52 protein-coding genes and 2 pseudogenes (1 of these 54 running past the window's edge) are annotated in these 57,671 nt (G+C 33.9%); 46 read left to right on the top strand and 8 right to left on the bottom strand.

The window, feature by feature from the left end; all coding sequences use genetic code 11:
* Nucleotides 1-1,603 (top strand): annotated as a pseudogene (fdhF, locus tag Q0X02_RS01370) (formate dehydrogenase subunit alpha); its annotated part reaches 1,088 nt to the left of the window's first position; the annotation flags it as partial.
* Between the two features lie 142 nt (nt 1,604-1,745).
* On the opposite strand, the gene Q0X02_RS01365 reads toward fdhF, so the two are convergent.
* Entirely contained in the window at nt 1,746-2,822 is a 1,077-nt protein-coding gene (locus Q0X02_RS01365) for a histidinol-phosphate transaminase (RefSeq protein ID WP_297810428.1), read from the bottom strand.
* A 21-nt stretch (nt 2,823-2,843) separates the two neighbouring features.
* Nucleotides 2,844-3,950 carry a ribose-phosphate pyrophosphokinase gene (locus Q0X02_RS01360; protein ID WP_297810425.1) on the bottom strand — a complete coding sequence of 369 codons (1,107 nt, stop codon included), beginning with the start codon at nt 3,948-3,950 and terminating at the stop codon, nt 2,844-2,846.
* Between the two features lie 113 nt (nt 3,951-4,063).
* Here Q0X02_RS01360 and tadA point away from each other — a divergent pair, with 113 nt between their 5' ends.
* The 5 genes from tadA to fni all read left to right on the top strand — a co-directional run bounded on the left by tadA (nt 4,064) and on the right by fni (nt 11,786).
* Complete coding sequence (tadA, locus tag Q0X02_RS01355; RefSeq protein WP_297810422.1) at nt 4,064-4,534, top strand: tRNA adenosine(34) deaminase TadA; 471 nt, start codon at nt 4,064-4,066, stop codon at nt 4,532-4,534.
* The gene (locus Q0X02_RS01350) at nt 4,512-5,393 is read left to right on the top strand and encodes a TIGR01212 family radical SAM protein (protein WP_297810419.1); all 882 of its coding nucleotides are present in this window, start codon (nt 4,512-4,514) and stop codon (nt 5,391-5,393) included. Before tadA ends, Q0X02_RS01350 begins: the two co-directional genes overlap by 23 nt.
* Before the next feature lie 65 nt (nt 5,394-5,458).
* Nucleotides 5,459-9,664, top strand: a complete 4,206-nt coding sequence (locus tag Q0X02_RS01345) for an acyl-CoA dehydratase activase-related protein (protein WP_297810416.1) — start codon at nt 5,459-5,461, stop codon at nt 9,662-9,664.
* A 124-nt stretch (nt 9,665-9,788) separates the two neighbouring features.
* Nucleotides 9,789-10,748: an LCP family protein gene (locus tag Q0X02_RS01340; RefSeq protein WP_297810413.1), complete on the top strand. Its 960-nt coding sequence runs from the start codon at nt 9,789-9,791 to the stop codon at nt 10,746-10,748.
* 27 nt (nt 10,749-10,775) lie between these two features.
* Nucleotides 10,776-11,786 carry a type 2 isopentenyl-diphosphate Delta-isomerase gene (gene fni, locus Q0X02_RS01335; protein WP_297810410.1) on the top strand — a complete coding sequence of 337 codons (1,011 nt, stop codon included), beginning with the start codon at nt 10,776-10,778 and terminating at the stop codon, nt 11,784-11,786.
* Between the two features lie 44 nt (nt 11,787-11,830).
* Here fni and Q0X02_RS01330 read toward each other — a convergent pair whose 3' ends face one another.
* Together Q0X02_RS01330 and Q0X02_RS01325 are read right to left on the bottom strand one after the other, a co-directional pair.
* On the bottom strand, nt 11,831-12,364 hold the full coding sequence (locus Q0X02_RS01330; protein WP_297810407.1) for a biotin transporter BioY: 534 nt from the start codon (nt 12,362-12,364) through the stop codon (nt 11,831-11,833).
* Complete coding sequence (locus Q0X02_RS01325; protein WP_297810404.1) at nt 12,354-13,046, bottom strand: hydrolase; 693 nt, start codon at nt 13,044-13,046, stop codon at nt 12,354-12,356. The genes Q0X02_RS01330 and Q0X02_RS01325 overlap by 11 nt, the downstream gene beginning before the upstream one ends.
* A gap of 190 nt (nt 13,047-13,236) precedes the next feature.
* Between Q0X02_RS01325 and rpsF the strand changes: the two genes are divergently transcribed.
* From rpsF to Q0X02_RS01280, 9 genes are all read left to right on the top strand, one after another.
* The gene (rpsF, locus tag Q0X02_RS01320) at nt 13,237-13,524 is read left to right on the top strand and encodes a 30S ribosomal protein S6 (protein ID WP_297810401.1); all 288 of its coding nucleotides are present in this window, start codon (nt 13,237-13,239) and stop codon (nt 13,522-13,524) included.
* A gap of 21 nt (nt 13,525-13,545) precedes the next feature.
* Nucleotides 13,546-14,061, top strand: a complete 516-nt coding sequence (locus tag Q0X02_RS01315; RefSeq protein WP_297810398.1) for a single-stranded DNA-binding protein — start codon at nt 13,546-13,548, stop codon at nt 14,059-14,061.
* A gap of 20 nt (nt 14,062-14,081) precedes the next feature.
* The gene (gene rpsR / locus Q0X02_RS01310; RefSeq protein ID WP_297810394.1) at nt 14,082-14,306 is read left to right on the top strand and encodes a 30S ribosomal protein S18; all 225 of its coding nucleotides are present in this window, start codon (nt 14,082-14,084) and stop codon (nt 14,304-14,306) included.
* A gap of 50 nt (nt 14,307-14,356) precedes the next feature.
* Complete coding sequence (locus tag Q0X02_RS01305) at nt 14,357-15,418, top strand: branched-chain amino acid aminotransferase (RefSeq protein WP_297810392.1); 1,062 nt, start codon at nt 14,357-14,359, stop codon at nt 15,416-15,418.
* An 84-nt stretch (nt 15,419-15,502) separates the two neighbouring features.
* Nucleotides 15,503-17,338, top strand: coding sequence for a nucleoside-diphosphate sugar epimerase/dehydratase (locus Q0X02_RS01300; RefSeq protein ID WP_297810389.1), 1,836 nt, complete (start codon nt 15,503-15,505; stop codon nt 17,336-17,338).
* Nucleotides 17,339-17,350: 12 nt separating this feature from the next.
* Entirely contained in the window at nt 17,351-18,655 is a 1,305-nt protein-coding gene (locus Q0X02_RS01295; RefSeq protein ID WP_297810386.1) for a D-alanyl-D-alanine carboxypeptidase family protein, read from the top strand.
* Nucleotides 18,656-18,664: 9 nt separating this feature from the next.
* Nucleotides 18,665-18,973 carry a thioredoxin gene (gene trxA / locus Q0X02_RS01290; protein WP_297810383.1) on the top strand — a complete coding sequence of 103 codons (309 nt, stop codon included), beginning with the start codon at nt 18,665-18,667 and terminating at the stop codon, nt 18,971-18,973.
* Nucleotides 18,974-19,215: 242 nt separating this feature from the next.
* Nucleotides 19,216-19,515 carry a DUF6110 family protein gene (locus tag Q0X02_RS01285; protein WP_297810380.1) on the top strand — a complete coding sequence of 100 codons (300 nt, stop codon included), beginning with the start codon at nt 19,216-19,218 and terminating at the stop codon, nt 19,513-19,515.
* Nucleotides 19,515-21,590, top strand: coding sequence for a heavy metal translocating P-type ATPase (locus Q0X02_RS01280; protein ID WP_297810378.1), 2,076 nt, complete (start codon nt 19,515-19,517; stop codon nt 21,588-21,590). The genes Q0X02_RS01285 and Q0X02_RS01280 overlap by 1 nt, the downstream gene beginning before the upstream one ends.
* Nucleotides 21,591-21,725: 135 nt before the next feature.
* Here the strand turns inward: Q0X02_RS01280 and tpx are convergent, their stop codons facing one another.
* A complete protein-coding gene (gene tpx / locus Q0X02_RS01275; protein ID WP_297810375.1) occupies nt 21,726-22,232 on the bottom strand; it encodes a thiol peroxidase in 507 nt (168 codons plus the stop codon).
* 76 nt (nt 22,233-22,308) lie between these two features.
* Between tpx and Q0X02_RS01270 the strand changes: the two genes are divergently transcribed.
* From Q0X02_RS01270 to Q0X02_RS01165, 22 genes and pseudogenes are all read left to right on the top strand, one after another.
* On the top strand, nt 22,309-22,548 hold the full coding sequence (locus Q0X02_RS01270) for a pro-sigmaK processing inhibitor BofA family protein (RefSeq protein ID WP_297810372.1): 240 nt from the start codon (nt 22,309-22,311) through the stop codon (nt 22,546-22,548).
* Nucleotides 22,549-22,634: 86 nt separating this feature from the next.
* Entirely contained in the window at nt 22,635-23,270 is a 636-nt protein-coding gene (locus Q0X02_RS01265) for a 50S ribosomal protein L25 (protein ID WP_297810369.1), read from the top strand.
* A 49-nt stretch (nt 23,271-23,319) separates the two neighbouring features.
* The gene (tmk, locus tag Q0X02_RS01260; protein ID WP_297810366.1) at nt 23,320-23,931 is read left to right on the top strand and encodes a dTMP kinase; all 612 of its coding nucleotides are present in this window, start codon (nt 23,320-23,322) and stop codon (nt 23,929-23,931) included.
* Complete coding sequence (locus tag Q0X02_RS01255; RefSeq protein ID WP_297810364.1) at nt 23,928-24,254, top strand: cyclic-di-AMP receptor; 327 nt, start codon at nt 23,928-23,930, stop codon at nt 24,252-24,254. The genes tmk and Q0X02_RS01255 overlap by 4 nt, the downstream gene beginning before the upstream one ends.
* Before the next feature lie 7 nt (nt 24,255-24,261).
* Nucleotides 24,262-24,534, top strand: coding sequence for a cyclic-di-AMP receptor (locus Q0X02_RS01250; RefSeq protein ID WP_297810361.1), 273 nt, complete (start codon nt 24,262-24,264; stop codon nt 24,532-24,534).
* Nucleotides 24,534-25,352 carry a DNA polymerase III subunit delta gene (locus Q0X02_RS01245; RefSeq protein WP_297810358.1) on the top strand — a complete coding sequence of 273 codons (819 nt, stop codon included), beginning with the start codon at nt 24,534-24,536 and terminating at the stop codon, nt 25,350-25,352. The genes Q0X02_RS01250 and Q0X02_RS01245 overlap by 1 nt, the downstream gene beginning before the upstream one ends.
* A complete protein-coding gene (locus Q0X02_RS01240; RefSeq protein ID WP_297810355.1) occupies nt 25,345-26,187 on the top strand; it encodes a stage 0 sporulation family protein in 843 nt (280 codons plus the stop codon). Before Q0X02_RS01245 ends, Q0X02_RS01240 begins: the two co-directional genes overlap by 8 nt.
* A gap of 88 nt (nt 26,188-26,275) precedes the next feature.
* A complete protein-coding gene (locus tag Q0X02_RS01235; protein WP_297810353.1) occupies nt 26,276-26,446 on the top strand; it encodes a DUF362 domain-containing protein in 171 nt (56 codons plus the stop codon).
* Between the two features lie 70 nt (nt 26,447-26,516).
* Nucleotides 26,517-27,230 (top strand): tRNA1(Val) (adenine(37)-N6)-methyltransferase, encoded by a 714-nt coding sequence (locus tag Q0X02_RS01230; RefSeq protein ID WP_297810350.1) that lies wholly within the window; start codon nt 26,517-26,519, stop codon nt 27,228-27,230.
* Nucleotides 27,211-28,038, top strand: a complete 828-nt coding sequence (gene rsmI / locus Q0X02_RS01225) for a 16S rRNA (cytidine(1402)-2'-O)-methyltransferase (protein ID WP_297810348.1) — start codon at nt 27,211-27,213, stop codon at nt 28,036-28,038. The genes Q0X02_RS01230 and rsmI overlap by 20 nt, the downstream gene beginning before the upstream one ends.
* Nucleotides 28,035-28,991, top strand: coding sequence for a DNA double-strand break repair nuclease NurA (locus Q0X02_RS01220; RefSeq protein ID WP_297810345.1), 957 nt, complete (start codon nt 28,035-28,037; stop codon nt 28,989-28,991). The genes rsmI and Q0X02_RS01220 overlap by 4 nt, the downstream gene beginning before the upstream one ends.
* Nucleotides 28,991-30,829 (top strand): ATP-binding protein, encoded by a 1,839-nt coding sequence (locus tag Q0X02_RS01215; RefSeq protein WP_297810343.1) that lies wholly within the window; start codon nt 28,991-28,993, stop codon nt 30,827-30,829. Before Q0X02_RS01220 ends, Q0X02_RS01215 begins: the two co-directional genes overlap by 1 nt.
* Entirely contained in the window at nt 30,813-31,499 is a 687-nt protein-coding gene (locus Q0X02_RS01210; protein ID WP_297810340.1) for an acyl-[acyl-carrier-protein] thioesterase, read from the top strand. Before Q0X02_RS01215 ends, Q0X02_RS01210 begins: the two co-directional genes overlap by 17 nt.
* Before the next feature lie 223 nt (nt 31,500-31,722).
* On the top strand, nt 31,723-35,277 hold the full coding sequence (locus Q0X02_RS01205; RefSeq protein ID WP_297810338.1) for a DNA-directed RNA polymerase subunit beta: 3,555 nt from the start codon (nt 31,723-31,725) through the stop codon (nt 35,275-35,277).
* A 16-nt stretch (nt 35,278-35,293) separates the two neighbouring features.
* Nucleotides 35,294-38,908 (top strand): DNA-directed RNA polymerase subunit beta', encoded by a 3,615-nt coding sequence (gene rpoC / locus Q0X02_RS01200; protein WP_297810336.1) that lies wholly within the window; start codon nt 35,294-35,296, stop codon nt 38,906-38,908.
* Between the two features lie 62 nt (nt 38,909-38,970).
* Nucleotides 38,971-39,813 carry an energy-coupling factor transporter ATPase gene (locus Q0X02_RS01195; RefSeq protein WP_297810333.1) on the top strand — a complete coding sequence of 281 codons (843 nt, stop codon included), beginning with the start codon at nt 38,971-38,973 and terminating at the stop codon, nt 39,811-39,813.
* Nucleotides 39,813-40,664: an energy-coupling factor transporter ATPase gene (locus tag Q0X02_RS01190; protein ID WP_297810330.1), complete on the top strand. Its 852-nt coding sequence runs from the start codon at nt 39,813-39,815 to the stop codon at nt 40,662-40,664. Before Q0X02_RS01195 ends, Q0X02_RS01190 begins: the two co-directional genes overlap by 1 nt.
* On the top strand, nt 40,661-41,458 hold the full coding sequence (locus Q0X02_RS01185) for an energy-coupling factor transporter transmembrane protein EcfT (protein WP_297810328.1): 798 nt from the start codon (nt 40,661-40,663) through the stop codon (nt 41,456-41,458). The genes Q0X02_RS01190 and Q0X02_RS01185 overlap by 4 nt, the downstream gene beginning before the upstream one ends.
* Nucleotides 41,455-42,189 (top strand): tRNA pseudouridine(38-40) synthase TruA, encoded by a 735-nt coding sequence (gene truA / locus Q0X02_RS01180; protein ID WP_297810325.1) that lies wholly within the window; start codon nt 41,455-41,457, stop codon nt 42,187-42,189. Before Q0X02_RS01185 ends, truA begins: the two co-directional genes overlap by 4 nt.
* 10 nt (nt 42,190-42,199) lie before the next feature.
* Nucleotides 42,200-43,780 (top strand): ABC transporter substrate-binding protein/permease, encoded by a 1,581-nt coding sequence (locus Q0X02_RS01175; RefSeq protein ID WP_297810322.1) that lies wholly within the window; start codon nt 42,200-42,202, stop codon nt 43,778-43,780.
* Nucleotides 43,770-44,510 (top strand): amino acid ABC transporter ATP-binding protein, encoded by a 741-nt coding sequence (locus tag Q0X02_RS01170; protein ID WP_297810319.1) that lies wholly within the window; start codon nt 43,770-43,772, stop codon nt 44,508-44,510. Before Q0X02_RS01175 ends, Q0X02_RS01170 begins: the two co-directional genes overlap by 11 nt.
* A gap of 188 nt (nt 44,511-44,698) precedes the next feature.
* A pseudogene (locus Q0X02_RS01165) lies at nt 44,699-44,800 on the top strand (IS200/IS605 family transposase); the annotation flags it as partial.
* 151 nt (nt 44,801-44,951) lie between these two features.
* On the opposite strand, the gene Q0X02_RS01160 reads toward Q0X02_RS01165, so the two are convergent.
* Nucleotides 44,952-46,502 (bottom strand): cell wall-binding repeat-containing protein, encoded by a 1,551-nt coding sequence (locus Q0X02_RS01160; protein WP_297810316.1) that lies wholly within the window; start codon nt 46,500-46,502, stop codon nt 44,952-44,954.
* A gap of 8 nt (nt 46,503-46,510) precedes the next feature.
* Entirely contained in the window at nt 46,511-46,870 is a 360-nt protein-coding gene (locus tag Q0X02_RS01155) for a DUF5684 domain-containing protein (protein WP_297810313.1), read from the bottom strand.
* 370 nt (nt 46,871-47,240) lie between these two features.
* Between Q0X02_RS01155 and ileS the strand changes: the two genes are divergently transcribed.
* The 7 genes from ileS (at nt 47,241) to Q0X02_RS01120 (ending at nt 55,714) form a co-directional block, all read left to right on the top strand.
* Nucleotides 47,241-50,354 carry an isoleucine--tRNA ligase gene (gene ileS / locus Q0X02_RS01150; RefSeq protein WP_297810310.1) on the top strand — a complete coding sequence of 1,038 codons (3,114 nt, stop codon included), beginning with the start codon at nt 47,241-47,243 and terminating at the stop codon, nt 50,352-50,354.
* A 133-nt stretch (nt 50,355-50,487) separates the two neighbouring features.
* Nucleotides 50,488-51,540, top strand: coding sequence for a lysylphosphatidylglycerol synthase transmembrane domain-containing protein (locus Q0X02_RS01145; RefSeq protein WP_297810307.1), 1,053 nt, complete (start codon nt 50,488-50,490; stop codon nt 51,538-51,540).
* A 253-nt stretch (nt 51,541-51,793) separates the two neighbouring features.
* Nucleotides 51,794-52,789: an RnfABCDGE type electron transport complex subunit D gene (locus Q0X02_RS01140; protein ID WP_297810304.1), complete on the top strand. Its 996-nt coding sequence runs from the start codon at nt 51,794-51,796 to the stop codon at nt 52,787-52,789.
* Nucleotides 52,782-53,387 carry an FMN-binding protein gene (locus tag Q0X02_RS01135; protein WP_297810301.1) on the top strand — a complete coding sequence of 202 codons (606 nt, stop codon included), beginning with the start codon at nt 52,782-52,784 and terminating at the stop codon, nt 53,385-53,387. Before Q0X02_RS01140 ends, Q0X02_RS01135 begins: the two co-directional genes overlap by 8 nt.
* Entirely contained in the window at nt 53,387-54,004 is a 618-nt protein-coding gene (gene nqrD / locus Q0X02_RS01130; protein WP_297810297.1) for an NADH:ubiquinone reductase (Na(+)-transporting) subunit D, read from the top strand. The genes Q0X02_RS01135 and nqrD overlap by 1 nt, the downstream gene beginning before the upstream one ends.
* Entirely contained in the window at nt 54,004-54,588 is a 585-nt protein-coding gene (locus Q0X02_RS01125; RefSeq protein WP_297810293.1) for an NADH:ubiquinone reductase (Na(+)-transporting) subunit E, read from the top strand. Before nqrD ends, Q0X02_RS01125 begins: the two co-directional genes overlap by 1 nt.
* A 10-nt stretch (nt 54,589-54,598) precedes the next feature.
* Nucleotides 54,599-55,714: an NADH:ubiquinone reductase (Na(+)-transporting) subunit F gene (locus Q0X02_RS01120; protein ID WP_297810290.1), complete on the top strand. Its 1,116-nt coding sequence runs from the start codon at nt 54,599-54,601 to the stop codon at nt 55,712-55,714.
* Nucleotides 55,715-55,771: 57 nt separating this feature from the next.
* Here the strand turns inward: Q0X02_RS01120 and Q0X02_RS01115 are convergent, their stop codons facing one another.
* Complete coding sequence (locus tag Q0X02_RS01115; protein WP_297810286.1) at nt 55,772-56,275, bottom strand: nitroreductase family protein; 504 nt, start codon at nt 56,273-56,275, stop codon at nt 55,772-55,774.
* 43 nt (nt 56,276-56,318) lie between these two features.
* Here Q0X02_RS01115 and Q0X02_RS01110 point away from each other — a divergent pair, with 43 nt between their 5' ends.
* Both Q0X02_RS01110 and Q0X02_RS01105 read left to right on the top strand, forming a co-directional pair.
* Nucleotides 56,319-57,113, top strand: a complete 795-nt coding sequence (locus Q0X02_RS01110) for a threonine/serine exporter ThrE family protein (RefSeq protein ID WP_297810283.1) — start codon at nt 56,319-56,321, stop codon at nt 57,111-57,113.
* On the top strand, nt 57,113-57,607 hold the full coding sequence (locus Q0X02_RS01105) for a threonine/serine exporter family protein (RefSeq protein ID WP_297810280.1): 495 nt from the start codon (nt 57,113-57,115) through the stop codon (nt 57,605-57,607). The genes Q0X02_RS01110 and Q0X02_RS01105 overlap by 1 nt, the downstream gene beginning before the upstream one ends.
* Nucleotides 57,608-57,671: the final 64 nt, after the last annotated feature.

Raw genomic sequence — 57,671 nt, 5'->3', positions numbered from 1 at the left:
TCTTGCAGCTACACTAGGAAGTGGAGCCATGACAAACTCTATCGAAGAAATTCTGAGTGCAGAATTGTTATTTGTCATTGGTTCAAACACAACAGTTGCTCATCCTATTATTGGTAATAAGATGAAGCAAGCAGTCAAAAATGGAACTAAGCTAATTGTTGTAGATCCAAGAAGAACTGATTTAGCAGAAGAAGCAGATATTTGGTTGAGATTAAATCCTGGTACTGACGTATTTTTGTTGAATGCGATGATGAAAGTTATCATTGAAGAAGGATTAGAAGCGAAAGATTATATTGAAGCTCGTGTAGAAAACTTTGAAGGTTTGAAAAAAACTGTAATGAAATACAATTTGGAAGATGCTGAAAAAGTTACAGGAGTAGACAAGGAATTAATCAGAAAAGCTGCTTTGATGTATGCTACAACTACAAAAGCTGGTATATTCTACACGCTAGGCATCACTGAGCACACTCATGGTACAGAAAATGTAATGAGTTTAGCAAATTTGGGAATGTTAACAGGTCACGTTGGAATTGAATCAGGAGGAATAAATCCTATAAGAGGTCAAAACAACGTACAAGGTTCTTGTGACTTGGGAGCTTTGCCAAACACATATCCGGCTTACGCAAAAGTTACAGACCCAAAAGCTCGTGAGTTTTTCGAAAGCGTATGGAAAACACCATTGAGTCCAAATTTAGGATATCAAATTCCAGAAATGTTTAATCAAGCAGTTAAGGGGAATTTGAAAGCAATGTATATTATGGGTGAAGATCCTGTTTTGTCAGATCCAGACGCAAATCACGTAAAGAAAGCGTTGAACAATTTGGAATTATTGGTAGCACAGGATATATTCCTTTCTGACACGGCAAAATTGGCTGACGTTGTATTCCCAGCAACTTGCTATGCGGAAAAAGATGGAACGTTCACTAACACAGAAAGAAGAGTCCAAAGAGTTAGAAAAGCTGTAGAAGCTCCTGGACAAGCTAGAAATGACTGGTCAATTTTGTGCGATGTGTCCAAGATTATCAATCCTAACGTAAACTTTGATTACGATACAAGCGAAGATGTTTTTGAAGAAATGAGAGTAACTATGCCAAGTTACAGAGGAATGACTTACGAAAGAATCGACAAAACTGGATTACAATGGCCATGTCCTACAACTTCTCATCCTGGTACGAAATATCTTCACAAGGGAATTTTTGCTAGAGGCAAAGGTCAAATGATGGAAATAGATTATAGACCATCTGAAGAATTGCCATGCGAAGAATATCCAATGTTATTGAGCACAGGAAGAATGTTATATCACTACAATATCACTACAAGATATTCAAAAGATTTGGAAGATGTAAGTCCTTACGAACTTGCAGAAATTAATCCGGTCGATGCAGAAAGATTGGGCGTAAAAGATTTGGACACAGTAAGAGTCACATCGAGAAGAGGAAGTGTTGTAACTCGTGTTGTTGTCACAGATAAAGTTTTACCTAATATGCTATTTATGACATTCCATTACAGAGAATCTCCAGTAAATGAATTGACATCAGACCATTTCGATCCAATAACAGGAACTGGCGAGTACAAAGTATGTGCTATTCGTGTAGAAAAAGTTGATTTACATCCAGACAATGAACATAAAATTCAAAGGTTCGTCAATATGGTAAATCTCGTTTCTGAAAAGGATAAAAAAGTAATATAAACACACATCAAAAAATCCCAGATTTAAAAAATCTGGGATTTTAATATTTCAGTATTTATTTCAGAATTTGTTGAATAATTTCCAGTAATTTGTCGTTTGATTTTTCATCTAAGATACAAAATCTGAAGAAATATTCGTTCAAATTATTAAAAGAACTACAGTCTCTTATAATTAGTGTATAAGGGATTAATTTCTCCCTTAATTCGTGAGCTGTAATTTTTTTGTCCAAAATTTCCACTAATACAAAATTAGATTCTGATGGGTAAACTTTCAAACAATCAATTTTACTCAAATAAGAGATCATTTTGTTTTTTTCTTTATTGATATATTCGAACACTTTTTTGTGATAGGTCGTATCGGTGAACATCTCTGTTCCGAGAATTTCCGCAAATATATTTATATTCCACAAATTTGTGTTTTTTGTAATCTCATCATATAGGTTTTTGTTGCCGATTATTCCATACCCAAGCCTAATTCCCGCTGCGGCAAAAAACTTTGATGTGGAGCGCAGAACCAACAAATTGTCAAATTTTTTAGTCAATTCTATAGAGGAATAAGTGGAGACATCTGAAAATTCAACGTAAGTTTCATCAATCATAAAATAACAATCACACGAATTTATTATACGCTCTATTTCTCTGTTGTTGAGTGCGAATCCAGTTGGGTTATTAGGATTTGTGAGCACAACTAGTTCCACATTGTTTTCTTTAATTAAATTGATTAATTTTTCTGAATTTATCGAAAAATCATCGTTTTTGTTCAAATCATAAGAGATTATATTTGCGTTTATTTTTTTTAGTTCGTTTTCGTATTCTGAGTAACTTGGGTTAAATATTAGTGCATTTTTAGGATTTATCAAGGATATGAATGATGAAATCAAATTAGTAGTTCCAGATGTTAGTATTATGTTGTCTCTGGAAATATGAGTGTATTTTTCGATTGATGAAAGTAAATCATCGTAGTTTGGGTCAGGATACACTCCGACTTTGTTCAAATTTTGAGTAAGCTTTTTCATTGCTTTTGGGCTTGGACCCAATGGATTGACGTTTGAACTAAAATCTTTTATGTCATCAATACTAAAACCGTATTTTTTTTGAATCTCAAAAAGATTTGCTCCGTGAGTTGATTTCATAAAATTCTCCTTTTAAAAAACTTATAAAATGTTAATTCCCCTTGTTTTATCCAATAATATAGAAATAGATTCTTCTCTGTTGATGTGGTGAATAAACTCGCTCATAAGTTCGCTCATATCAACTGCGTGGAACCAGTCTTTGTTTTTGATGTCATCAGGTACATAAGTTAGGTTTGTAGAATATACCGCATCTATGTATCCTTCTTTGTGCATTTGGTCAAACTTTGAAGCCCCTTCAGTGAACAACGCAAAACTTACTGCACAGAAAATTCTGTTTGCTTTTTGTTCTTTTAATTGTTTTGCTATGTCAATTACAGAACCACCAGATGCAATCATATCATCTACTATTAGGATGTCTTTGCCTTCGACTTCGCGTCCGATGTATTTGTGTTCTATTATTGGATTTTTTCCGTTAACTACTTTTGTGTAGTCACGTCTTTTGTAGAAAAGACCGATATCTTGTTTCAAAATGTTTGAATAGTAGATTGCTCTATCCATAGCTCCTGTGTCTGGAGAGATTATTATCAATCCTTTTTTGTCTAATTCTTCAGAAGTGATTTTTTCGTTTTCCAAGAATTTAGTTACTATTTCAGCTGTTGGATAAATGTTTTCAAATGTCATTAGTGGAATGGCGTTTTGTACGTTAGGGTCATGAACGTCAAATGTGTAGATTCCATCTACTCCCATCGATTCTAATTCTTGAAGTGCCATAGCACAGTCTAGGGATTCTCTCGATTTACGTCTGTGTTGACGTGACGAATACAAAAGAGGCATCATAACATTGATACGGGAAGCTTTTCCGTTTATTGCTGAGATAACTCTTTTTATGTCTTGGAAATGTTCATCTGGACTTATTATGGTTTGTTCGCCAAACATATTGTATTTCATTCCGTAATTTCCGACGTCTGATATTATAAGAACATCTCGACCTCTTACAGATTCGTCGATTGTAACTTTACCTTCACCATTGCTGAATCTCGATTCAGTTATTTTCAATAAATAACTTCTTGTTGCACCGTTTTTTTTCATTAAAAGTTCATCAACTTCTTTTGCCAAACCTTCAATGTTTTTCATAGCTATAATTCCTAGTTCTCCGTATGGAAACTCTTCAAATTTTGATTCTGACATAAGTCCTCCTTGAATATCACTTTATATATAAAGAATATCACAAAAAAATGGCGCGTTCAAATTTAAATAAATTGATGATTTTTGATATAATTTTAGAGAAAGGTGTTTTGTTTATGAAAAGTATTGACGACGAAAAATTTATGATTGAGGCAATCAATCAGGCAAAAATTGCATATGATTTGAACGAAGTTCCCGTTGGATGTGTCATTGTAAAAAATAAAAAAATTATTGCAAAAGCTTACAACAGTGTTGAAAAAGATAATAACGCATTGATGCATGCGGAAATCAAAGCTATAAACGAAGCATCCCAGGTGATTAAAAATTTCAGATTAGATGGTTGCACGATGTATGTGACGTTGGAGCCTTGCGTGATGTGCACGGGGGCGTTGGTTTACAGTAGAATTTCCAGGATAGTATTTGGCTCTTATGATAAAAAAAGAGGGGCTTGCGGGTCGTTAATGTCACTTAACAATTACGAAGGGCTCAATCACAAGATAGAAGTTGAAAGCATTATGCAGGATGAATGTTTGGATTTGTTGCAGAGTTTTTTCAGGAGGATTCGTGAAGAAAATAAAGATAAATAGATTGAGTGATTATTTAAGACAAACATATAAGACTAAATTGTACAAGTTGCCGCTGGACGGTGGTTTTAGTTGTCCTAATAGAGTGAAATCAAATGGCTGTATATTTTGCTCTGAAAGTGGTTCGGGAGAGTTCACGTTTAAGGATTATTCAATAAAAGAGCAAGTGGATTTGCAAATCAAAAGACTCTCAGAAAAGAAAAAAGCGGAAAAATTTATTGCGTATTTTCAATCGTTCACCAACACATTTAAACCTGTAAATGAACTAGAAAAATTATATTACGACGCGATTGACAACGAAAATGTTTTGGTGTTGGACATCGCTACAAGATGCGACTGCTTAGACGATGATAAAATAAAACTTTTGGTTGAATTAAATAAAAAAGTTGACGTGTGGGTTGAGATGGGGCTTCAATCCACAAAAGAGTCGACTGTGAAATTAATCAATCGAGCATTCGACAATAATTTGTACTTTGATATGGCGGATAAACTTATGGACAATGGTATTAAAGTTATCTCCCATATTATTGCAGGCCTTCCGTTTGAAAAAGAGGAGGATTTTTTAAATAGCGTATATCAAACGCAAAGGCATAATATTTGGGGGATTAAAATTCATTCATTATATATACAAACAGATTGCAGATTGTACGATTATTATCAGAAAAACCCCTTCAAGATTTTGACGATGGATGAATACACTGATTGGGTAGTCGACAGTTTTAAAATATTAAACGAAAATACTGTTGTTCACAGAATGACAGGTGACGCATTTAAACCCAAGCTTTATCTTCCTAAATGGTCTTGTGATAAATTAAAAGTTATTTCACAGATTAATAGAAAAATTAAAACATATAATAACTAATTAGTTGAACTTTTTTCAAATTTGCAATATACTAACTAGATATAGAATTTGGAGGGAATAGTGCAATGAAAATCCACATGGGATTGGATGTAGGTTCTACTACAGTCAAGCTTGTAATAATAGATAAAGATTTTAATATTTTGTACCAAGAATATACAAGGCATCGTTCTGATATCGAAGAAACTACCAAAAATGTTCTCAAAAAAGCATACGAAAGTCATCCTGAATTTAAAAACAGTGACTGCACTATTATGGTTACTGGAAGTGGTGGAATGTATGTTGAGGATAATTTAAATATAGAATTTATTCAAGAAGTGGTAGCCGGCACGACTGCTATAAAAAAATATATCCCCAATGCTGATGTAGCGATTGAACTTGGCGGCGAAGACAGTAAAATAACATACTTAAAAGGAAATGTAGAACAGCGTATGAACTCCATCTGTGCAGGAGGAACGGGAGCATTCATCGACCAAATGGCCTCTTTGTTGAAAACAGATGCGGCGGGTTTGAATGAGCTTTCAAAAAATCACAAAAAAATTTTTTCAATCGCAAGTAGATGTGGAGTATATGCCAAGACTGATATACAAGCTCTTATAAATCAAGGGGCAACAAAGGAAGATATGGCGGTTAGCGTGTTTCAATCCGTTGTGAACCAAACAATTTCGAATCTCGCTTGTGGAAGACCTATTCAGGGAAATATTGTTTTTTTGGGAGGACCTCTTTATTTTTTATCTGAATTGAGAAATAGATTTGTCACTACATTAGATGACGGAGTAAATACATTTTACAGCCCTGAAAATGCACAAGTTTTTGTAGCGTTGGGAGCTGCAATATCATCAATGGATGGCAAATTAGTGAAGTACGAAGATTTGTTAAACAGACATTACGAGAAAAAACTAGAATCATCGGAAGAATTAAACCTTGAAGCTTTATTTAAAAATGATGAAGAAAAATCACAGTTTTACATAAATCATAAAAAATCAAACGTGAAATTCAAAAATATTGACGAAGTTCAGGGAAACTTATACATTGGCATTGATGCGGGTTCAACAACTAGTAAAATTGTAGTGATTGATGAAGATTGTAATATTGTTTATGATTTTTATGCGAATAATCAAGGTAATCCACTGGATTTAGTAAAAGAACAAATATCTGTGATTTATTCAAAATTGAACAAAAATCAAAAAATTGCAGGCACAGGAATAACTGGCTATGGTGAGGATTTTATCAAACAAGCATTGTCGGTCGATTTCGGAGAGGTTGAAACAATAGCACACTTGACTGCTGCGAGATATTTTGACCCGAAAGTTGATTTCGTTTTGGATATAGGCGGACAGGATATGAAAGCAATGCACGTAAAAGATGGAATAATTGACTCTATTCAATTAAACGAAGCGTGTTCTTCTGGTTGCGGTTCGTTTATCGAGACATTTGCCCACAGTCTGAACCTAAGCGTACAAGAATTTCAACAAAAAGCTCTCGAATCAGAAAATCCGGTTGATTTAGGGTCAAGATGCACTGTTTTTATGAACTCAAAGGTAAAACAAGCGCAAAAAGAAGGCGCTAGCGTAAGTGATATAGCAGCAGGGCTTTGCTATTCAGTAATCAAAAATGCCATTCAAAAAGTAATCAAGCTAAGAGATCCATCAAAATTAGGAGAACATATAGTCGTTCAAGGTGGAACATTCTATGGAGATGCGATATTACGAGCATTCGAAAAAATAACAGGGAAAGTTCCAACAAGGCCTAATATATCTGGACTTATGGGAGCTATGGGAATGGCACTTTTATCAAAGGAAAAATCGACGGGATATTCTACGATTTTGTCACAAGATGAACTTGAAAAATTTGATTACACACAAGAGCAATCAGAGTGTAAATACTGCTCGAACCATTGCAAATTGACCATAAACAAATTTGCAAACGGAAAAAATTTCGTGACAGGAAATAGATGTGAACGTGGAGCTGGAATTATTCTCGACAAAAAAGACAAATTACCAAATTTGTACGATTACAAAAACATGAGATTATTCAGGTACACAAGTTTGCCAAAAGAAAAATCAAAAGCGACAGTTGGCATTGCCAGAGTCTTGAATATGTATGAAAATTATCCTTTCTGGCACACTTTCTTCACTAATTTAGGATACAGAGTTGTGTTGTCATCGAAATCATCCAGGAAAATCTACGAAAAGGGAATCTCAACTATAACAAGCGAAACTTGTTGCTATCCTGCGAAATTAGTTCATGGACACATCGAAGATTTACTTGAAAAAAACGTAGATATTATATTTTATCCATCGGTTTTTTACGAAAAAAAAGAGTACGACAAGGCCAATAATCACATCAATTGTCCTGTGGTTACGGGATATCCCGAGGTGATAAAAAACAACGTCGATAAAATCAAAAATGTAAAATACTTCAATCCTTTCATTTCTTTCCAAGATAAGGACAAATTGAAAAAAAGACTAATAGAAGAATTAAAAGAATTGAAAATAGCAGACAAGGAAATATCTAACAGTGTTGACAGAGCTTGGGACGAACTCGAAAAATACAGAAGAGATGTAAAAATCGAAGGCAAAAAAGCTCTAGTGAAACTGAGAGAAATGAAAAAAAAGGCGATTGTTCTTGCAGGTAGACCTTACCATATTGACTCTGAAATAAACCACGGAATACCAGAACTGATAACATCACTTGGACTAGCCGTTTTGTCAGAAGATTCAATAATTGATTATGACGATGATGTGGACAGCGATTTGAGAGTGTTGGATCAGTGGGTTTACCACTCGAGACTTTACAGAGCTGCTGAAATTGTGGGAAACAACAAGGATTTAGAAATGGTGCAACTAAATTCGTTTGGATGCGGTATAGATGCCGTTACAACTGACCAGGTCAACGAAATTTTATCGGCGAAGGGTAAAATATACACTGTATTAAAAATTGACGAGATAAGCAACTTGGGAGCTGTAAAAATAAGAATACGCTCTTTGATAGAAGCGTTGGAAAAACAAAAATTCGTAGCTAATGTCAAACAATCATATCACGTTGAAAAAGTAGAGTTCACGGAGAAAATGAAGGAGACGTACACGATTTTAGCACCACAAATGGCACCCGATCATTTCGAAATTATGGAGTCACTTCTAAAAAACAGCGGATATAAAATTGAATTTTTGAAAGATGTAAATTCAAAAGTAATAGACGAGGGACTAAAATATGTAAACAACGATGCGTGTTATCCATCAATCACAGTTGTTGGACAAATGATGGAAGCTATAAATTCTGGAAGATACGACACTGATAAATTAGCTCTACTAATGACTCAAACTGGAGGAGCGTGCAGAGCCAGTAACTACGTTGGATTTATAAGAAAAGCTTTGAAAGAAGCGGGATATGAAAAAATTCCGGTAATAGCACTTTCCTGGCAAAAAATCGAAAAAAACGAAGGATTCAAAATATCTCCTTTAGTTTTTCAAAAATTGATAGTGGCTATTTTGTATGGGGATTTGATAATGCGATTGTCAAATTACACAAGAGCTTACGAAAAAGAAAAACAAACAGATATTTTGAAATCCAAATGGATTAAAGAATGCAAAAAAAGAGTTCTGAAATCGAGTAATAAATTTTTCAAAAAAACTGTCGACGAAATCATTGATGATTTTTCTAAAATCGAACTTGACGATACAAATAAACCAAAAGTTGGAATAGTAGGAGAAATTTTAGTAAAATATTTACCTCAAGCTAACAATAATTTACAAATTCTCTTGGAAAAAGAAGGATGCGAAGTTGTTATGCCAGATTTGATAGACTTTGTGTTGTATTGTCTCAGAAATGAATATCACAAGGGAAATTTCTTGTCGAAGTCAAAATTCACAGGATTTATGTGCAATATGGGAGTGAAATTCATAGAACACTACAGAAAATACATTAGAAGTAGATTAAAACAATCAAAATTCACTCATCCACTTACAATTCAACAACTCGAAGATTACGCACAAGAAATTGTATCACTCGGAAATCAATACGGAGAAGGGTGGCTGTTGACTGCTGAAATGATTGAATTAATCCACATCAACGCCAACAATATTGTCTGCATTCAACCATTTGGTTGTCTTCCAAACCACATCACAGGTAAAGGTGTAATAAAAAGGATAAGACAATTGTACCCACAGTCAAATATTATTCCGATTGATTATGACCCAGGAGCAAGCGAGGTTAATCAAATAAACAGAATCAAACTTATGCTTTCACAAGCAAAAGAAAAAATCAAAAATTAATTTTCATAAAAATAAAATTAGTGTACATTTTTATTGTTTTTGATATAATTAAATAAGCGTATGACAAAGCACTGGTTATGCCGAGTGCTTTTTCTATTAATATATGAAAAAATTGGAGGAAAAAATGAAGAAAAGGGCTGTTATTGTCTTTTTTATATCACTAGCATTATTCTTGGGAGGATATTTTGGTGCTGGTAAATTTTTGGGAAGTTTAAAAACAACAGGCTCCGACATTAAAGGCGATGAATTAGGAAAAAACAACGTAATTGAACAAAACATTCCGGATGAATTTTTGTTTGTATTATTGGGAATAGACAAGGAAGTTAGTTCGACAGACCATCAAAGGTCCGATACGATTATGGTGTGCAAAGTCAATTTCAACACAGGGAATGTTGATATACTTTCAATTCCTAGAGATACTCAAATCAGATTGAACGGAAATATCCACAAAGTAAATGCAGCGCACGCTTATGAGGGACCAAAAGGTTCGTTGAAGGCTTTGAGAAATTTGTTGGGATTGGACATTGACTACTACGCAGAGATAAATTTTGACAGCGTAGAGCACATCGTTGATGCAATGGGAGGAGTTGAAGTGGACTCTCCAGTTGAAATCAACGTTGAATCAAGACATATTCACATACCGGTTGGAAAATCGAAACTAAACGGTGACGAGGCGTTGCAATATGTAAGAGCTAGACATCCTTTTGGTGGTTCTGATGAATCCAGAATTAAAAATCAACATTATTTTTTAAAAACATTGTTGAACCAATTGGTTAGTCCTTCTAACATTACAAAATTACCAAAAATGATTGAAATTTTCAAAAAAGATGTTAAGACCAATATTCCTTTAGGGGATATGACGGCGTATTTGACAAAATTGCCAAACTTTTCACCTGACAAAATACACAGCTACATTTTACCGGGCGAGTACAAAGATGATGGAATTAGCTGGTATATCGCTGACAAAGAACAAACATCGGAAATTGTAGACAGATTATTTGCTGAATACAAATTAGATGAACAAACCACTAACGACGAAAACAAAGAAGACAACGAAGACAACAACGAGAATCAAAATAATTAGAGGTTTTGTCTCTTAGGGGGTATATTTGTGGAGAGAAAACAAGAACACATTGAAAATTATTTGAAATCAGAATACAAAGGCAACAATTTGTTGGATTGTATATACCTTGAACACACATCATTGCCGGAAATTGACATAAAAGATGTCGATTTATCTATAAATTTCAATGGAAAAAAAATAGACTATCCATTTATGATTAATGCCATGACAGGTGGTGGAGATTCTTGTTGTGACATCAACGAAGATTTGGCAAGATTGTGCAAAACTTTTAATATTCCAATGGCAGTTGGAAGCCAAAAAATTGGACTTTTAGAAGAAGAAGCTGTAGAAAGTTTTGAACTTGTAAGGGAAAATCTTCCAAAAAACGAAAGCATCGTCATTGGGAATTTATCCGCAAGAGAAAGCTTGGACGATGTAAAAAAAGCAATACAGATGATAGATTGTGATATGTTCGGTCTTCATTTGAATCCTATTCAAGAGTTGATAATGGAAGAAGGAGACCGCGAATTTAGAGGGATCAAGGACAATATCAAAAATATTTTAGAAAATGTAGACGTACCTATAATCGTTAAGGAAGTTGGATTTGGTATGAGCAAAAAAAATGTGTTGGATTTATACGATTTGGGCGTCAGATACATTGATATTGCCGGACACGGGGGAACAAATTTCTGCGAAATCGAGGACAACAGAAGATTTGATATGGAATTTTCTGAATTTTACTGCTGGGGAATCCCAACAGCTAAGATTTTAATAGATTTAAAAGACAAACCTGATGACTTATTCCTTATTGCAAGCGGCGGAATTAGAACAGCAGTTGATATCGTAAAATCAATTGTTCTGGGAGCAGATATGACAGCTATGAGTGGCGAAGTGTTATCGTATTTGATGCACGGAGGCTATGAATTTGCTAAGGAATTTATGGACAGCCTTATCTACAAAACAAAAATGATGATGGTTATGCTCGGAGCAAAAAACATACAAGAGCTCAAAAAAATAGACTACAAAGTTTTCGGGAAATTAAAGGAAATCACAGAATAAAAAAAGTCACGTGAGTGCGTTAAAACGTACCCACGTGATTTTTTTTAAATGTATTTTTCTATTCTCTTTGTAACAAAACTGAACAAAACAGCTTTCAAAACATCACCAGGAATAAAAATAATCATTCCCGTGAACAATAATTTCATTATATCAAAATGCTTATTTGTAAACTTAAAATAAAATCCCATATACACAACCCCACAAGCGTATATAATAAGTGAAGCTATGATAAACATAAAAAATAATTTAGCAGTTGATAAATTTCTTTTTTGGTATTTAACATAGAAAGTTTGCAACAAAAATCCTATCAAATATCCAAACGTAGGAGAAAAAACTGTTTGTATTCCACCTTTTCCACCTGCAAAGACAGGAAGACCTATCAAGCCAAGGATTATATACAAAGCAACCGATATGTTGGAGTAATTTTTCTTTAAATAATATCCCGAAGCGATGGCAAACAAACTCTGTAATGAAATCGGAACGGGATAAAGCGGAACAATTAGATACGAGCCTACAATTATTAGAGCTGCAAAAAGAGCGGCCTTTATTAATTCTTTTGTGTTAAGACTATTCTTCATCTTGCTTGTCCCTCATATTTTGTCTGTAATTTGCCATAACGCTGTGGAAAATTTCTCCTGAAGTAGGCGGAGTGTATGTTAAAGCATTTGCACCAGCACTAATTGTATCCGTTATATTTTGGTCGTTGTCGCCACCTGTTGCAATAATCGGAAACTTATCGCCAACTTTTTCTCTTATTTCTCGAACAAGTTTTGCTGTGTTTTTTCCACCGGAAACATTTAAAATCGCAGCACCTGCATCGATTTTTCCTTCGATATCATCAAATGTCGATACGATTGTAGCGACTATTGGAATATCCAAAACTTTTTTCATTTCTCTTATCGTTTCATTTTTCATCGGCGCATTGACGATGACACCATAAGCTCCCATCATTTCTGCTTGCAACGCCATATTAACACTTCTAGGTCCTGATGTGATTCCACCACCGACGCCGGCAAACACAGGAAGTGATGATGAACTAATGATAGCATTTGTGATTGCCAAAGTTGGCGTAAAAGGATACACCGCCATAATTGCATGTCCATTTGTGTTGTTAATAATCGCAATGTCAGTTGTGAAAACGAGAGATTTTATTCTTTTTCCCAACACAGTAATCCCCGAAGCTTTGTAAATTGATTCAGGAACGTGGACGAGTCTGTGTCTCAAATTTGACTCGACTTCTGGTACAAATTTTTTTTCCATAAAAAATTCTCCTTTTAATAAAACTTTATTTTATATTATCATAGAACATAAAACCGTGGCAAATAAAAAACAAGCAATATTAGCAAAATTTTTTTGAAAAATTTGTTGTAATTGAAATTCATTTGTGTTAATATATATGGGTAAATCCTTGCTCCAAGAAGGAGCCAAATAGACCACAAGGAGGTGTCATATGAACAAATATGAATTAGTGCTAATCTTTAAACCAGATTTATCTGAAGAAGATAGAAATACTGTATTCTCAAGGATTCAACAAGTTATCGACGAAAATGGTAAACTTGAAGAAGTTCACGATTGGGGAAAAAGAAAATTAGCTTATGAAATTAACTACATCAAAGAAGGATATTATTATATCGTAAACTTCGATTTAGACCCTAAATTCGTTAAAGAAATCGAAAGAAGATGTAGACTAATCGACCAAATCATTAGATATATGGTTGTTAGAGTTGACGAACAATAATCGTTAAGAGGAGGAAGTGTTTTGAATAATGTTAGTTTGATGGGTAGATTGACAAGAGACCCTGAAGTTAGATACAGTGCCAATACTCAAACAGCGAACGCTAGATTTACTGTTGCAGTTGATAGACGATTATCTAAAGAAAAGAGAATGGAAGCCGAAAATAATAACCAACCTACTGCTGATTTTATTAGCTGCGTTGCTTTTGGAAGAACAGCAGAAGTTATTGGACAGTATTTCCACAAGGGCAATAAAATTGCGCTTACAGGTCACATTCAAACAGGCTCTTATGAAAACCAACAAGGACAAAGAATTTATACAACAGATGTAATTGTTGACCAATTTGAATTTGTTGAATCAGCGAATGCTCAATCAAATTCTGGAAATTTCCAAGGATACAATAATAACAACAACCAATCATACAACAATAATTCTTTCCAAAACAATAATTTCCAAAATTCGAACGATATTCATAAGAATGACGATTTCGGAATGGGAGACAATGCAGTACCAACTGATGTTGACGAGCTTCCATTCTAATATTAGGAGGTTTTAAAGATATGCAAAGAAGATTTAGACCTAGAAAAAAGATAGATCCATTCCAAAAGGATAAAACAAAAGTTATTGATTACAAAGATGTAAATATGCTTAAAAATTATATCAGTGAAAGAGGCAAAATTTTGCCAAGAAGAGTAACTGGATTGAGTGCAAAACATCAAAGACAAATAACTGATGCTATCAAAAAAGCTAGACAAGTTGCACTATTACCATACAGTGCTGAATAAAAACAATTAAGCTACCTCTTTGGTAGCTTTTTTTATATAAGGAGAAAAAAATGAGTTTAACAATTAAAAAATCAACAAAATTAAAAGAAAAATACAAAAATTTAAGTGAGTTGGGATTTGGAAAAATCTTCACGGATTATATGTTCATAATGGATTATGACAAAGAAAATGGATGGCACGACGAAAGAATCGTTCCTTATGAGAAAATATGCCTAGATCCATCAGCGCTTGTTTTTCATTATAGTCAAACAGTTTTCGAAGGAATGAAAGCATACAAAAACAATGGAAAAGTATATCTTTTTAGGCCAGAAGAAAATTTCAAACGACTTAACAAAAGTAACGAAAGAATTTGTATTCCAAAAATCGACGAAGAAAAAGCGTTAAAATATTTGAAAGAATTTGTAAATCTTGAAAGAGATTGGATACCAGAACAAGAAGGATGCTCTTTGTACATAAGACCTTTTATTATCGCAACTGATGAAGAATTGGGAGTTAAAGTAAGCGAAAAGTATAAATTCATCATGATAGCAAGCCCAAGTGGTTCTTATTATAAAGACGGCTTGAAGCCAGTAAATATTTATGTGGAAAAAGACTACGTGAGAGCTGTAAGAGGCGGGATGGGAATGGCGAAAACTGGCGGCAACTACGCTTGCAGTATGAAAAGCCAAGACATTGCGCACGAAAGAGGTTACTCTCAAGTTTTGTGGTTAGACGGAGTCGACAGAAAATACATCGAAGAAGTCGGCGCTATGAATATTTTCTTCGTTCTTAAAGACAAAGTGATAACTCCTGCAATCAATGGAAGCATACTTGAAGGTATAACTAGAAAATCTGTAATTGAACTTTTGAAAAAAGAAGGAGTAAATGTATCTGAAGAGAAAATTTCAATTGATGACATTGTAGATTATTACAAAAATGGAGAACTTGTTGAAATTTTCGGAACTGGTACAGCAGCCGTAATAAGTCCGGTTGGAAAATTGTTGTATGATGGGTATGAAATGACAGTAAATAATGGGGAAATCGGAGAATTAAGCCTTCATATTTACAACACTTTGACACAGTTGCAAACAGGCAAAATTAAAGATGATTTTAATTGGAGAGTTGAAATTTAATCTATAAAAAACTTTTTGTATAATTTTTGTTTTGTATTTATGATATAATGAATACGATAATAATAGATTGTCAGAGGAGTTAATATGAACAAATACAGAAATATAGTACTAGGGATTCTAGATTGTGTAATAATAAATTTATCTTATGTTGTAGCTTTGTTTTTGAGATTTGATGGCAATTTGCCACAACGATATTTAAATTATTATCTCAAATACGCTCTAATTGTTACAATAATTCAGATTGTTATATTGTTTATCTGCAAAATGTACAAGGTTTTGTGGAGATTCGCAACATTTGAGGATTACTTAAAGGCAGGGGCAGCAACTGCTTTTGCAAGCGTGTTATCGTCGTTGTTTTTGATTTTAGTGAGATCAACTTTGCCAAGATTTAGCTTTTTAATAGCGATGATTTTCGAAGTTGTCTTCGTTTTAATCGTAAGAATGATTGCAAGACTTAATACTAGCAGACAATCATACAAAGAATCAGAAGTTGAAGGTCAAATAAATTCTATGATAATTGGCGCAGGAGCTGCAGGTGTATTAGTCGTAAGAGAAATGATGAAACATCCCGAAATGAAATCTAAGCCAGTTTGTATAATCGATGATGATGTGACAAAAATCGACAAGAGCATATCATCAGTTCCGATAGTTGGACAAACAAAAGATATCGTCGAAAAAGCAAAACAATACAATATCGAAGAAATTGTACTAGCCATTCCAACAATAGATTCTAATCGCAAGAAATCAATTCTAAACGAATGTGAAAAACTTAATGCAAAAGTGAAGATAATGCCTGGCTATTATGAATTTATTGACTCAAAATTGGATTTGAAAGATTTGAGAGATGTTCAAATCGAAGATTTGCTCGGTCGTGACCAAGTAGTACTAGACAAAAATATTTTGAATGAATTTTTGAACTCAAAAGTTGTCATGGTAACAGGAGCTGGTGGCTCGATTGGAAGCGAACTTTGCAGACAAATTTTAAAATACAAGCCAAAAAAATTGATAATGCTGGATATTTACGAGAACACAACTTACGACATTCAAAATGAAATTCTAAGAAAAGACCCGAATGCTCCAATAGATGTCATCATTGAATCTATTAGAAATTTCGACAGAATGAATGCTTTGTTTGGTATTCACAAACCAGATGTAGTATTCCACGCGGCAGCCCATAAACACGTTCCGTTGATGGAACATTCACCACAAGCAGCCGTTTTGAATAACGTGTTTGGAACAAAAAACATTATAGATTGTTGTGATATTCACGGTGTCAAAAAGTTCGTTCTTATATCGACAGATAAAGCTGTCAATCCAACATCTGTAATGGGATGTACAAAAAGAATTTGCGAGCTTCTAGTTCAAACGAAAAATCAAGTATCAAACACTGACTACGTAGCAGTTAGATTTGGAAATGTATTGGGCTCAAATGGCTCAGTAATTCCATTGTTCAAACGACAAATCCAAGAAGGTGGTCCAATTACAGTAACTCATAAAGATATAATCAGATACTTTATGACAATTCCTGAAGCTTGCCAATTAGTTATGCAAGCTGGAGCAATGGCAGAAGGTGGAGAAATTTTCGTTTTGGATATGGGAGACCCAGTTAAAATTGTTGACTTAGCTAAAAAATTAATCAAATTATCAGGTCTACAATTAGACAAGGATATCAAGATAGAGTTTACAGGATTAAGACCTGGAGAAAAATTATACGAAGAACCATTGATCGAAGCTAACAATATAAGCAAGACAAAATATGATATGATATTTGTAGAAGAACCAGTGGTACACAATAAAGAAAAATTGTCTGAAGATTTGAAGGATTTGAAAAAAACTACAGAGCAAAATTCGAAATTAGTTATAGTTGAACAATTGAAAAAAATAGTACCAAACTATACACCAGATGTAGAACATCAATAAGAGAGGTGGAAAATGGCTGACGACAGAAGAAAATCTAGCTACAGAGATGTGAATGAAAAATATGGATTCATCGATGGCAAAATCTCAGAAAGCGAAATGAAAAGAAGAAAGAGAGAAGCCGAGAGAAATCGCAGAGAGATAAGAAGAAAAAGAAATAGTTACAATCACGAACAAGACATGGGTAAGACTATTGTCTTAAGTCCGGAAATGGTTGAAATGGAACGAAAAAGAATAGCTAGACAAAAGAGAATAGCTAGAAAGAAAAAAATGATGAGAAGAAGATTGATTGCAGCAGTTGCGGGAATCATTCTGATTTTGTTGATAATATTTGCAATAAAAAAACTTACCAACAAAACCTCATCAAAGCCAAATCAACAAACTACAATTACTAATCAAACTCCGACAAAACCTCAGCCAATAGTCCAATCTTTAGTGAAAATATCTAAGACTAACAAAATGACAAATCTTTACGAAAAAGCAGAGAAAGTGTCCACGGTCTTAGAGCAAGTAGCTAATAATTCATACGTCAAGTACTACTCTGAACAAGGAGAATTTGCTTATGTTGTGTACAACGGCAAAAAAGGATATATTTTGAAATCCGACCTGTCCGATGTGGAAAATAAAAATCAATTCAAAGTAATAAAAGGCGTATTGATTGTAAACGACGAATACACACTACCATCAGACTACGACCCTGGAATTGATGAAGATGCTAGAAAATCATTCACATTAATGGTTAATGACGCAAACAAAGATAGCATAATACTTCGAAGTGTAAGTGATTACCGTTCATTTGAACAGCAATCAAAACTAGAAGATGTTGAAGATGTGAAATTTGCTAAGCCAGGTACATCAGAACATCAAACAGGACTTGCATATGATTTTATAGGAGAAGACTACACGCTAAAATACAAAAAAGAATTTTCCAAATCAAAAGAATACAAGTGGTTGATTGATAATTCTTATAAATATGGATTTATTTTAAGATATCCTGAAGGCAAAAAAGATATCACTGGAAGGGATTTTGCACCATGGCATTTCAGATATGTTGGAATTGAATTGGCAAAAATACTACACGACCAAAATCTAACGTTGGAAGAGTATTTGAAGTTGGCAAAAGAAAATGTAACTGACTCAGAAGACAAGAAAAACTCTGATGATACAGATAATTCTGACAAAAATATGTCTTCTGACAATGACAACAGCGATAACAACGAAATACAAAATCGTAAACGAAAAGAAAATTCTGAAAGTGATACAAATAAAAACGACGACAATGACAACAGGGATAGAAATACTGACGACAATAATAACTAGAGGTGAATTATGATTTATTTAGACAAAGAAAATTTTGATAAAGAAGTAATACAATCAAAAGGAAAAATCCTCGTAGATTTTTATGCTGATTGGTGCGGACCTTGCCAAGGATTAGCTCCAATAATCGAAGAAATTGATGAGGAAAACAAAAATGAGAACATAAAAATTTGCAAACTAAACGTGGACAATAACCAAGAAATCTCTAGAAAATACAAAGTTATGAGCATACCGACAATTCTAGTTTTTGAAGATGGAGAAATAATAAAATCATCAGTAGGATTGGTAGAAAAAGAATATATCTTGAGTATGCTAAAGTAAAAAAGTAAAAAAATCTAAAATAATAATGAGAACTAATCTTAAATATTTATGATTAGTTCTTTTTTTTATTTAAAATATTACAAAAAAATATTTTTTTTAATAAGGACTTTATTTGTTTTACAAAAGAGTGTATAATAAGTAGTACAAAATGAAATTATTTAATAATGCAAAAATAAAACGAGATTTTATCGTTTGATTTGTGTGTTTTTTTATTTCAAATTTAAATTTTATGGAGGTATTTTATGTTGAACAAAAAAATCTTAAGTTTAGGAGCAGGAATATTGGCAGGAGCTATTGGAGGAAAAATTTTAAACTCAAAATTAGCTAAAAAAGCTGCTGTAAGCACAGTTGTTGGAGGATTGAAAGTAAAAGAATCAATCGACAAAACTGTTGAATCTATTAGAGTTTCTGCTGAAGATGTTATAGCTGAAGCAAAAGATATAAAAGAAAAAGAAGATTTAGAAGAAGCTAAGAAAAAAGATGATTTAGACATCGAAAAAGTAGCTGAAGAAGCAGAAGAAAAAGAGGAAGAAAATAAATAATGAAAGCGTCTATAGCCCACAGAATAAAGGGTAGAAGCCGTTTTGTTTATGAAGATACTCTAAAAAAAGAAAATCTAAACAAGCTTAAATATTGTATAGAAGAAGTTAGTGGAGTGAAGTCTTGTAGGATTTCACTTCTTACTAATTCTATTACAGTCAATTATGATGAGTCCTGTATGTCCAAATTAGCGAAGTTTATACTTGATTTGGATATGGAAACAATTGAAAACACTTCGATTGATGATGTTGACTTCCGTGAGCAATCCGAAAATGATTTGTTCGTAATTCTGAGAAATGCAATGTATCGAAGAATATTCTTCAAATATATGCTTCCTGCACCAATAAGTACGGTTGCATTGTTTATAAGAGCTTATCCATTTATCAAACAAGGAATTAAATCTTTGTTTAACAAAAAGCTCAACGTTGAATTATTAGATGCAACAGCTATCTCGGTATCACTTGCAACAGGACAATTTGCAGATGCTGCAAACATTATGTTCTTACTTGGCTTAGGTGAAGAAATCGAAGACTACACGATGAAAAAATCCCAAGAAAACTTGGCTCATTCATTGGCGTTGAACGTTGACAATGTATTTGTCATTGAAAATGACGAAAAAGTCATCAAAAACATCAAAGAAGTTGAAGTAGGAGATGTTGTCGAAGTTGAAATGGGCAACTGTATCCCGGTTGACGGCAAGGTAATCAAAGGTGTTGCGATGGTCAACGAATCATCGTTTACCGGCGAATCAAATCCTGTCAAGAAAACTTCCGGAAGTGTTGTGTTCGCTGGAACTGCTATAGAAGAAGGCTCGATTTTAATTGAAACTACGAAAAAACACGACGATTCAAGGTTGTCACATATAATAAGCTTGATTTCAGAAAGTGAAAAGAATAAATCTCTTGCACAAAAAAATGCAGAAAATATGGCTGATAGTCTAGTAAAATACTCATTTATTGGAGCAGGTATAACATATTTATTAACTAGAAATCTTCAAAAAGCAAAATCATTCTTGATGGTCGATTTTTCATGTGCACTAAAATTGACAATTCCAATAGCTATTATGAAAGCTATTAGTCAAGCATCTGAAGAAAAAATCCTCGTAAAAGGCGGAAAGTATTTGGAAAACTTGTCTGAAGCAAACACGATTGTATTTGACAAAACTGGCACATTGACTAAATCAGAGCCACGCGTTGCAAAAGTAATAGCGTTAGATAAAATCTCTGAAGATGAATGTCTAAGAATTGCAGCTTGCCTCGAAGAACATTTCCCTCATTCAATCGCAAGAGCTGTTGTGGAACACGCAAAGCTAAAAAACTTGAAGCACGAAGAAATGCACTCGAAGCCAGAATATATCGTAGCTCATGGTATAAGAACTAAAATTGTTGATAAATACGCAATGATTGGTTCTGAACATTTCATTCTCGATGATGAAGGAATCAAAATAGACGACAAAACAAAGAAAATAATCGACAAATTAAAAGAAGATTATTCATTGTTGTACTTGGCATTTGCAGAAAGATTGATAGCCGTAATTTGTATTGAAGACCCACTAAGAGACGAAGCAGTTGATGTTGTAAAATCGCTCAGGGATTTATCATTCACAAACATTACGATGCTAACAGGAGATGCAGAAAACTCTGCACACAGCGTAGCGACTAAGCTTGATTTGGATTATTATCAATCACAAGTTCTACCAGAAGACAAACAAAACTTTATCTTATCCGAAAAAGAAAAAGGCAACAAAGTCGTGATGATAGGTGATGGAATAAATGATTCAGTAGCTTTATCGAGCGCAGACGTTGGAGTGTCAATGCACCAAGGAGCAGATATAGCAAAAGAAATTTCCGATATATCAATAGGTTCAGACAGCTTGGATGGACTTGTTGATGTTGTAAAATTATCAAAAGCAATGAAAAGAAGAATAGACTCCGATTATAGACAAATCGTAGCATTCAACTCTAGCTTGATAATTTTAGGAGTGCTTGGAATATTGTCCAACACATCATCAGCACTTCTTCATAATTTATCAACAGTAATGATTGCTGGTAAAAATATGAATAAGTACAAAATTTAATTAAAAAGAAAAATTTAATTAATTTGAAATAAAAATCTCGTAAGCGAAATTCGTTTACGAGATTTTCTTTTATTAATCTTTAAATTATTGTATACTTTTTGAAGAATTTTAAAAAAATTATTATGGTATAATTTACTAAAGTGATTTAAGGGCTTCTATAGCTTTGTCGTAATCAGGATGATTTGTGTTTTCTTTTACATATTCAACGTATTTTACTTCGTTGTTTTCATCTAAAATTACGATTCCTCTGTTTAAAAGACGAAATTCTTCCATTACAAATCCGTATTTTAAACCAAAGTCCAAATCTTTGTGGTCGCTGAGAACGATTAGGTTGTCGATTCCTTCAGCTGCACAAAATCTTTTTTGTGCAAATGGTAAGTCGCAGCTTATTGTAAATATGATTGTGTTGTCAAATTCGCTGGCTTTTTTGTTAAATTCTTTTGTTTGAAATTCGCACACACCTGTGTCGATTGATGGAACAACTGAAATTAATTTTTTCTTTCCATCGTAATCAGAAAGTTTAACTGGTTTTAGTTCTGCGTTTAAACAAGTAAAATCTTTAGCTTTATCTCCAACTTTTACTTTCGTTCCCAATAATGTTACAGGATTATTTGCGAATGTTGTTTCTTGTCTTTTGTCCATGTTATAGACCTCCTTATAATTTAACTCAACTTTTTTTATACCAAAAAAAATATTTTAATAAACAAGGAGAATTGTTATGGATTTGTATTCAATACTATTATTGGCGATATGTGCTTTTATTGTATTCGTTTTTTTCAAAAAATCAATCAAACTCGGTATTCACGCTTTGTCAGGTTTTATTGGTATTTTTATTTTGAATTTTATTTTAAGTCTAATAAATCTTCATATCCCATATAATTTCGTTACGGTTTTGATAGCGGGGATAATGGGAATACCCGGTTTGATTTTGTTATCTTTGTATTATATTTTGCTCTAAATTAACAAATAGTTGAAATTTGTTGCGAACAAATCACTTATTTGGTATAATTAATAGAGATTTTAGATTAATTAGGAGGAAATTAAATGACTAACTATAAATTAGATTTGCAAAAAAGAGAAGTATCTGGCTCTAATGCAGTTAGAAAATTAAGAGCAAAGGAATTGGTTCCAGGAGTTATCTATGGAAAAAATTTTGAGCCAATTAATGTTTGTGTTGGTGAAAAAGAATTGAGAAAAGTTCATATGATGGCGGGAACTTCAAGTCTTATAGATGCTAAAATTGACGGCGAAGAACAAACTGTTATTATCAAGGATGTGCAAAAACACCCATTCAAAAACAGCTATGTTCACGTTGATTTCAAGGCAATCAAGATGGGCGAAGTTGCAGCCTTCACTATTCCAGTTGTATTAGAAGGAAGAGATGAAATCAGAGTTCAACCTTCTGTTTTGATGCAATTATTAGATGAAATTGATATTGAATGTCTACCTAAGAACTTGCCTAACGAAGCTAGAGTTTCTGTTATTGATATGCAAATCGGTGACACTTTTGAAGTTAAAGATTTGGATGTTTTCAAAAATGCTGACATCAAAGTCGTTACTGACGAAAATGAAGCTGTATGTTCATTGTCTGAACCAAAAGAAGAAGTTATCGAAGATAATTCAGAAGTTTCATCAGCAGATGTTCCTACAGTTAGCGAAACTGAAGAAGAAGCTGAATAATTTTAGAACAAATGAAGCGAGGTATCTCGCTTTTTTTATAGGATAAAAAATGTTTATAACTTTTGAGGGTCCGGACGGTAGCGGCAAATCTACGATAATAAAAAAAGTGTACGATTTTTTGATTGAAAAAGGATTTGATGTCATAAAAACGAGAGAGCCGGGTGGAAGTCCGATTGCAGAAAAAATCAGAGAGTTAATACTTGACACTGAAAACACGAAAATGTCTTATAGAGCTGAGGCTTTGTTGTATGCCGCTTCGAGAGCACAGCATCTCGAAGAGACAATTCTTCCAGCTTTGAATGATAATAAAATTGTTTTGTGCGACAGATTTTTATTGTCTTCACTCGCTTATCAAGGCGTAGGCAGAGATTTGGGGATTGAAGATGTTAGAAAAGTCAACGAATTTGCGATTAATGGCTTGATGCCTGATTTTGTTTTGTTTTTTGACGTTGACCCTATTACCACTTTGAAGAGAAAATCCTCCCTTGATACAGCTGATAGGCTTGAAAAAGAGGATAATTATTTCCATAAAAGGGTATATAATGGATATAAGGAAATATTGAACAGTGAAAAAAACATTGAAATCATAGATGCGACTGATTCTGTTGATGGTGTTTTTAATCAATGTTTAGATGTTTTGAGAAGGAGAAATGTTATATGAAACTAGTTGTTGCAATCGTTCAAGACCAAGATTTATACAATTTAAATGCAGATTTAACAGAGGCTGGTTTTAGAATTACAAAATTGGCTTCAACAGGAGGATTTTTAAAGACTGGAAACAGCACTTTATTGATAGGGATTGAAGATGAAATGGTCGAAAAATGTCTGAAAATAATCGAAAATGATTGTAAATCAAGGGAAACTACAACATCGATGCTTTCTGTTAGTATGCCGGGAACAAATTACATCTCCTATCCAGTAGAGGTTATGGTTGGTGGAGCAACTGTATTTTTGTTAGAAGTTGACAAGTATTTGAGGTTTTAAGGTTATTATGAAACTTATTATTGTTATTATGGAAGATGATTTAAGCTACATTCTTTCAAAGGAATTATCGGAAAATAAAATATCATCTACAAAGTTGTCGTCAACTGGTGGTTTTATGAAAAAAGGCAATACAACTATGTTGATTGGTACTGAAAAAGAAAATGAAAAATCGATATTGGATATAATCGAAAAAGTTTGCGAAGAAAATGATGTTGATTCTGATAATGAATCAAAGGCGAATGTTTTTGTTATGGATTTAAAGGATTTTAAAAAGTTTTAATGTTACCTAAGAACGAAACTTTAGTTAATCAAGTTAAAAACAAAAAGATTTCAAACCAATATTTATTGTATGGTGAGAATTTCAATGAAATAAGCTACGATTCAAATGCTTTGATTTATAATTTGCTTGTGAGTAATTCTAATTTGAGTTATAAATTTGATAAGGGTGAGCTTTCTGATTTGCTGGTGATAGAACCAGTGGGAAATTCCATTACGATTGAAAAAATCAGAGAAATTTTTAAGTTTGTATCGACAAAGCCGTTTGAATCGAAAAACAAGGTTGTTTTGATTAAACAAGCCGATTTAATGAGAACAGAGGCTTCGAATGCTCTATTGAAAAACTTGGAAGAGCCAAAGCCTTTTGTTTATTTTATTTTGCTTACGGACAACAAGAACAAATTATTGAAGACAATTATTTCGAGGTGTCAAGTTATCAATTATCTTTCAGAAAAAGACGGAGATGATTTTGATTATTCTGAAATTCTCGAAATAGTCGACAATTCAATGGGACAAAATCTTATTACAATGTTGGATTCAAAGGAATATTTGATGCAATATCAAAAAGACTATGGTGTGATTTTTGATTTTTTGACTGATTTTTATACGTCTTTTTTGAAATACGTTAAGGCTGATGATGAATCAGGTTTGAATCAGGATTTTGTCAATGTGTTTAAGAAATATCCAAAAGCAAATGAGAGGATTATTGTAGATACATTGAAAAAAATACAATCTGTGAGAGATTTTTTTAAAGTAAATGTTAATTTTGAGCTTTCTATGGAGGAGCTTTTATTGTATATAATGGAGGAAAACTATGCTTGATGTTACAGGTGTAAGTTTTAGACAAGCAGGGAAGGTTTATTACTTCGATTCCAACAATTTGCAGTACAAATTAGGAGACCACGTCATCGTAGAGACTGCTCGTGGTATTGAGTACGGAGTTGTTGTGAAAGAGAATTTTAATATAGATGAGAATGAATTGTCGTCTGAATTGAAGCCAATTATTAGATTGGCTGATAGTGCAGATGATTATATTTACATGGAAAATAAGAAGAAAGCTAAAGAATCAATTCAAATTTGCAAAGAAAAAGTAGAAGAATTTGGATTGGATATGAAATTAGTGGACTGTGAATATACATTTGACAACAACAAAGTTATTTTTTATTTTACATCAGATGACAGAGTTGACTTTAGAGAATTGGTCAAGGAATTGGCGAGAGTTTTTAGAATTAGAATTGAGCTTCGTCAAATTGGCGTGCGTGACCAGGCGAAATTGGCCGGGGGAATTGGCCCTTGTGGACAGAGATGTTGTTGCAACAGATATATGAGAAATTTCAATCCGGTAAGCATTAAAATGGCGAAAGACCAATCACTTTCACTTAATCCAACTAAGATAAGTGGTTTATGTGGTAGGCTTATGTGTTGTTTAAATTACGAGCAAGAAGGATATGAATGTAAGCTTAAAAAAATGCCTAGAGTTGGTCAAAAAGTTACCACAGCTCACGGTGAAGGTATTGTCACTGAGACGAATACGCTATTGGAATCTGTGAAAGTAAAAGTCAAATCTGAAGATGAAACTGAAGAATTATTTGAATTGAAAGTCGAAGAATTAATTGATTTTAAAAAATGTGATGGCTGTAATCATAAATGTAATTAAAGACTTGCATTTATTTTAATAGTGTGTAATAATGATATTAGAGCATATATACATATAACGCTCTAAAATTACAAGGGGGTAAAGCAATATGGCTTATAAAATTTCAGACGATTGTATCGCATGTGGACAATGCAAACCAGAATGTCCAGTAGATTGTATATCTGAAGGGGATATTTATACAATTAATCAAGATGCATGTATCGATTGTGGTTCTTGTGCTGACGTTTGTCCAGTAGATGCTCCACATCAAGACTGCTAATTTTAGGGGGAAATTAGACTACTCAATTTTGAGTGGTCTATTTTTTTAATACGAAATAACGTGATTTAATATGAAAAGAGAACATTTTATACCGAAAACAGATTTAAAAATAATTGCAGATGACGAGAAATTTTCGTTCACGATAGACTCGATTTTGCTTACAGATTTTGCAAAGATGAAAAAGCACACCAACCTTGTAGATATCGGAGCTGGGACGGGGATTTTGATGCTCAGATGTTTGAGTTTGTATGATTTGTCAAAATGTATCGGCATCGAAATTCAAAAAGATGTGTGCAAAATGTTAGATGAGACGATAAAACTCAACAACCTTTCAAATTGTAGAGCGGTTAACTGCGATTTTAAAATATTAGATATTAAAAACGACTCAATCGACAATATTATTGTGAATCCACCTTATCAAAAAAATGGGCATGGTATTTCCAATAAAAACGAAAATTTTCACACTTCGAGATACGATAATGAGATGAAGATTGAAGATTTGTTTTATTTTGCAAAGATGAAATTAAAATCTAACAGGTCGATGTATATGATTAATCGTGTTGAAAGGCTTGTAGATTTGCTAAGTGTTTCGAGAAACTATAATATGGAAGCGAAGAGGATGAGATTTATTCAACCTAGAGTTGATGAGAAGTGTAATTTAGTTATGATAGAGTTCGTGAAAAATCAAAAGCCTTTTTTAAAATTTGAAAAAAATTTGATAATATATGATAAAGACGAATACACGAAAGAGGTGATGGATATTTATGGAATTACAAAAATCTAAGATTTATGTTGTTGCAACACCTATTGGAAATTTGGCGGATATGACACTTCGTTCGTTGGATGTGTTGAAAAATGTCGATGTAATTTACTGCGAAGATACGAGAAATACTTCAAAATTGTTGAATTACTACGACATTAAAACACCACTTGTAAGCTACCACAAGCACAACGAGCAAAGTCGTTCAGATGAAATAATTGAAAAGATTTTAGATGAAAATATAAATTGTGCAGTTGTAAGTGATGCTGGAATGCCGTCTATAAGTGACCCAGGACAGATTTTGCTCGAAAAAGCGATGGAGGGAAATGTCGATGTTGAAGTTCTTCCTGGAGCGAGTGCGTCGATAACGGCTTTGGTTAGAAGTGGATTTGATAGTTTGCAATTCGCATTTCTAGGATTTGTTCCGAGGAAAAATTCTGAAAAAGAGAAATTCTACGAGCAAATAAAAAATTCATGTATGACAACTATTATTTATGAGTCGGTTCATCGAGTTGTTGATACGATTGAAGAGTTAGGTGAATTTCTGGAGGACAGACAAATCTGCGTACTCCGTGAGTTGACTAAAATTCACGAGACAGTAATAAAAGGAACATGCACAGAAGTTCTTGAAAAAATACAAAAAGAACCGATAAAAGGTGAGTTCGTGATAGTTATTGATAAGTTAATCGAAAAATCGTCCGAGATTGATGTGAAAGAAAAATTAATTGAACTCATTGATGATGGAATTTCTAAGAAAAAAGCAGTTAAGATTGTCTGTGATTTGTACGGTTTGAAGAAAAATGACGTTTACAAGGAGAGCTTGGAAATATGATTTCAGAAGAACTTATCAGCAAAGTAAATGAATTAAATGAAAAATTCAAAGAAAGAAATAATAATTCCAATTTAAGCAGAGACAGAGTTAGAAGTTTAATAAATAATGTTGAAGGACAAAAAATACAAACATTCACTAAAATGAGCGAAGAAGAACTCAAAGTATTTAAAGGACAAAAACATATTTGTGTTGTCGATGGTTCTGTCAATAGGGTTGGAGCTAATTATCCAAATTATGTCGAGTTTTTTCAGGCGATGGCTATGTTAAATTCAAAAGACAAACCAATTGTCAAGACTGATGTGGTGTGTCCGTTGATAGACGGATTTGATGAGATGGATGAGTTAAACCAATCAAAGAGGACTTTGTGCTTGACTGAAATAGCAGCAGCTTATGATGCTGTTAAAAATCACGATGTAAAGGCATTGCTTATGGATGGGACTTTGGTAAGATATCACATACAGGCATCAGATGAATTTAAACAACTTGTCAATTTGTGCCGTGAAAATCAAGTGGTATTGATAGGAGTAGTGGAGGAAATAAACACCAAAATCATTATGGAAACATATAAGGCAGCTAAAAAACCAATCGGAATGCTTTTTGATAGAGAGGCTCTGTTCAATGCTTTTGATATGAACGAAGGATTTATCGTAAAAAAATACAAATCTATGAAGTCGAATATTGGAATTGAACAAGCTTTTGTGAGAACTTCAAAAGACCCGTGTGTAATAGCGATTGATATAATGGATTACAACTTGGATATTTTTAATAGCATAATTTCTTTTGTGTTGGCCCTATGCGATGAAAACACGAGAGGAGTTCCATTTTTGCTGGACATTGTAGACAAGAAAACGAGAATAGAGAACGGCAAAGTCAAGATGCTTGCAAGCAAATATTTGGACACTGAAATATTTCAAGCGATTTTTAGATCACAAAGGAGCAAAAGAGTTATATAATGAAGGAGCTAGATTTTAGAGTTGTCGGAATGACCGACCAATTGGAGTGCTTTGTTGCCAGCAAATACGATAGACTGCGCATAAACGAGTATATGATTGTCAAAGACAAAAAACAAGGAGACATTCTTTGCCAAGTCGTCGAAACACACAGCGTTAACGAATTTATGGAGTCAAATAGTGCGGATTCATACATCACCACAGACCAAATCCAAAAACTGAAAGCTGTTGGCTACGATATTTCTGACGGAATAAAATATATCTATAAATTTCGCGTTATGGATGACCCTGCTTATGCGATAGAAGCAGGCTCAATCATAAGAGAACCAAGTTTTGACGAAATAAAACACTTGTTTTATTCTGGCAAAATTGAAAAATCACTAAAAATTGGGATAATAAAAAACACTGAGCAGATATATGAAAATTGTCCAGAAGAGTACAAAAAATTGCTCAAAGTAATGGATTCCAATCAACAAATTCATGACCAAGAGGAGTTGGTTTATTTATTCAACTATTACAATATGATTGAATATCCACACATCGGAATTTTTGGGGGGTCAGGCTCTGGAAAATCTTATGGAATGAGAGTGGTGATTGAGGAATTGATGGAAAAATCCGTTCCGACTATCGTGTTTGACCCACACAATCAAATGGTTTTTAATGATAGAACACTGGAAAATTACGGGATTGATTTTTCGGACAAATTTGAAGTTTTGGAAGTTGGAATAGATTTGGGGATTAATTTTCCGGATTTGAACAGCTATGAGCTCATCAGCTTGATAGAAACGCAGGGAGAACTCACAGAATCTATGAAATCTGCCTATGAAGCGATTACCAATAATTACAAAATTAGTAAATCAAGTGCCAATGATTTTTTGGATTATTTAAAGAAAATTGCAGATGCTATTTCCGATAAAGACAGCGACGACAATAATTTGTATGATAAGTTCGGACAAATAGTTAACCTCGATTCCCTTCAAGCTGTAATCAGAAGGTTCAACAGACTTTTGAACACAAATATTTTCTTGAACACATCACAAAAACTTTTCGAAGCACTTCTATCAGGCAAAACTGTCGTAATTCAAGGAACGCAGAGGCTGTTGAATTTGTACGCATCGTATGCTATAAATTCTTGCTATCGAAAAAGAAGAAGATATGTTGATTCGATGACAAGCGAATATTTTCCTTTGATTTGTATGGCATTTGATGAGGCACATAATTTTTGTGGAAAAGAACAAATTAGCGTAACAAAAAGAATAATCAAAGAAATCGCACAAGAAGGAAGAAAATACGGAGTGTTTTTGATACTGGCATCTCAAAGAATGGCTGCTATCGACCCGACAATAATTGCTCAGTTGTCGACGAAATTTATTTTCAGAATTTCAACTGAAAAGGACCTAGAAGTCATCAAAAAAGAAACAGATCTCTCGTCAGAAGAAATCAGACGCCTTCCATATCTTTCAAATGGAGATGTTTTTATATCACAAGCTCAAATAGGAAAAACACTTTTTGCAAGAATAAGATTGGCACACACAACTCAACCTAAATTCAATAACCCTTTTGATGAGATGTACCGTATGTTTGAGCAAAACAACGAAAACAGAACACTTTTGGACTTGGAATTACTGTCAAAACTAAAAGAAAACAATGAATTTCCGATAACTTTTGATTTGTTAAACGTAATACAACGCCTTGAAGAAAAATGCTCAATAAAAATGAGCGTCAAAGAATTAGAGGCAAAACTAGAAGAATTCATCAAAGATGGATATATTATAAAAACAAAAAAACCATTGGGATACAGGTACGATTTAGTAAAGGATAAAAATGAAGGTAAGTTATGATGCAAAAATTATGAGTGTTTTCTGCGACAAAAATTCTAATTTAAGATACAATAAATTATTGGATTATATGCTAGAAGCATCCATTATTCAAGAAAAAATATTAAAAGAAAAACTCGTTAATCTTAATGGATTTTGGGTAATTTATCAGTGGGATATAGATATACAAAAACTCCCGAAAAAATTTGACAACCTAAAAGTTCAGACATACTATACATTCAGCAAGAAATTCTATGCTTTCAGAAACTACGATGTTATTCAAGACGACAGGGTAATAGTTAGAGCAAAAACAAAATGGCTCCTTATAAATAAAGAAAAGAAAATTCCTATGCGAATAACCGATGAATTGTCCGACATTTACGAGAAAGAAGATGGATATGACTACATTCAACAAGATGTAGAAGAATTAGAAGTGGATTATGAAAAAATCGGAGAATACACCGTGAGGAAAACAGATATAGATTTGAATTTGCACGCAAACAACGCAAGATATATCGAATGGATAGAGAATTTTATCGAAGATTGCATAATTAAAAAAATCGAAATTATGTACAAAAAAGAGCTCAAATTAGATGAAACGGTCGAAATTTATCGATTAGTTCACAAATCCAATATTTATTTTAAATTGATTAAAGACAGCGAAATAAAAACCATCATCAAAATAACACAATAACCAAAAATTTCACAAAACAAATTGATTTTGCTTTGTGAAATTTTTTTTGCGATTTTTTTAGGCGCAAATAAAATTTTTTGTGAAAAATTTGAAAATGAAATCCCCAAAAATATTGACAAATGAAAATTATTGATATATAATTCTAAGATACAGTATAAAAATGGATAGTTATGCGATAAACTAGATTATTTAGGAGTTTAAGATAGAATAAGGGGTGAAGTATATGCATACTGAAAAGTATGGAGTAACGGACAGAGTTAGCTTTTCTAGAAACAAAAATGTTTTGGGACTTCCAAATCTTATAGGCATTCAAACAGATAGTTTTGATTGGTTTGTAAAAAAAGGAATAAAAGAAGTATTCGAAGATATCAGTCCGATTAAAGATTACGCAGGCAGTCTTGTATTGGAATTTGTAGATTATTATTTTGAAGAAAACCCAAAATACACTATTCAAGAAGCAAAGGATAGAGATGCAAATTATTCTTGCCCGCTAAAAGTTAAAGTAAGATTAATCAACACCGACACAGAAGAAGTAAAAGAACAAGAAGTTTTTATGGGTGATTTCCCTTTGATGACTGACAGTGGTACATTTATCATAAATGGAGCTGAGAGAGTTATCGTAAGCCAACTTGTAAGAAGTCCTGGTGTTTACTTCGCCGAAGAAATTGACAAATCAGGTAACAGCAATTTTGCATCAACTGTAATTCCAAACAGGGGTGCTTGGTTGGAAATGGACACTGATGCAAGTGGCGTTGTCAATATTAGAATCGACAGAACAAGAAAGTTGCCTGTTACTACATTATTGAGAGCTTTGTTATTTGACACTGATGATGAAATAATACAAGCCATGGGAGATTCTGAAATTTTGAGGAAAACTCTCGAAAAAGAAATTTCAAAAGACAGAGAAAGTGCTCTCATCGAAATTTACAAAAAATTAAAGCCTGGTGACCCAGCGTCACTAGAAAGTGCGGAGCCTTTGATTAATAATATGTTCTTTGATAGCAGAAGATATGATTTGGCAAAGGTAGGCCGTTATAAATTCAATAAAAAATTATCATTAAGAGATAGAATTACTAATCACAAATCAAAAGAAGACATCGTGGACACATCTACTGGTGAAATTTTGGCAAGCGCTGGCGAGTTGATTACTGAAGAAATCGCAATAGATATTGAAAACGCTGGAATTAATGCTGTTGATGTTATTAGCCACGAAGGAAAAACTGTTCGTGTTATCGGCAATCATTTTGTGGACTTGGATAGTTTTGGATTGGATATGGACTTGTCGGATTTGAATCTTTCCGAAAAAGTTTATTACCCAATTATGAAAAAAATATTAGATGAAAATGATGACGATGAATCAATCAGAAAAGCAATTGAAGAAAATGTTCATCAATTATCTCCAATTCACATTATTCATTCTGATATTTTGGCATCTATTAATTATGAATTTAACTTATTCTTCGGAATTGGCTCCACAGACGATATCGACCATTTGGGAAATAGACGTGTGAGAACTATTGGCGAATTGTTGCAAAATCAATTCAGAATCGGTTTATCAAGGATGGAGAGAGTAGTCAGAGAAAGAATGAGCACTCAAGACCCTGATTTGGCGACACCTCAATCTTTAATCAACGTACGTCCAGTGACTGCATCGATAAAAGAGTTTTTCGGTTCGAGTCAGTTGTCACAATTTATGGAGCAAACTAATCCATTGGCAGAACTTACTCACAAGAGAAGATTATCTGCGTTGGGACCTGGTGGTTTGTCAAGAGATAGAGCTGGCGTTGAGGTTCGTGACGTGCACGATTCACACTACGGTAGAATTTGTCCAATAGAGACACCAGAAGGACCAAACATCGGTCTTATAACGTCAATGACAACTTACTCTACAACAAATGAGTACGGATTCTTAGAAACTCCATACAGACGTGTGGACAAAGAAACTGGTGAAGTTACTGAAGACATTGTTTATTTAACAGCTGATGAAGAAGATAAATATATAATTGCACAAGCTAATGAACCTTTAGACGAAAATTCAAGATTTGTAAACGAGAGAGTATCCGGTCGTGGTATCAACGGCGAAAATGATATTTATCCTCGTGAAGTTGTAGATTATATGGACGTTAGTCCGCAACAAATTGTATCTGTTGGTACTGCCATGATTCCTTTCTTGGAAAATGATGACGCCACTCGTGCGTTGATGGGTTCCAACATGCAAAGACAAGCTGTTCCATTGTTGTCTACACAAGCGCCAATAATCGGTACTGGTATTGAACACAAGGCAGCAAAAGATTCAGGCGTTGTTGTAAAAGCAAAACACAAAGGAACTGTAACAAAAGTTTCTTCAGATATGATTGAAATTACTCGTGATGACGACAGAAAAGTCGACAAATACACAATTCGTAAGTTCAAAAAAGCAAATCAAGGTACTACATTTAATCAAAGACCTATTGTAAATAAAGGTGACAAAGTTGAGGTTGATGACATCATCGCGGATGGTCCAAGTACACATATGGGAGAAATGGCATTAGGTAAAAACATACTTATTGCATTTATGACTTGGGAAGGTTACAACTACGAAGACGCGATGTTGTTGAATGAAAAATTAGTGTTAGACGATGTATTGACATCAGTTCATATAGAAGAACACGAATCCGAAGCTCGTGAAACAAAATTAGGAGCAGAAGAAATCACAAAAGACATTCCTAATGTCGGAGAAGAGATGAGAAAAAATCTTGACGACGAGGGAATAATCAGAATCGGAGCTGAGGTCAAAGCAGGAGATATTTTAGTTGGTAAAGTTACTCCAAAAGGGGAAACTGAATTAACTGCCGAAGAAAGACTTTTAAGGGCAATCTTTGGAGAAAAAGCCAGAGAAGTAAGAGATACTTCGTTAAGAGTTCCTCACGGTGAATCGGGAGTTGTAGTTGACGTCAAGACTTATTCAAGAGCAAATGGAGATGAATTGTCTCCTGGAGTTAACAAAGTAGTCAGAGTTTTTGTCGCAACAAAGAGAAAAATTATGGTCGGCGATAAAATGTGCGGTCGTCACGGAAACAAGGGTGTCGTTTCGAGAATTATGCCCGAAGAAGATATGCCATATTTGCCTGATGGAACACCAGTACAAGTAGTTCTTAACCCATTAGGTGTACCTAGTCGTATGAACATCGGACAAGTACTTGAAGTTCACTTGGGACTTGCGGCAAGTAAATTAGGTTGGAAGGTAGCTACACCAGTATTCGATGGTGCAAGCGACCTTGAAATAGAAGACGCTTTGGAAGAAGCAGGATATCCAAAATCTGGAAAAATTTGGTTAAGGGATGGAAGAACAGGAGAATATTTCGACAACCCCGTAACAGTAGGATATATGTATATGTTGAAGCTACACCATATGGTTGCAGAAAAAATTCACGCAAGATCTACTGGACCATACTCTCTTGTAACACAACAACCACTTGGAGGTAAAGCTCAATTTGGTGGACAAAGATTTGGAGAAATGGAAGTATGGGCATTGGAAGCTTACGGTGCAGCTCATACTCTTCAAGAAATTCTAACAGTTAAATCAGATGATGTAGTAGGACGTGTTAAAACTTATGAGGCAATCATTAAAGGTGAAAATATTCCTGAGCCAGGAATACCAGAATCATTCAAGGTTTTAATTAAAGAACTTCAATCATTATCTTTGGATGTTAAATTACTTGACGAAAACAATGAAGAAGTCGAATTGATAGATGAAGACACAGATTCTACTGAATTCGGCAGCGATGATACACTATAGGAAAGGAGAGAGCTCCTTGGTACAAAAAAATACTTTTGAAGCTATGAAAATTGGTTTGGCTTCACCTGACAAGATAAGACAATGGTCGTGTGGAGAAGTAAAAAAACCAGAAACTATAAATTATAGAACATTAAAACCTGAAAAGGAAGGATTGTTCTGTGAAAAAATATTTGGGCCAACTAAAGACTACGAATGTAATTGTGGAAAATACAAGAGAATTAGATACAAGGGAATTGTGTGCGAAAAATGTGGAGTAGAAGTCACTAAATCAAAAGTAAGACGTGAAAGAATGGGTCACATTGAATTAGCAGCTCCTGTAAGTCATATCTGGTATTTCAAAGGAATACCATCTCGTATGGGATTGCTATTAGATATGAGCCCAAGAGCTTTGGAAAAAGTTCTATATTTTGCATCTTTCGTGGTAATTGATCCAGGAAAAACAGATTTGTATGAAAAACAATTATTGACAGAACGTGAATACGAAGAGTATTGCGAAAAATACGAAGAAGATGTCGATTTCAGAGCTAAAATGGGCGCTGAAGCGATAAAAGAACTTTTACAAAAAATAGACTTACAAGAAGAATACAAAAATCTAACTGAAACTTTTGAAGGTTCGACTGGACAAAAAAAGGTTAGAATTTTAAGAAGGCTTGAGGTTGTAGAAGCTTTTATTGAATCTAAAAATGACCCTTCTTGGATGATTATGGATGTAATTCCTGTAATTCCTCCAGACATCAGACCTATGGTTCAACTTGAAGGTGGAAGATTTGCTACAAGTGATTTGAATGATTTATACAGAAGAGTTATAAATAGAAATAACCGTCTACAAAGATTGTTGGATATTGGTTCGCCAGAAATTATCGTTCGTAACGAAAAAAGAATGCTTCAAGAAGCTGTAGATGCTCTTATAGACAATGGAAGACGTGGAAAACCGGTAACTGGACCAGGAAATAGACCATTGAAGAGTTTGTCAGATATGCTAAAAGGTAAATCTGGTCGTTTCAGACAAAACTTGTTGGGTAAGAGAGTTGACTATTCAGGTCGTTCGGTAATAGTAATCGGTCCTAACTTGAAATTCTACCAATGCGGTCTTCCTAAGAAAATGGCGCTTGAACTTTTCAAACCATTTGTAATCAGAGAATTGGTTAAAAGAGAAATATCTCACAACGTTAAAAACGCTAAGAAATTAGTTGAGAGAGAAAATGATAAAGTGTGGGATGTTTTGGAAGATATTATAGTAGACCATCCAGTATTATTAAACCGTGCACCGACACTTCACAGACTTGGTATCCAAGCATTTGAACCAATACTAGTTGAAGGAAAAGCTATCAAACTTCACCCATTGGTATGTACTGCTTACAATGCGGACTTTGACGGCGACCAAATGGCTGTCCATTTGCCACTTTCACCGGAAGCACAAGCAGAAGCTAGACTTTTGATGTTGAGTACTAATAACATACTAGCACCAAAAGACGGCAAGCCAATCACGACTCCATCACAAGATATGGTACTTGGTTCATTCTATATGACTACTAGAAAAGAAGGTCAAAAAGGCGAGGGATTGATTTTCAAAGATATAGACGAAATGATGCTCGCTTATGCAATGCACTATGTAACTCTACAAACTATCGTAAAAGTTAGACGTAACAGTGTAAACAATGATGGAACAAGCAAAATTATTGAAAGTACGGTTGGTAGATTTATTTTCAACGAAGGCATATCGCAAGATTTGGGAATGGTAAATCGTGAAGAAGACCCATATTCTCTTGAAGTAGATTTGCAAGTTGACAAAAAAATGCTATCGAAAATCATTGATTTGACTTTCAGAAAACATGGAAATATAAGAACAGCGGAATTATTGGACTACATTAAATCAATCGGATACAAGTATTCAACTATTGGTGCATTGACAATATCAATGGGAGATATTACAATTCCAGATTCTAAAAAAACAATAATAAGCAAAGCCGAACAACAAATAGATTTGGTGCAAGATATTTATCTTCAAGGTGATATAACAAACGAAGAGAGATACAAAAAAGTCATCGAGATTTGGGAACAATGTATTAAAGATGTGACAAAAGCGTTGATGACAAATTTACCAGATGACAACAACTTGAATATCATGGCCGTTTCTGGAGCCCGTGGTAGTGAAAATCAAATCAGACAATTAGGTGGTATGCGTGGACTTATGTCAGATACTGCTGGTAATACGATTGAAATTCCTATCACGTCAAATTTCCGCGAAGGTCTTTCGGTACAAGAGTTCTTTATATCGACTCACGGTTCAAGAAAGGGTCTATCAGATACCGCACTTAGAACAGCGGACTCTGGATATTTGACAAGAAGACTTGTAGATGTTTCACAAGATGTCATAATCACAGAAGATGACTGTGGAACTGATGAATATGTAGTAGCAAAAGAAATTAAAGATGGCAATAGACAAGTTGAAGATTTGAAATCGAGAATAATCGGAAGATATTCATTCGAAGATATTCTTGATTTGGAAACTGGAGAAATCATCGTTCATAAGAATGATATGATTACAGAAGCTATTGCGGATAAAATAGAATCAAAAGGTATTGAAGAAGTCAAAGTTAGAAGTGTTCTTGGATGTAAGATGAAACACGGCGTGTGCGCTAAATGTTACGGAAGAAACTTGGCAACTGGAAAGCCAGTAAACATCGGTGAAGCAGTTGGTATTATCGCTGCACAATCTATCGGTGAACCGGGTACACAATTGACGATGAGAACTTTCCACTCAGGTGGTATCGCCGGAGTTGGAATCACATCAGGTCTTCCTAGAGTTGAGGAGTTATTCGAAGCTCGTAAACCAAAAGGACTTGCTTACATTACAGAAATTGAAGGTACTGTTAAAATCCAAGAAAATAAAAAGAGAAATGATGTTATTGTAACTGCTGAAGATGGCGAAGAAAGAGTATATCAAATTCCTTACGGAGCTCACATCAGGGTTAATGACGGAGACCATGTAGAAAAAGGAGAGCCATTGACAGAAGGTTCTATCAATCCACAAGATATACTACGAGTTAACGGAGCAGAAGGCGTTCGTGATTATATCATCAGAGAAGTACAAAAAGTTTACAGACTTCAAGGTGTAGACATTGACGATAAGCACATCGAAATCATAATCAGACAAATGATGAGCAAAATCAAAGTTGAAGATAGCGGAGATTCAGGATTCTTGTCTGGAAGTGTTGTAGACGCAAGAGATTTCAAAATGACAAACGAACAACTTTTAAAAGAAGGAAAGATTCCTGCAACTGGAAGCCACTCATTAATGGGCATAACAAAAGCTTCTCTCGCTACAGAAAGTTTCTTATCTGCAGCATCTTTCCAAGAAACTACAAGAGTGTTGACGGAAACTTCAATAAAAGGTAAAGTAGATCACTTAATAGGCTTAAAAGAAAATGTAATAATTGGTAAGCTTATACCTGCAGGTACAGGAATAGCAAGATATGATAAGATTAACATAGACTATGAGGGAAAAGCTGAAGAAGAAATGATGGAAGCTGAAAAATTAGCAGAAAACAATGAAACAGAAGTTGATTCTGAATTAGAGTCTGAAGAGCAATCAAAAGATTACGAATCATTACAAGAAGAAGATGAATAATATTTAAGAATTAAGGGATGTGTTTTTTGCATCCCTTTTTCTCATAATAAAAAGGAGTTTTTATGAAAGACGATACGAACATCATAGAGATTAAAAACTTGTGTTTTCAATATGAACAAAATTCAAAAGAAGTGCTAAAAAATGTAAATATTGAAATAAAAAAAGGTGAGTTTGTCTGCATACTTGGTCACAATGGTTCAGGGAAGTCTACATTGGCAAAATTGATAAATGCGCAGTATTTACCAACTAAAGGCGATGTTTTAGTTGGAGATATGAACACCAAAGACGACGAAAATTTGTGGAATATTCGTGAGATGTGTGGAATGGTGTTTCAAAATCCGGACAACCAATTGGTAGCTACAATAGTCGAAGAAGATGTTGCGTTTGGCCCGGAAAATTTGGGAGTACCCAGACAAGAACTTAGAAAAAGGGTTGATGATTGCTTGCAACTTGTTGGAATGAGTGAATACAAAAGACATTCTCCAGCGCTTCTTTCAGGAGGACAGAAACAGAGAATCGCGATAGCTGGGATATTGGCTATGAATCCAAAATGCTTGTTGATGGATGAACCAACGGCTATGCTCGACCCTAAGGGTAGAAAAGACATTATAGATACTATTATAAAATTGAGAGAGCTAGGGAAAACCATAGTTCACATCACTCATTATATGGAAGAATGTGTCAGTGCGGACAGAATAATCGTGATAAATGAAGGAGAAGTTGTGCTTGAAGGTAATCCGAGGGAAGTTTTTTCGAATGTCGAAAAAATGAAAGAAATGGGTTTGGATGTGCCAGAGCCAACAGAGATAAGCTACTTGTTGAACAAATCAAATATAAATGTGAGAAAAGATGTGCTCACTGTTGATGAATTGGTTGAAGCTTTAGAGAATTGTCAGGTGCATTAATGAAGATTGAAATAAAAAATTTAGAACACATTTACAATAAATCAAATCCATTCGAGAAAATAGCTCTTAAAAATGTCAATTTGGAGATAAATCTAAATGAGTTTATAGGAATAATTGGACATACTGGCAGTGGAAAATCAACGCTTTTACAGCACTTGAATGGATTGCTAGAGCCGACAGATGGTGAAGTATTTGTGGATGGAATATCTACAAAGACAAAAGTCAAAACAGATATAAGAAAAAATGTAGGGCTAGTCTTTCAATATCCTGAATATCAATTATTTGAAGAAACTTGCTACAAGGATATCGAGTTTGGCCCCAAAAATCTCGGACTATCAGAGGAAGAAATTAAAAATCGTGTAGAGTGGGCGTGCAAGGCTGTTGGATTAGATGTTGAGCATATGAAAGAAAAATCTCCATTTGAATTATCAGGTGGTCAAAAAAGAAGAGTCGCAATAGCGGGAGTACTGGCAATGAAGCCAAAATTTTTGGTTTTGGATGAGCCAACTGCAGGACTTGATCCTGTTGGACGAGATATGATTTTAAATCAAATCAAAAATCTTTTTGATAATGAATATATGACAGTGATATTGGTTAGCCATAGTATGGAAGATATAGCAAAACTATGCAGCCGTGTAATTGTCATCGACGACAGCACCGTTTTTATGGATGATACTCCAGAAGTTGTTTTCAGTAGAGAAAATGAGCTCAGAGAAATCGGGCTTAGCATACCTCAATCCACACAGGTAGTTAGAAGATTAAAAGAAAAAGGTATGAATTTATCCACGGAAGCGTTGAATGTCGAACAAGCTTTTGAATCAATAAAGAAAGCATTGGAGAGTGAATTATGATTAAGGATATAACGATAGGTCAATATTTTGCATCAGATAGTATAATTCACAAATTAGACCCAAGAGTCAAAGTTGCGTTTGTATTTTTTTATATTATTGGTATATTTTTAGTGACGAAGCTTTGGGTTTATGCACCGATATTTTTGTTTTTGATATTTGTAATTTTAATTTCGAAAATAAAATTAAATTTCGTTTTTAAAGGAATAAAACCATTATTGCCGATTATTTTGTTGACGTTTTTGTTAAATATTTTGATGACGCCGGGCGAAGTTGTTGGTAAATTTTGGATTTTTAAGGTGACGAAATCCGGATTGAATGTCGGGTTTTTTATGGCATTCAGACTGATTTTTTTAGTTATTGGAACAAGTTTGTTGACATTGACAACATCTCCAATTGAGCTTACAGATGCGATGGAAAAAATGCTATATCCATTTTCTAAAATAGGATTTCCGGCACACCAATTTGCAATGATGATGACAATAGCACTTAGATTTATTCCTACTTTATTTGAAGAAACCGACAAAATAATGAAAGCTCAAATGGCAAGAGGAGCGGATTTTGAATCGGGGAATATAATAAAAAGAGCAAAAAATTTGGTTCCGCTTTTGGTTCCACTATTCATCAATGCGCTAAAAATTGCCGGAGAACTCGCAGTAGCTATGGAAGCGCGATGTTATCGTGGTGGAGCTGGTAGAACCAGATTAAACGAACTGTCTTATGAGAAAAAAGATTTTATAGCCTATTTTATTATTGTTTTGCTGTTTGTTTTAATCATTGTGAGTAGAATATTATGAAAAATATAAAACTTACGGTGCAATACGATGGCTCAAAATACTATGGTTGGCAAAAGTTAAATGATTTGCCATCTGTCCAATCAGAAATCGAAGAAGCCGTTAAAAAAATGGTTCATAAAGATGTTAAAATCAACGGAGCTGGAAGAACTGACAAGGGCGTTCATGCAAAGGGTCAAGTTTGTAATTTCGTTGTCGATACTGATATCAGTGCGAACAATTTTTTGATGGGTATAAATCATTTCACAAGCGATTCTATAGTAATTGTAAAATCAGAAGAAGTTGATATGGATTTTCACGCCAGATTTAGTGCAAAATCAAAAACGTACAAATATATTCTGTGCAATAAATACTATATGGAGCCATGGTTTAACGATTATAAGGGGCACAGGAAATACTACATTGATTTTGACTTGCTTCTTGAATGTAAGGATTTGTTGATTGGAAGACATAATTTTACATCTTTTGTGAATGATTTGGAAGAAAATACTAATCCTGTAAGGACAATAGATTTGATAAATATTGAGAAAATTGGCGATGATATTGTCTTCACATTTAAGGCGGAAAGTTTTCTAAGAAATATGGTTAGAATTTTAGTCGGAAGTATGGTCGATGTAGCACGTGGTAGAAAAAGCATTGATTGGCTTAAAAATGCTTTGGAAAATGAAGACAGACAATCTGCTGGCATTACAATAGAACCTGGTGGGTTATATCTTATGGAAATAGAATATTAAGGGGGAGCAAATGAAAAATATGATTAGAAAACTAATGAGTTTCGTTGTAATAATGATGATGACATTGGTTTTCGTAAACAGTGAATCTTTTGCACAAGGAGATACATTTGTTATTGGTATGGAGGCAAATTACGCACCATTTAACTGGTCACAGGCAACGGACAAGAATGGCGCTTATCCAATTGAAAACAGTAAAGGCGAATACGCTAACGGATACGACCTTCAAATTGCAAAACTGATAGCAAAGAGTTTGAACAAAAAGCTTGTTGTCGTGAAGATGGAATGGGACGGACTTGCACCTGCAGTTATGAGTGGCAAAGTTGATGCGATTATCGCCGGTATGAGTCCTACAAAGGAAAGAAAACAGCAGATAGATTTTTCGGACACTTATTACAGTTCCGATTTGGTAATTGTAACCAAGAAAAATAATAAATATTTGAAAGCTAAAAAGCTTGATGATTTGAAAGATGCAAAAATCACTGGACAATTGAACACTTTTCACTACTCTGTCATTGACCAGATAAAAGGAGTGGACAAGCAAGCTGCGATGGAAAATTTTCCTTCTATGATTTCTGCTGTGCTTGCGGAAAAAATAGATGGATATGTAGCTGAAAAGCCACAAGCATTGAGTGCAGAAGCTTCAAATGCTGAGCTTTCATACATTGAATTTGGCAAAGGACTAGGATTTAAGACATCAATTGAAGACACATCAATAGCAATTGGTGTTAAGAAAAATTCTAAATTGACTGCACAAATCAACGAAGCATTGAAGAAAATAACTCCTGAAGATAGAGATAAGTTGATGAAAGAAATGGTTAGACTCAACGTTGAAAAGGACAAGCCACAAGGGTTTTTTGCCAAGGTGAAGGATATTTTCAACGAGTACGGTTCCCTATTTATAAAAGGAGCTTTGATGACATTATTTATTGCAAGTGTGTCGACAATAGTGGGATTTTTAATTGGAATAGTGGTTGCGGTTATCAGAAATATGAAGCTCGACAAGGATAAGAACAAATTCTCATATTGTTTGCACAAACTAATCAACTTCATTTTGGCTTGTTATGTTGAAGTATTCAGAGGAACTCCGATGATGGTTCAAGCGATGTTGATTTACTTCGGAGCAAAATTATATTTGGGGATCGATATGGCACCAATTAGTGCGGCACTATTCATCGTTAGCATAAACACTGGAGCGTACTTGTCAGAAGTTGTCAGAGGCGGAATTAATTCAATCGATGTTGGACAAATGGAAGCCTGCAAGGCTGTCGGTATGACACACGCACAGTCTATGATTTATGTAATATTGCCACAAGCTATCAAAAATATATTGCCATCAATAGGCAATGAGTTTGTAATCAACATAAAAGACACGTCAGTATTGAATGTAATCAGCGTTACAGAATTGTTCTTCGTGTCAAAATCAATTGCAGGTTCAACATATAATATTTTCGAGACATATGCCGTTACTTGCGTGATATATTTTGTGTTGACATTCTCATTGACAAGAATTTTGTTGCTTATCGAGAAAAAAGCTTACAACAGAGAATACGTAATGGAATCTACGACTGGAGGTATGTTCAATGGAAAATAAAATCATCGAATTACAACACTTGAAAAAAAGTTACAATGGTGTAGAAGTACTAAAAGATATTGATTTTACTATTTCAAAAGGCGAAGTTTTATCGATAATTGGTTCTTCTGGTTCGGGAAAATCGACGATGCTAAGATGTATAAATCTTCTCGAAAAACCAAACGGAGGGGACATAAAATACCACGGAGAATCCATACTTTCTTCGAAGTTTGATCAAAACAAATACAGGTCAAAAGTTGGAATGGTGTTTCAACAATTTTATTTATTTGAAAATATGACTGTTATTGAAAATTGCACAATTGCACAGATAAAAGTGTTAAAGAGAGACAGGCAATCTGCAATAAAAGAAGCAGAGAAGTATTTGGACCTCGTTGGAATGATTGAACACAAAAACAAAAAACCAAGTATGTTGTCAGGCGGACAAAAACAAAGAGTTGCAATAGCAAGGGCGTTGTGTATGAATCCTGAAGTTTTGCTATTTGACGAGCCAACATCGGCACTTGACCCAGAAATGGTGAATGATGTCTTACAAGTAATGACGAAACTTGCAGAATCCGGAATGACAATGGTTGTCGTGACGCACGAAATGCAATTTGCAAGAGATGTGTCAACGAGAGTTTGTTTTATGAACGAAGGTTACATTATCGAAGACACAGACCCATTCACAATGTTCACAAATCCAAAACACGAAAGAGTAAAAGAATTTTTGAAAAATTATTTGAATAATTAAAATTTTCTCCCTTATTAAAATAAGGGAGATTTTTTTCACTTAAGTGAGTTGACCGAACTAATGCGAAACAAAAATCCACTATGCAGGTGGAAGACATTAGCTTTAGCTTAAAGCAAAATATAACCTCCTATGATAGAATAGTGTTGCCTGAAAAGCTTGGCATATTAACAAAGGAGGTTATCATCCTAATAGATATTAGTAGTTTATCGCACACAAGATGGAATTGTAAATACAATATAGTATTTAAAATGCGCAGACTAATAATATGGGGGAAATTAAAACAAGATGTATAATATTATGTGGGTTTTTAAAAGAAAACCACCAGCACATTGAACTGACTATAAAGTTTGACTTAAAAAGTCAATTCACGTGTTGGTGGTTATGATTTGTGCGTTAGAAATTAAGAAATCGCAAGATAAGTCGATTGCTGTTGACAATGAATTACCTAACGACCACAGCATATTTTTTGATATTATATCGGCTGTCGAAGATTGAACGAGATACCCAATAACCATTTGGTTTATCTTCTGCGGGGTCTATGATGTGCATTCTGTTTCTATCGTATCCATCCACAACCATTACGTGAGCGTTATAGAGGGCGTTTTTGCCCCAGAAGTAATCCTTGAATGTCGGTTTTCGAAATTTGTATGTTCCGAAAAATATTACAGGGTTTCCCTTTGCTATTTCCTGTCTTATCTGTTCAGAAGATTGTCCGGATATGTTCTCGGCTTTTGTGTATCTATTTGCCCATTTTGTCAAAGGCTCAGGAAATATTGACTGGTAGATTTTTTCGTCAATATTAAAAGGAGAACCCGCAAATCCGTGGTTTGGATTGCCATCAGATGCTAGTGGCATTTCTTTTATGAATTGTTTTACATTTGTGTCTTTTTTTATATTTTTGTAGTGCAGACATTGCAAAAGAGAAGCTGCTTCACAGCCCATAGGCAATCCTGCTTTGTTTTGATTGATTTGTGCTACTTTTAATAGTACATAATCTTTTTTCAAGGTGTTCTGTTCGACGATTTCACTAAACTTTTCTCTCAATCCTCCACCGACTAATGTGATTTTATGAATATCGAATTTGTCAAATAAAATTTTTTCATTCTTACTAAGTGGACTATTTTTTGATACAAAAATAATTGGTGAGTTCTCCATAGCTGCCGTAGGTGCAACGGTTACGCAATCGATGAGTTCAGATGAGTTTTTTTCGCCGTTTTTAGCGATGAATATTGAACTGGAATTTTTGTAAAACTGGTCAGCTATTTTAAAGCTGGTGTCATTTCTGTTGTTGCCGAAAATCAATGAAGCATTTTTAAAATTTGATTTGAATTTGGAAGTATGACCACCAATCAAAAAAATTTTTTTGAAATTGAATTTAGCGTATTTTTCATTGAACGACTTGATGTTCTCATCGATAAACAAGATAGGACTGTTTAATTTACAAGATACGCTGCTAATAGTTGCGGCATCGACAATTGATTTTCTAGAATGAACTACAAATGCTTTGTCGAAATTTTTGCCTTTGTTTAATTTTGAAACCTCAGTTGCTATTTGAAAAGAGGTCTCTATCCTATCCTTACCAGAAATTCTTTTGGTATTATATCCTTTCGAACAAAGAAGTCGTTCTTGTGAATTTGAGATGCTTTTTTTGCCGCCGATAAGTATAATATTCGATGATTTCAATCGTTTAATCTCTTTTAAAGTCGATGCGTTTAATTCATCGTAATCTGTCAAAAGTATTGGACAATTTAGTCTTTTAGCGAGTAAGCCAACGGACAATGAGTCCGAGATTTTTTCTGAATTTACCAATATTACATTGCCTGATTTTACTGGATAAGTGTAAGAAGAAATTCTCACAGCGGTTTCATATCTGTTTGCACCTTCAAACAATACTTTTTCTACATTTTTTTGGGCAAAACTTTCGATTGAAGTTGTAAGCGATAAGATTGTCAAAATTGCAAATACTGTTATCTGTTTAAATAAATTTTTCATTCTAATACCTATTTGTTCAAACTATTCAATGGGCCAACATACTCAGCACAACTCCATCCGAGATATACTCTTATCAAATCTGGGAAAAATAGAGATACGATTTTCATTAAAAATTCATCGTAGCCGAAAACTTTTACTTGTGAATAATTTAAATGTAAAATAACTAAAATATTTATGACTGGTATCAGTAAAGTCAACGATACGATTCCTGTTCCGTAAACTATTTTAAATAAAAGCCACACGTTTACTATTGGAATTAAACTCCACAATCCAAAAATTCCTGCTTTTTCAAACATTTTCCACATTCCTATTATGTTAATTAAAGATAAAATTAAAATTACAGGCAAAGCCATAATTACCAAAGCCATTTGCATCACTCCTTTTTTATATTATACCATTGGAAATCTTTTTTTTAAAAAGTATGATGAAAAAATTTTGCATATTTCTCATAAAAATTTGACAAATTATTAAAAATGTATTATCATACTTTTATTAAAAGCTGTGCTCAGAACGAAATATTTGATTGATTTTACAGAGAATCCTGTTTGGTGAGAAGGATAAATTATAGAGTATTTGAATCATCTGAAAGAAGCTCACAGGTCTAATAGGTCTGTGCGTGTCACTTGACGTTACAAGAAATGAGAGGTTTACACAATTAGGGTGGTACCGCGGTTTATTCGTCCCTTGGAATTTATTTTCCAAGGGATTTTTTAATTTTATTTTATAAGGAGATAATGTATGAAAAAGTTTAAGGAACTTTCTAAGAAACCTGTTAAAGAACGTGAACAGGCGACTAGTAAGTATTGGAAAGAGATAGACCTTTTGAATGAAACTTACAACAGCAGAGACGAAGACAATAGATATGTATTTTACGATGGCCCTCCAACAGCCAATGGTAAGCCTGGTATACATCACGTTATCAGTAGAACGTTGAAGGATATGACTTGCAGATACAAAACAATGCAAGGATATAAAGTTTACAAAAAAGCAGGATGGGATACTCACGGTCTTCCAGTTGAAATCGAAGTTGAAAAGAAACTCGGTCTTCACGATAAGAAAGAAATCGAAAATTACGGCATAGAAAAGTTCAACGAAGAATGTAAAAAATCCGTATTTGCTTACAGAGAAAAATGGCAAGAAATGTCAGACAGAATGGCATACAATGTCGATATGGATAATCCTTACATCACATTGGACAATGATTACATCGAATCTGTCTGGGCGTTGTTAGATAAAATGTACAAGGATGGTTTGATTTACGAAGGAGCAAAAATTCTTCCTTACTGTCCAAGATGTGGTACAGGTCTTGCATCTCACGAAGTTGCACAAGGATATGAAAATATAAAAACAACTACTGCTTATGTAAAATTCAAGAGAAAAGATGCAGACGAATATTTCTTGGCATGGACTACAACTCCATGGACATTGCCATCAAATGTTTGCTTGACAGTTCATCCAGATATAGATTACATTTTAGCCGAAAAAGACGGCGAGAAATTATATCTCGCAAAAAACAAAGCTCATGATTTGTTGGGTCACGAAGGTGAAGATTATAAATTATTAAAAGAATTAAAAGGTAAAGATATGGAGTTTATGGAATATGAACAACTTTTACCAATTTATGAAGTCAACAAAAAAGCATTTTACGTAACTTTGGCAGATTATGTAACCGTTGAAGACGGTACAGGAATTGTTCACACAGCTCCTGCTTTCGGAGAAGACGACTATCAAACGGGAAGAAAATACGATATGCCACTTATCAATCCTGTTGACGAAGAAGGAAAATTCATCGGAGGCCCATGGGCTGGCCAACACGTTATGGACACTGACCCAGAAGTTCTTCAAAGACTAAGAGATGAAAATAAATTATTTAAAAAGCAAAAAATAGAACACAACTATCCGCACTGCTGGAGATGTCATACACCACTTATTTATTATTCAAAACCATCATGGTATATCGAGGTTAGCAAGTTAAAAGACAAATTGGTTGAAAATAATAATGGCGTACATTGGCATCCAGAACACGTAGGTGAAGGAAGATTTGGAAATTGGCTTGAAAATATTAAAGATTGGGCAATTTCAAGAAACAGATATTGGGGAACTCCATTAAATATTTGGAAATGTGAAAAATGTAATCACACCCTTTCTGTTGGTTCGAGAAAAGAATTAAAAGAATTGGCAATAGAAGATATCGATGAAAATATCGAATTACACAGACCATACGTTGATGACGTTCACATTAAATGTCCTGAATGTGGAGAAGTTATGACAAGAGAAAAAGACGTAATAGATGTTTGGTTTGATTCAGGAGCGATGCCATTTGCACAACAACATTGGCCATTTGAACACAAAGATGATTTTGACAAAGTATTTCCGGCTGATTTCATCAACGAAGGAATTGACCAAACACGTGGATGGTTCTATTCGCTGTTGGCGATATCTACAATGATAACTGGCAAATCACCATACAAAAATGTTATGGTAAATGATTTAATCTTGGATAAAGACGGTAAGAAGATGAGTAAATCAAGAGGCAACACAATAGACCCTATTGAATTATTCGACAAATATGGAGCAGATGTTGTAAGATTTTACTCACTTTACGTTTCTCCACCTTGGATTCCAACAAAATTTGACGTAGATGGATTGAAAGAAGTTGAAAGTAAATTCTTCAGGTCATTTAGAAACACTTACAATTTCTTCCAAATGTATGCAACAACAGACGAAACAGACCCTACAGAATATTTTGTAGAATATAAAGACAGAGCTGTTATTGACAAGTGGATTTTGTCGAAATTTACTAACTTGGAAAAATTCTACTTTGAAAATATGGACAATTTCGATTACACAAAAGTCGCACGTGAAATTTCTAATTTTGTCATCGAAGATTTATCGAACTGGTACATCAGACGTAACAGAAGAAGATTTTGGAAAACAGAAATGGACACTGACAAAAAGGCAGTCTACAACACAACTTACGAAATACTTGTAGGACTCACAAAATTAATCGCGCCATTCACTCCTTTTATTGCAGAAGAAATGTATCACGATTTGACAGGCGAAAAATCAGTTCACTTGGCTTATTTTGACAAAGTAAATGAAGAGTTAATCGACAAAAAATTAGAGGAAAGAATGGAAATTGTCAGAACTTTTGTAACTCTTGCGAGAGCTTCTCGTGAAGAGGTTAATATCAAAGTTCGTCAACCGTTGAAGAAAATAGTCCTAGATGAAAGATTCAGAGAAAAAATCGAAGAATTCAAGGATTTAATAAAAGAAGAAATCAACTTAAAAGACATCGAATACAAGAAAGATTTGTCTGAATTTATGAATTACGAATTAAAACCTAACTTCAAAGTTGCTGGAAGTATTCTCGGAAAACACATCAAATCCTTTGGCAATTATTTGAAAGATGTTGACGCGAAGGAATTTGTAAGTCGACTTGACAAATCTGATATGACTATCAACTTAGACGGAGAAGATGTCGAAATCAAAAGAGATTATGTAGATGTTAGAATCAACTCAAAAGAAGGCTTCGATGTGACAATGCAAGGAGATTATTTCGTAATCTTGGATACAGAAATCACTGATGATTTATTAATGGAAGGATATGCACGTGAACTTGTAAGTAAGGTTCAACAAATGAGAAAAGCCAATGATTTTGATGTACTAGACAACATCACAATCTCTATCAATCCAACAGACAAAATAAAACAAGCAATTGAAAAATACAAAGACTTCATCAAAGACGAAACTCTAACTGTAGATATTAAATTAGATGAAAATGTCGAAGGTGAAGAAGTTGATTTGAATGGAGAAAAAGTAAAAATTAAAGTTGAAGTTGTTACTAAATAATAATCTAGCCTGCTGAAATTCAGCGGGCTATTTTAATTTATGAGCGCAAATAGTTACAAAAAATCAATAATTTTAGAAAAATCTTGCAACTGTATTATATTGATGGTAATCTATATAACATACGGGGGATATAATGAAAAACAAAAACACGATTATAAGGGCAATTTTAGTATTTGCATTCAGTTTGGGAATAATTTTTTTCATAAAAAGCAAAATAGGGGTTGACGATGCTTTTGAGACAATAAAAAAAGTGGGAAGTATATTTATGGCAGGATGTATACTGACTATGTTTATGTTTTTTTTGTTAGAGGCTATTTCTTATAAGTATTTACTCAAAATTCAAGGCTATGATGTATCATTTAGAAGATGCTTTGGATATACATTCACAGATTATTTTTTCAGTATGATTTCACCAGGTGGAAGCTTGGGACAACCTCTCCAATACCACACCATGAGAGGCGATAATATTGATTCGTTGACTACAATCAATTCACTACTTTCTTTTAATTGGATATATCATCTGTCGATGGTTATAATATTTTTTGTAGCAATGGTATGTGGATTGGTCAGACAAATAGCATCGATATCTGAGTTTAAATATCTCGTAATTTATGGAATTATGTGTCAAATAATACTTGTTATTGCAATAGGATTTTTGATGTTCAACAGCAATTTAGCGGCCAAAGTGATAAAATTTTTCAACGAAATTTTTTCTAAGGTCAAATTTTTGCGAAGATTCAGCAAATCTGAAGACGAAATATCCAAAACAATTGATGAACACAAAAATTTCGGAAAGTTTTTAATTAACAACAAGAAAGTTTTCTTTAAATTACTGTCAATATCAATTCCTATGTTGATGTTCTCATTTGCGATACCGGCGATTTTGTACAAATCATTGGGCCTTAACGCATACAGTTTTATGACGATGGTTTTGATTCAAGCTGTTGTGACGATTTCATTTGAAAGCGTGCACATACCTGGAGGAGTAGGCGTAATCGAAGGAAGTATGATGCTTGTGTACTCTGCTTTTATGCCCAAAACACTTGCTTTTACAATTATGGCAATCAATAGATTTGTAACTTTTTATTTGGCTGTTCCGATTGCTGGGCTGTACTTTTTGTTGGTAAAGACCGACAAGAAAAAATTTCAAAAGAATAACAAACTCATAAATGTAAATGAAAATTAATTTTCAAAAATCGACTTATTTTAATTAATGGGTCGATTTTTTTGTGATTTCGAAAATAGTAAATATTTAAGAGAGTTAATGGGTATAATATTTATATGTAATATTTTAAGCGAAAAAAATAAAATTTTTGAAAAAATATCATAATTTGTTTTTGCACTAGTTTTCAAAAGTAAAATAATACTTTTTTTATGAACCAAATCACAAATAAATCTGTAATATTATGGATTTCACATATATTAAATTTTTATGAGGGGTGAATGATTTGAAAGAGTTTTATAATAAGTATTTTATGAAACAGAAAATGATGCATCCGGTTATGTACGCTCTGTTGCCAATCGCACTGGTAGCGATTTATTTTTATGGGCTAAGAGTGTTAGCTTTATTTTTGCTGAACATAATTGTCGCATGCGTCGTTGAATATTTTTCTAACGCCAAAATATTCAACAGAAAGAAAATCTCCGAAGCTGCCATTGTAACATCGTGTCTTTTCACAATGACACTTCCAGCACAAATTCCTTATTGGATTTCAGCTGTGGGTATCGCATTTGGTATATTCTTCGGGAAAATGGTTTTTGGGGGATTTGCAAAAAATGTTTTCAATCCAGCATTAGTTGCTCGTGTATTTATTTACGTTAATTTTCCACAACAAATGACAATATATTGGAACAAGGCTGTCGGAGGATTTCCGGGAGGTTTTGGAACTTATTTGACACAATCATTGGATTCTATGACACAGCCAACTCCAATGACTGCATTCAAAGTAAATTCTTCTTTTGAGTCGATTCCTACGATGATTTTAGGGCAAATTCCTGGTGTAATTGGAGAAACTTGTAAAGTTTTGATTATTCTCGCAGCAATCTATTTGATTTATAAAAAAGTGGCGAGTTGGCAAATTATGGCAGGAAGTGTTGTAGGTTTTTGTGCATTGAGTTTGATTTTTAATGCAGTTGGTGTGACTTCCGTACCAAATCCAATTTATGGAATGTTGATGGGAGGATTTTTGTTTGGAACAGTGTTTATGGCAACAGACCCAGTATCTGCAGCCAAGACAACAATTGGAAAATGGATTTATGGCTTCATTATTGGAATCGTAACAGTGATTATTCGTGGATTCGCATTATTTGCTGGTGGAGTTATGTTTGCCGTATTAATTGGAAACACATTTGCACCAATTGTGGATTACTGCGTCAATAAAATCCAAGCTAATCAAAAAGCAAAATCGAATAAGGAGGTCAAGGTTAATGGCTAAGAAAAAATCAGTCGTATATCCAGTATTATTTATGTTGGGATTGACTTTGGTTTTGACATTGGCATTGGCTTTGTTAAATCAAGTTACAACTCCTACGGTAAAATTCAATCAGGATATAGAATTAAAACACAAGATTTTGAATGTTTTTAATATTTTACCAAAAGACACATCGGCATCTAATATAGATAAGACATTCAAAGACAATGTGGTTGAAGAAGACTACAAAGACAGTAAACTTTACATTTTAAAACAAAATGGCGAAGAAAAATCTTACGCCGTTCCGGTAAACGGACCTGGACTTTGGGGTTCAATAAGTGGATATGTTGGAATAACAAAAGATATGAAAAAAATCGTCGGCATCGAATTTATCAAACAAGAAGAGACTCCAGGATTAGGTGGACGTATTACGGAAGATGAATACAAAAACCAATACAGAGGCTTGGACATTTCAAATCCTGTCGATGGTAAAATCGTAATCAACAGACCGGCAAATGGTGGAAATATAGATGCGATAAGCGGTGCCACTCAAACATCTACATTTGTAGTCAATATGATTAACGAAGATGTCAATGAATTTATTAAGAATGGAGGAAAATAATGGCTAGTTCAAATAAATATTCTAAATTATTAAAAAGTGGCTTACTAGAAGACAACCCCGTTCTTATTCAAGTAATAGGCATCTGTTCTACATTGGCTGTGACAAACCTTTGTATGAACTCTCTTGTAATGGGGCTTGCGCTTTCCTTTGTAACAGGTTGCTCATCGTTTTTGATAAGCTTACTGAGAAAAGTAACACCAAAACACATTCGTATGATGGTGCAAGTATTTATTATTGCGTTTTTTGTAATAATCGTAGATATTTTCTTGAAAGCTTATATGCCCGAAATGAGCAAAACATTGGGACCTTATGTCGGATTGATTATAACTAACTGTATCATAATGGGACGAGCAGAAGCTTTTGCAATTTCAAACGACCCAGTTAGCAGTTTTGTAGACGGTGTTTCCTCGGGATTAGGTTATACAGCAGTACTCGTTACTATTGCTATAATCAGAGAATTATTCGGATTTGGAAGTGTTTTTGGATTTAGAATAATGCCAACAAATTTTGTCCCTTGGACTATGATGGTTATGCCACCAGCAGCATTCTTCATTTTACCTATTATTATGTGGATTGCAAACACGCATTTAAAACAAAAGGAAGGAGATGCTAAGTAATGACGATAAGTCCTTTAGTAATATTTTTTGCATCAATCTTTACTTCAAATATGATTTTTTCTAACTTTTTAGGAATGTGTTCATTCATCGCAGTGAGTAAAGAAATTGAAACTGCAACAGGATTGGGAATAGCAGTAACATTTGTATTGACAATTACGACGATAATCAATTTTTTCTTATACAAGTTGGTTGTGAGATTCAACATAGAATATTTGCGATATATTATTTTCATCATTTCAATTGCAGCATTTGTACAATTGTTGGAAATGGTATTGGAAAAATACATTCCAAATTTATACTACGCGCTTGGAATTTTCTTGCCACTAATCACAGTAAACTGCGCAATACTAGGCGTAAGTTTGTTTATGGTTATTAGAAATTACAACTTCTTACAAACAGTAGGATTTGCAATCGGAAGTGGACTTGGATGGATGCTTGCAATTGTATCAATGGCAGCAATCAGAGCTAAAATAAAAGAAACATCAGTTCCAAAAGGACTTCAAGGACCACCTATAACATTGATAATAACTGGTATAATGGCGATGGCATTCATCGGATTCTCAGGAATTGTGCAAATATCATAAGGAGCGTATTATGCAACAAATAATTATAACAACAATCGTAGTATCCATCTTATGTGCAGCATTTGCATTGCTTTTATCGTATGCCGACAAATACATCGCAGATTATGGAGAAGTCAAACTAACTATAAACAACGACAAAGAATTTACAGTAGATGGCGGAGATAGCTTATTGTCAACTTTGAGAAATCAAAAAGTATTCATCCCTTCTGCATGTGGAGGAAAAGGCTCGTGTGGATATTGTAAAGTAAAAGTGCTAGAAGGGGCAGGCCCTGTACTTGCAACTGAAAAGCCAATGTTGACAGAAGAAGAATTAAACAGCAATGTGAGACTTTCTTGCCAAGTTAAAGTAAAAAAGGACATATCGATTCAAATTCCAGAAGAACTATTCAATGTAAAAGAATATCAGACAACTCTTGTCGAAAAATTACCATTGACTGATAGAATCACAAAATTTAGATTTGAATTACCAGAAGGAGAGACAATCAAATTTAAACCGGGTCAATATGTCCAATTAAAAGCAGAAGAATATCCAAAAGGCGATGGATATGAAGCGTCTGACGAAGAAGTATTCAGAGCGTATTCTATTGCATCAAGTATAAGAGACGAAAAACACATTGAATTATTAATAGGCTATACAAAAGGGATTTGTACAACTTATTGCCACAAAATTCTTAAAGAAGGCGACAAAGTCACAATAAATGGACCTTATGGTGATTTCTACTATCACGACGAAGACACTGAAATAATCTTAGGAGCAGCAGGAACGGGATTTGCGCCAATAAGATCTATCCTAAATCATATGAGAGACCACGATATAAAAAGAAAAGCGAGATTCTACTTCGGAGCCAAAACACCAGATGATTTATTCTTGCTAGACGAATTGAAACAGTTTGAAGAAGACTTGTACGATTTCAAATTTATTCCGGTATTGTCAAGAACGACGCCGGAAATGAATTGGCAAGGAGATACGGGACATGCTGACGATGCAATCAAAAAATATTGCAAAGAAACAGGGAAAAACAGTTCAGCTTACTTGTGCGGTTCTCCACGAATGATAGAATCTTTGACAAAAGCACTAAACGAAGTTGGAGTAACTGACGATAGAATTTATTACGATAACTTCTAAAACAAAAGATCGATTGAAAATGATTTGAAATTAAATCATAAATTCAATCGATCTTTTTTAAATAAATACAGTTTTAAATTTGTTAAACTTTGTCTTTGGAATTTCATTACTGTAGCCCAAAGCTAACGCACAAGTTATTTCATATTTATCATCAACGTCAATAGAATCGAGAAAATCTCTAATAGGCTTACTGTCAAATGAATCATAAAATTGATTAATCCACACATTGGCAACATTCAACTCACAAGCTTTTAACATCATATTTTGCATTATACAGCCACAATCAAATTTTTTATTTCTATTGTCAAAATGGCTGAGGACAAGAATCATATTTTTGCAGTTGTAAAAGCCGTTGTAATTTTGGTTGTTCAAATGGCATCTAATCGCTTTCAATAAATTGTCCAAAACATCGTCATCAGAAATAGCAACCAATATATTATCCTGCATATTCATTCCGGTTGGAGCAAAAGTTCCTGCTTCGACAATTTGAGACAAATCATCAAATGAAACTTTCTGAGATGTAAAATTTCTTCGAGACCTTCTATTTTTAATAATATCCATAAAGTCCTCCTTGTGATATAATTTTAATACTGGGGGAGATAATTTGCAATTCGTAAAAACAAAACAAGATTGCCAAAATCTTTTAGAAATAGTTGCAGACACAGCAAGGATTTTACTTGAGAGCGGGGCAGAAACTTATAGAGTAGAAGATACAGCTTTCAGAATGAGTGCTAGCATTCAAATGGTAAATAAAATAAACGTATTTGTATCTTATACCTGCATAATAATTTGCCTGAGCTTTGATTTCGGAGACCTTGTGACAATGAGAAGAACTATTCCAAAAGCGACAAATTTATGGAAAATACACGAAATTAATAATTTTTCGAGAAATTTTGTCAAAGACAAATACACACTACAAGAATCTATTGACATAATAAAAAAAATTGACACAAGAAATGTAAATAAATATATGCACATTATAGGAGCAGCACTAGCATCAGGATTATTTTCTAATTTATTAGTAGGAGGAATAATCGAACCCGTGCTTGCATTTATAATATCTTTATTAGAAATGGTGGTTTATAGATTTTTCCAAATGAAAGAAAATCCGCAATTTGTCACAACTTACATAACTGTAGCATTTACGACACTATTGAGCTTATTAACAATAAAATTATTTTCTGCCTGTGATATTAAATTAAACTTAGATAGCATAATAATAGGATGTATAATGCCATTTGTTCCGGGAGTATCCATAACAAATTCAGTGCGAGATGTACTCAGCGGCGATTTATTATCTGGAATAAGCTCCATGATTAACGCAATAATCACGGCTCTAAGTATAGCACTTGGAGTAGGTAGCATACTCTACTTCGCAGTATTAATGGAGGCACTATAATGATAAAAATAATAATAGAATCTATAGTATCTTCATTAGCGACATTGGGATTTTCTCTATTTTATGACTCTCCAAAAAAATCATACAAAATAGTACTACTTTCAGGATTTGTAAGCTGGTTTATTTACAAAAATTTCACAGAAATATTAAACAACAAATTTATTTCCGCATTATTTGCATCAGTTGCAGTAGGAATAATCGGGGAAATTTCATCAAGAAAAATTCAAATGCCAGTAACAGTTTTTGTAATCCCTGGAATAATTTCATTAGTTCCAGGAGCGGATATGTACTACACAATGTACTACACGATTCAACAAAACTCAACATTAGCTTTCACACACGCAAAAAACGCTATGCTATTTGCAGCGAGCATTGCTCTTGGAATACTTGTTGCATCATTATCATCTAGGTCAATTAAACACAACACCACTGAACACGTACACACAAATACTTTATTCAAAATAAAAAATAAAAAAACACTTGACAAAAAATAAAAAACTTGTTATCATATAAAAGCACTTGAAGTTAAGTGCTTTTTAAAATGCAAAACAAAAAGCA

The sequence above is a fragment of the uncultured Finegoldia sp. genome (assembly GCF_947252345.1).
In the GTDB taxonomy this organism is placed as follows: domain Bacteria; phylum Bacillota; class Clostridia; order Tissierellales; family Peptoniphilaceae; genus Finegoldia.
The sequence above is the reverse complement of the archived record's forward strand: the minus strand, read 5'-3'. Positions and strand labels throughout refer to the sequence as shown.

Bases quoted from the DNA above. Each gene is read 5' to 3' on its own strand.
- ileS (WP_297810310.1), top strand. From the start codon at position 47,241: ATGAAAAAGTTTAAGGAACTTTCTAAGAAACCTGTTAAAGAACGTGAA.
- rsmI (WP_297810348.1), top strand. From the start codon at position 27,211: ATGGAATTACAAAAATCTAAGATTTATGTTGTTGCAACACCTATTGGA.
- Q0X02_RS01205 (WP_297810338.1), top strand. From the start codon at position 31,723: ATGCATACTGAAAAGTATGGAGTAACGGACAGAGTTAGCTTTTCTAGA.
- Q0X02_RS01190 (WP_297810330.1), top strand. From the start codon at position 39,813: ATGAAGATTGAAATAAAAAATTTAGAACACATTTACAATAAATCAAAT.
- Q0X02_RS01170 (WP_297810319.1), top strand. From the start codon at position 43,770: ATGGAAAATAAAATCATCGAATTACAACACTTGAAAAAAAGTTACAAT.
- Q0X02_RS01145 (WP_297810307.1), top strand. From the start codon at position 50,488: ATGAAAAACAAAAACACGATTATAAGGGCAATTTTAGTATTTGCATTC.
- Q0X02_RS01235 (WP_297810353.1), top strand. From the start codon at position 26,276: ATGGCTTATAAAATTTCAGACGATTGTATCGCATGTGGACAATGCAAA.
- Q0X02_RS01285 (WP_297810380.1), top strand. From the start codon at position 19,216: ATGTTGAACAAAAAAATCTTAAGTTTAGGAGCAGGAATATTGGCAGGA.
- Q0X02_RS01195 (WP_297810333.1), top strand. From the start codon at position 38,971: ATGAAAGACGATACGAACATCATAGAGATTAAAAACTTGTGTTTTCAA.
- Q0X02_RS01340 (WP_297810413.1), top strand. From the start codon at position 9,789: ATGAAGAAAAGGGCTGTTATTGTCTTTTTTATATCACTAGCATTATTC.
- Q0X02_RS01255 (WP_297810364.1), top strand. From the start codon at position 23,928: ATGAAACTAGTTGTTGCAATCGTTCAAGACCAAGATTTATACAATTTA.
- Q0X02_RS01360 (WP_297810425.1), bottom strand. From the start codon at position 3,950: ATGTCAGAATCAAAATTTGAAGAGTTTCCATACGGAGAACTAGGAATT.
- Q0X02_RS01265 (WP_297810369.1), top strand. From the start codon at position 22,635: ATGACTAACTATAAATTAGATTTGCAAAAAAGAGAAGTATCTGGCTCT.
- Q0X02_RS01230 (WP_297810350.1), top strand. From the start codon at position 26,517: ATGAAAAGAGAACATTTTATACCGAAAACAGATTTAAAAATAATTGCA.
- tadA (WP_297810422.1), top strand. From the start codon at position 4,064: ATGAAAAGTATTGACGACGAAAAATTTATGATTGAGGCAATCAATCAG.
- Q0X02_RS01240 (WP_297810355.1), top strand. From the start codon at position 25,345: ATGCTTGATGTTACAGGTGTAAGTTTTAGACAAGCAGGGAAGGTTTAT.
- Q0X02_RS01115 (WP_297810286.1), bottom strand. From the start codon at position 56,275: ATGGATATTATTAAAAATAGAAGGTCTCGAAGAAATTTTACATCTCAG.
- truA (WP_297810325.1), top strand. From the start codon at position 41,455: ATGAAAAATATAAAACTTACGGTGCAATACGATGGCTCAAAATACTAT.
- Q0X02_RS01245 (WP_297810358.1), top strand. From the start codon at position 24,534: ATGTTACCTAAGAACGAAACTTTAGTTAATCAAGTTAAAAACAAAAAG.
- Q0X02_RS01345 (WP_297810416.1), top strand. From the start codon at position 5,459: ATGAAAATCCACATGGGATTGGATGTAGGTTCTACTACAGTCAAGCTT.
- Q0X02_RS01155 (WP_297810313.1), bottom strand. From the start codon at position 46,870: ATGGCTTTGGTAATTATGGCTTTGCCTGTAATTTTAATTTTATCTTTA.
- Q0X02_RS01280 (WP_297810378.1), top strand. From the start codon at position 19,515: ATGAAAGCGTCTATAGCCCACAGAATAAAGGGTAGAAGCCGTTTTGTT.
- Q0X02_RS01305 (WP_297810392.1), top strand. From the start codon at position 14,357: ATGAGTTTAACAATTAAAAAATCAACAAAATTAAAAGAAAAATACAAA.
- Q0X02_RS01160 (WP_297810316.1), bottom strand. From the start codon at position 46,502: ATGAAAAATTTATTTAAACAGATAACAGTATTTGCAATTTTGACAATC.
- trxA (WP_297810383.1), top strand. From the start codon at position 18,665: ATGATTTATTTAGACAAAGAAAATTTTGATAAAGAAGTAATACAATCA.
- Q0X02_RS01210 (WP_297810340.1), top strand. From the start codon at position 30,813: ATGAAGGTAAGTTATGATGCAAAAATTATGAGTGTTTTCTGCGACAAA.
- tpx (WP_297810375.1), bottom strand. From the start codon at position 22,232: ATGGACAAAAGACAAGAAACAACATTCGCAAATAATCCTGTAACATTA.
- Q0X02_RS01330 (WP_297810407.1), bottom strand. From the start codon at position 12,364: ATGAAGAATAGTCTTAACACAAAAGAATTAATAAAGGCCGCTCTTTTT.
- Q0X02_RS01295 (WP_297810386.1), top strand. From the start codon at position 17,351: ATGGCTGACGACAGAAGAAAATCTAGCTACAGAGATGTGAATGAAAAA.
- Q0X02_RS01120 (WP_297810290.1), top strand. From the start codon at position 54,599: ATGCAACAAATAATTATAACAACAATCGTAGTATCCATCTTATGTGCA.
- Q0X02_RS01175 (WP_297810322.1), top strand. From the start codon at position 42,200: ATGAAAAATATGATTAGAAAACTAATGAGTTTCGTTGTAATAATGATG.
- Q0X02_RS01185 (WP_297810328.1), top strand. From the start codon at position 40,661: ATGATTAAGGATATAACGATAGGTCAATATTTTGCATCAGATAGTATA.
- Q0X02_RS01215 (WP_297810343.1), top strand. From the start codon at position 28,991: ATGAAGGAGCTAGATTTTAGAGTTGTCGGAATGACCGACCAATTGGAG.
- tmk (WP_297810366.1), top strand. From the start codon at position 23,320: ATGTTTATAACTTTTGAGGGTCCGGACGGTAGCGGCAAATCTACGATA.
- Q0X02_RS01105 (WP_297810280.1), top strand. From the start codon at position 57,113: ATGATAAAAATAATAATAGAATCTATAGTATCTTCATTAGCGACATTG.
- Q0X02_RS01125 (WP_297810293.1), top strand. From the start codon at position 54,004: ATGACGATAAGTCCTTTAGTAATATTTTTTGCATCAATCTTTACTTCA.
- nqrD (WP_297810297.1), top strand. From the start codon at position 53,387: ATGGCTAGTTCAAATAAATATTCTAAATTATTAAAAAGTGGCTTACTA.
- rpsR (WP_297810394.1), top strand. From the start codon at position 14,082: ATGCAAAGAAGATTTAGACCTAGAAAAAAGATAGATCCATTCCAAAAG.
- rpsF (WP_297810401.1), top strand. From the start codon at position 13,237: ATGAACAAATATGAATTAGTGCTAATCTTTAAACCAGATTTATCTGAA.
- Q0X02_RS01135 (WP_297810301.1), top strand. From the start codon at position 52,782: ATGGCTAAGAAAAAATCAGTCGTATATCCAGTATTATTTATGTTGGGA.
- Q0X02_RS01365 (WP_297810428.1), bottom strand. From the start codon at position 2,822: ATGAAATCAACTCACGGAGCAAATCTTTTTGAGATTCAAAAAAAATAC.
- Q0X02_RS01300 (WP_297810389.1), top strand. From the start codon at position 15,503: ATGAACAAATACAGAAATATAGTACTAGGGATTCTAGATTGTGTAATA.
- Q0X02_RS01325 (WP_297810404.1), bottom strand. From the start codon at position 13,046: ATGGAAAAAAAATTTGTACCAGAAGTCGAGTCAAATTTGAGACACAGA.
- Q0X02_RS01220 (WP_297810345.1), top strand. From the start codon at position 28,035: ATGATTTCAGAAGAACTTATCAGCAAAGTAAATGAATTAAATGAAAAA.
- Q0X02_RS01270 (WP_297810372.1), top strand. From the start codon at position 22,309: ATGGATTTGTATTCAATACTATTATTGGCGATATGTGCTTTTATTGTA.
- Q0X02_RS01250 (WP_297810361.1), top strand. From the start codon at position 24,262: ATGAAACTTATTATTGTTATTATGGAAGATGATTTAAGCTACATTCTT.